Source organism: Streptomyces sp. NPDC007917 (assembly GCF_042959105.1).
Classification (GTDB): domain Bacteria; phylum Actinomycetota; class Actinomycetes; order Streptomycetales; family Streptomycetaceae; genus Streptomyces.
Window position 1 is genome coordinate 1 of the sequence record NZ_JBIBKK010000018.1, and the last position, 57,671, is coordinate 57,671.

At 73.5% G+C, this 57,671-nt stretch carries 8 protein-coding genes (1 of these 8 running past the window's edge); 5 read left to right on the top strand and 3 right to left on the bottom strand.

Annotated elements, in window-relative coordinates:
- The coding region (locus ACFZDL_RS30615) for a type I polyketide synthase (RefSeq protein ID WP_353596852.1) at positions 1–20,730 on the bottom strand (20,730 nt) is incomplete at its 3' end.
- Positions 20,731–21,086: 356 nt separating this feature from the next.
- Between ACFZDL_RS30615 and ACFZDL_RS30620 the strand changes: the two genes are divergently transcribed.
- From ACFZDL_RS30620 to ACFZDL_RS30630, 3 genes are read left to right on the top strand one after another with little or no spacing between them, the layout of a single operon-like run.
- Positions 21,087–22,448, top strand: a complete 1,362-nt coding sequence (locus tag ACFZDL_RS30620; RefSeq protein ID WP_353596853.1) for a glycosyltransferase — start codon at positions 21,087–21,089, stop codon at positions 22,446–22,448.
- A 52-nt stretch (positions 22,449–22,500) separates the two neighbouring features.
- The gene (locus ACFZDL_RS30625; protein ID WP_353596854.1) at positions 22,501–23,676 is read left to right on the top strand and encodes a cytochrome P450; all 1,176 of its coding nucleotides are present in this window, start codon (positions 22,501–22,503) and stop codon (positions 23,674–23,676) included.
- Positions 23,677–23,696: 20 nt separating this feature from the next.
- Positions 23,697–23,888 (top strand): ferredoxin, encoded by a 192-nt coding sequence (locus ACFZDL_RS30630; protein ID WP_353596855.1) that lies wholly within the window; start codon positions 23,697–23,699, stop codon positions 23,886–23,888.
- A gap of 205 nt (positions 23,889–24,093) precedes the next feature.
- On the opposite strand, the gene ACFZDL_RS30635 is transcribed toward ACFZDL_RS30630, so the two are convergent.
- A complete protein-coding gene (locus tag ACFZDL_RS30635) occupies positions 24,094–53,205 on the bottom strand; it encodes a type I polyketide synthase (protein WP_391193016.1) in 29,112 nt (9,703 codons plus the stop codon).
- 384 nt (positions 53,206–53,589) lie between these two features.
- Entirely contained in the window at positions 53,590–54,624 is a 1,035-nt protein-coding gene (locus ACFZDL_RS30640) for a GDP-mannose 4,6-dehydratase (protein ID WP_353595021.1), read from the bottom strand.
- Positions 54,625–55,332: 708 nt separating this feature from the next.
- On the opposite strand from ACFZDL_RS30640, the gene ACFZDL_RS30645 reads away from it, so the two are divergent.
- Together ACFZDL_RS30645 and ACFZDL_RS30650 are read left to right on the top strand one after the other, a co-directional pair.
- Entirely contained in the window at positions 55,333–56,007 is a 675-nt protein-coding gene (locus tag ACFZDL_RS30645; RefSeq protein WP_353595020.1) for a LuxR C-terminal-related transcriptional regulator, read from the top strand.
- A gap of 295 nt (positions 56,008–56,302) precedes the next feature.
- Positions 56,303–57,671 carry the 5' portion of a hypothetical protein gene (locus tag ACFZDL_RS30650; protein ID WP_353595018.1) on the top strand. Its footprint extends 218 nt past the window's final position, so the window shows 1,369 of its 1,587 coding nt (coding positions 1–1,369); its start codon is at positions 56,303–56,305; its stop codon lies beyond the right edge, outside the window.

Below are 57,671 nucleotides of genomic sequence, written 5' to 3' on the forward strand. Positions count from 1 at the left end.
AGCACCCACATGCCGCGCCAGCTGAATCGCCGCCATACCCACACCACCGGCACCCGCATGCACCAGCACCGACTCACCCGCCGACAACCCCGCCAAGTCCATCAGCCCGTAATACGCGGTCAGGAACGCCACCGGCACCGCCGCCGCATCCTCCGACGACCACCCGTCAGGAACCTTCACCAGCGCACGCCGATCGGCCACGGCGACCGGGCCGAACGCACCCTGCACCATGCCGAACACCCGGTCACCCACCTCAAAAGCGGTGACCTCCGAGCCGGTCTCAAGAACAACACCGGCGGCTTCACACCCCATCCATCCGGCGTCTCCTGGGTACATGCCCAGCGCGTTGAGCACATCGCGAAAATTCACTCCCGCCGCCCGTATCGAGAGCCTGACCTCATTGGCCCTCAACGGTTCGGTGGCTTCCGGGAACTCCACCAGCGAGAGGTGGTCCAGCCTGTCCTTCTTCCTGCTGTCCAGGCGCCACGCCACGCCTGCCGGGGACACCAGGTCCGTTGCGGTGGTCACCCGGGCCAGTCGGCCGACGCGTACGACGCCGTCGCGCACCACGACCTGCGGCTCGCCGGAGGCGAGGGCCACCGGCAGCGCGGACATGGAGGTCTCCCGCTCGTCCACATCGACGAGCAGGAACCGGCCCGGGTGCTCGGACTGGGCCGAGCGCACCAGCCCCCACACCGCCGCTCCGGCCAGGTCGGTCACCGTCGCGCCGTCGTCGGCCGCGATGGCTCCCCGGGTGACGAACGCCAGACGGGAGTGCGCGAACCGGTCCTGGGCCGCCCATTCCTGGAGCAGGCCGAGCACCCGCGCGGTCTCCTCGTGCACCGACGCGGCCACATCGTCGGTTCCGGCGGACCCGGCCGCGACCGTCACCACGTCCGGCACTGTCTCCAGCACCGCCAGGTCGGAGGCCTCGTCGGCGGTCAGCTCCACCGTGTTCGGCCCGGTGCCGGCCACCGGGTCGGCCGGGGCGGGCACCCACTCCAGCCGGAACAGCGCGTCCCGCTCACTGCGATGTGCTCCGGCCCGCTGTTCGGCGGCGAGCGGCCGCAAGGTCAGCGATTCCGCCGACAGGACCACCGCACCTGCCATGTCGACCGCCGTGAGCGACACCGACTCGGCCCCGGCCTTGGCGATCCGTACCCGCAGCACGGAGGCTCCGCCGGCCTGCAGGGACACTCCGCTCCACGAGAACGGCAGCCGGCCCCGGTCCGACTCTCCGAGGTCCACGAAGGACACCGCGTGGAGGGCCGCGTCCAGCAGCGCGGGGTGGATCCCGAACGATTCGGCGTCACTTCCCTGCTCCGGCAGCGCCACCTCGGCGAAGATCTCATCGCCGCGCTGCCAGACGGTTCGCAGCCCCTGGAACAGCGGGCCGTAGCCGAACCCTCCCTCGGCGAAGCGCTCGTAGAAGCCGTCCAGTTCGACCGGCGTGGCCTCCGCGGGGGGCCAGGTCGACAGGGTGGGCTCGGCGGGTCCCCGCCCGGCGGCCAGCACGCCCGTGGCATGGCGGACCCAGGGCTGGTCCGTGGCGTCAGCGGGCCGGGAGTACAGGTTGACGCCGCGACGTCCGGACTCGTCGGGCTCTCCCACCCAGAGCTGGATGGCCACCGCGTCCCGCTCTTCCAACACCAGCGGTGCGGACAGAGTGAGTTCGTCGACGCGGTCACAGCCGACCTGGTCACCGGCGCGGATCGCCAGCTCCAGGAAGCCGGTGCCCGGGAACAGGACCGCACCGCCCACGGTGTGATCGGCCAGCCACGGGTGCGACCGCAGCGACAGCCGCCCGGTGAACAGCAGGCCACCGGCGTCCGCCAGTTCCACCGCGGCGCCCAGCAGTGGATGCTCCGGCGCTCCCAGGCCGGCGGCGGTCACGTCCCCGGTGGGGGCCGCGGCGGCCGGCCAGTACAGCTCGTGCTGGAAGGCGTAGGTCGGCAGCTCGACCCGGCTGGCTCCGGTCCCGGCGAAGAACCGCTGCCACTCGACGTCGACACCATGTGAGTGCAGCCGGGCCAGCGCCGTGACCAGCGCGCGCTCCTCGTCCAGACCCTTACGCAGGGCCGGGACGAGAACAGCGGTGGCAGCCGACTTCTCGGACAGGCTCTCCTGCGCCATCGCGGAGAGCACCCCGTCCGGGCCCAGCTCCAGATACGTGCTCACCCCATGCTCGTCCAGCCACCGCGTTCCGTCGGCGAACCGGACCGTCTCCCGAACATGGCGCACCCAGTACTCGGCCGAGCACACCAGCTCCGCGTCGGCCGACTCACCCGTCAGATTCGAGACGAACGGTATGACCGGGGCCTCATATGAGATGTCCCGGGCCACCCGCCCGAACTCTGCCACCATCGCGTCCATCAACATTGAGTGAAACGCATGCGAGACTCGCAAACGCCTAGTCTTCCGCCCCAAATCCGCGAACGCGGCCGCCACCTCCAGCACCGCGGCTTCCTCCCCGGCGATCACCACCGAACGCGGTCCGTTGACCGCCGCGACCGACACCTGGCCGGTCAGGTACGGAGCGACCTCGTCCTCGGTGGCCTGCAGGGACACCATCGCCCCGCCCGACGGCAGCGCCTGCATCAGCCGGGCCCGCGCTCCCACCAGCGCACACGCGTCCGCCAGCGAGAACACCCCCGCCACATGCGCCGCCGCGACCTCCCCGATCGAATGACCCGCCAGATAATCCGGCCGAACACCCCACGACTCCACCAGCCGGAACAACGCCACCTCAAGCGCGAACAACGCGGGCTGCGTCCACCCCGTCTCATCCAGCAACCCGGCCTCGGCCGACCCGGGCTCGGCGAACATCACCTCCCGCAACGGCCGGTCCAACTCCCGGTCCAGATACGCACACACCTCATCCAGCGCCTCCGCGAACACCGGGAACCGCCCGTACAGCTCCCGCCCCATCCCCGCCCGCTGACTGCCCTGCCCCGAGAACAGGAACGCCACCACCCGGTCCTCCCGGGCCACATCCTGCACCACACCAGCGGCCGCACCACCTGCGGCAAGGGCGCGCAGCCCCTCCACGGCCTCGTCCCGGTCCCCGGACAACACCACACCGCGCCGCTCGAACGCCGACCGCGTGGTCAGCAGGGACAACGCGAGGTCGGCGAGGGCCGGCCCCGGGTTCCGTTCCAGGTGCGACAGCACCCGCGCCGCCTGGGCCCGCAGCGCCTCCGGTGTCTTGCCCGACACCGCCACCGGCACTACGCCGGGCGCCGCATGCGGCGTGTCGTCGTCGGCTCCGGCCGCCGTCGGCGGCGCCTGCTCCACAACGGTGTGCGCGTTGGTGCCGCTGATCCCGAACGACGACACCGCCGCTCGCCTGGGGCGGCTGCCCTCCGGCCACTCCACCGGTGCGGTCAGCAGCCTGACGGCGCCTGACGACCAGTCCACATGCGAGGTCGGCTTGTCCGCGTGCAGCGTGGCGGGCAGCGTGCCGTGTCGCATCGCCATGACCATCTTGATCACACCGGCCACACCGGCAGCCGCCTGCGTATGCCCGATGTTCGACTTCACCGACCCCAGCCACAGCGGGCGCTCCGCGCCCCGGTCCCGGCCATACGTCGCCAACAGCGCTTCGGCTTCGATGGGGTCGCCCAGCGTGGTGCCGGTACCGTGCCCTTCCACCGCATCGACATCGGTGGGCGACAGACCGGCGTCGGCCAGGGCCTGCTTGATCACGCGCTGTTGGGACGGGCCGTTCGGCGCCGTGAGCCCGTTGGAGGCACCGTCCTGGTTCACCGCCGAGCCCCGCAGCACCGCCAGCACCTCATGGCCGTTGCGCTGTGCGTCCGACAGCCGCTCCAGCACCAGCATGCCCACGCCCTCGGACCAGCCCACCCCGTCGGCGCTCTCGGAGAAGGACTTGCACCGCCCGTCGGCCGCAAGACCCCCCTGCGCGCTGAAGTCCACGAAGGGCCCCGGAGTGGCCATGACCGTCACACCACCGGCCAGCGCCAGGGCGCATTCGCCGCTGCGCAGCGCCTGAGCCGCCCAGTGCATGGCCACCAGCGACGACGAGCACGCGGTGTCGACCGTCACCGCCGGGCCCTCCAGGCCGAGGGCGTAGGCGACCCGGCCCGACATCACGCTGCCCGCCGTGCCGGTCCCGACGAAGCTCATCGCTTCCTCCGGGAACTCCGCGCCGGAGCCGTAGTCGTGGTACATCACTCCGGCGAAGACACCGGTCCGGCTGCCGCGCAGCGTCAGCGGGTCGATTCCGGCCCGCTCGATCGCCTCCCACGAGGTCTCCAGCAGCAGCCGCTGCTGCGGGTCCATGGCCAGCGCCTCACGCGGCGAGATCCCGAAGAAGCCAGCGTCGAACTCGCCCGCGTCGTGCAGGAACCCACCCTCACGGACATAGCTCGTGTTCCCGCGAGCGTTCCGGTCCGGGTCGTACAGCGCGTCCAGATCCCATCCCCGGGTGGTCGGGAACCCGGAGACACCGTCCCGTTCGTCGCTCACCAGCTGCCACAGGCTCTCCGGGGAATCCACGCCACCGGGGTAGCGGCAGGCCATGGACACGATGGCGATCGGGTCGTCGTCGACGGGCGTGTGGCGCGGCGCCGGTGCGAGCGGGCCGCTGTCGGTGCCGACGAGTTCCGCCACCAGGTGTTCGGCCAGCGCCATCGGTGTGGGGTAGTCGAACACGAGGGTGGACGGCAGGCGCAGGCCGGTGGCGTTGGCCAGCTGGTTGCGGAGCTCCACCGCGGTCAGCGAGTCGAAGCCCAGTTCGCGGAACTCGTGCCGGACTTCCACCCCTTCCGGCGAAGCGTGTCCGAGAACCGAGGCGACCTCCGTGCTCACCAGGTCCACCACGGCACGGACCCGGTCCGCCGGGCGCAGCTCCGTCAGCCGCTGGGCGAGTGTGCTCGCCGCTGCCGGGTCGGCCCCGGCGGCGTGACGGCGTGGGATCCGGTCGGCGCCGGCGCGCACCAGCCACGGCACCTCACGCCGGGCCCGCAGTGCGGCCACGTCGACGCGGGCGGGCACCAGCAGCGCGTGCCCCAGCGTGCACGCGGTGTCGAACAGCGCCAGGCCCTGTTCGGCGGGCAGCGGCGACATCCCGCCCCGGGCCATCCGTTTGACGTCCGCTTCGCCGAGCTCGCCGGTCATTCCCGCGCTCTGTTCCCATGGGCCCCACGCCAAGGACGTCGCGGCGAGACCGTGCGCCCGCCGGTATTGGGCCAGGCCGTCCAGGAAGCTGTTCGCCGCGGCGTAGTTGGCCTGCCCGGCGCCCCCGATGATGCCCGTGACCGACGAGAACACCACGAACGCCGCGAGGTCCATGTCCGAGGTGAGTTCGTGCAGATGCCACGCGGCGTCCACCTTGGGGCGGAAGACGGTGTCCAGCCGGTCCGGTGTCAGCGAGTCGATCACACCGTCGTCCAGGACGCCCGCGGTGTGGATGACCGCGGTGAGCGGATGCTCCTCGGGGATCCCCGCGAGTAGTCCCGACACGGCGGCCCGGTTCGCGACGTCGCACGCGACGGCCCTGGCCTCGGCTCCGTGCGCCGTCAGCTCGGCGACCATCTCGACGGCTGTGTCGCTCTCGCCACCGCGCCTGCTGGCCAGCAGCACATGCCGCACACCGTGCTCGGCCACCAGGTGCCGGGCGAACAGGCGCCCCAGACCGCCCGTACCACCCGTGATCAGGACCGTGCCGGCTGGATCCCACTGGCGCGGCTCGAGCGCCCCGGTGACCAGGCGGCCCAGCCGTCCGACCCGGACGACGCCGTCGCGAATGACCGCCTGTGGCTCTCCCGAAGCGAGTACGGCGGGGATCGCGGCGGCGGCGTTCTCCTGCTCGTCGAGGTCGATCAGCACGAACTGGTCAGGGTTCTCCACCTGCGCCGACCGCACCAGACCCCACACCGCGGCGGCGGCCGGGTCGAGGACCGTGTCCCCGTCGTCCGCGGCGACCGCACCCCTGGTCACGAACACCAGGCGGGACCGGTCCGACCGGTCGTCGGCCGACCAGCCCTGGACCAGCCGCAGGGCCGTGGAGGTGAGTGCCCGCGCCGTGTCGGCCACCGTTTCCGGACTGCCCTCGCCGCCGTGGGCACCTCCGCTGACCGGGACCAGCACGATGGCGGGCGCGAAGGCGTCGTCGCCGGTCGTCTCGTCCAGGGAGTCCAGGTCCGGGTGCGTCGTGACGGAGGTGTGAGGCGTCGTGAGTGCCGATCCCAGCGCGAACTCGTCCGCTCCGAGTACGGCCCACCGCACGCCCTCGGTGCCAGGGGCGGACCCGGCCGTCGGCAGGGGCGTCCATTCCAGCTGGAACAGCGAGTCGTGCCGACGCGCGGCAGCGGCGGCCATGTGTTCGGTGGACACCGACCGCAGAACGAGCGAATCGACCGACACAACCGGTTCCCCGGCCGCGTCGAGCGCCATCAGCGACACCGATTCCGCACCGGCCTTGGTCAGCCGTACCCGTAGCGTCGACGCGCCGCCGGCGTGCAGACAGACCCCGCTCCAGGAGAACGGCAACCGGCCGGCCGCGCTCTCGTCCAGGTCCACGAACAGCGCCGCGTGCAGCGCGGCGTCCAGCAGCGCGGGATGCACGCCGAAGGACTCGGCGTCGGTCACCTGCTCGTCGAGGGCGACCTCGGCGAAGACCTCGTCCCCGCGCCGCCACACCGCCCGCAGCCCCTGGAACACGGGCCCGTAGGCGAAGCCGCCCTGCGCGAACCGCTCGTAGAACCCCTCAAGGTCGACCTCGGTCGCCCCCTCGGGCGGCCACACCGCGCCATCGGACCGAGCCCCGCGCTCCTCTGCCGTGAGCACGCCCGTGGCATGCCGTACCCAGGGCCCCTCCGCGACGTCAGCGGGGCGGGAGTACACCTGCAGACTGCGGCGTCCCGAGTCGTCCGGCACGCCCACCCACAGCTGCACCGCCACCGCGTCCCGCTCGGGCACCACCAATGGTGTCGCGAGGGTGAGTTCCTCCACCGAACCGCAGCCGACCTGGTCACCGGCGCGTATCGCCAGCTCCAGGAAACCGGTGCCGGGGAACAGCACCACACCGCCGGCCGCGTGGTCGGCCAGCCACGGGTGGGTGGCCACCGACAGCCGACCGGTGAACAGCAGGCCACCGGAGTCGGCCAGCTCCACCGCCGCGCCCAGCAGGGGATGGGCCGCGGAGACCAGGCCAAGACCGGAGGCGTCTCCCGTACGGAGCGAGGCCCCCGGCCAGTAGCGCCGGCGCTGGAAGGCGTAGGTGGGCAGTGCCACTCGTCGGGCGCCCGTTCCGGCGAACAGCGCCTGCCAATCGACCCGCACACCGGTGACATGCAGCCGGGCCAGCGCGGTGAGCAGCGCCCTGTCCTCTTCCTGGTCCTTGCGCAGCGCCGGGGTCACGACGGTGTCGGCGGACGGCTCGGGCAGGCTGTCCTGGGCCGTGGCGGACAGCACTCCGTCGGGGCCGACCTCCAGGAACGCGGTCACCCCGGCCGCGTTCAGCGCGGCCACCCCGTCGGCGAACCGCACCGCCTCCCGCACCTGCCGCACCCAGTACTCCGGTGAGCGGACCAGCTCCGCCGACGCCACCTCACCCGTCACAGTCGACACCAGCGGGATCCGCGGAGCCTCGATGGACACCGTCTTCAGCACCCGCCGGAACCCCTCCAGCATCGGGTCCATCAACGGCGAATGAAACGCATGCGACACCCGGAGCCGCCTGGTCCTGCGCCCCTTCCCTTCGAACCGGGCGGCGATCTCCGACACCGCCGTCTCGTCACCGGCGATCACCACCGAGCGTGGTCCGTTGACCGCCGCGACCGACACCTGGCCGGTCAGATACGGAGCGACCTCGTCCTCGGCGGCCTGCAGCGACACCATCGCCCCACCCGACGGCAACGCCTGCATCAGCCGGGCCCGCGCCGCCACCAGCACACACGCGTCCGCCAGCGAGAACACCCCCGCCACATGCGCCGCCGCGACCTCACCGATCGAATGACCCGCCAGATAATCCGGCCGAACCCCCCACGACTCCACCAGCCGGAACAACGCCACCTCAAGCGCGAACAACGCGGGCTGCGTCCACCCCGTCTCATCCAACAACCCGGCCTCGGCCGACCCCGCCTCCGCGAACATCACCTCCCGCAACGGCCGGTCCAACTCCCGGTCCAGATACGCACACACCTCATCCAGCGCCTCCGCGAACACCGGGAACCGCCCGTACAGCTCCCGCCCCATCCCCGCCCGCTGACTGCCCTGCCCCGAGAACAGGAACGCCACCGTGGGTTCGGTGTGCGCGGTGCCCTCGGCGACCGCCGCCACGTCTTCTCCGTCGGCCAGCAGCACCGCACGGTGCTCGAACACCGACCGGCTCGTCGCCAGCGAGAAGCCCACATCCACCGGCGCGAGACCAGGGTTCGCGGCCACGAACGACATGAGCTGGTCGGTCTGGGCCCGCAATGCGGGCTCGCTCTTGCCCGACACCGGCCACGGCACCGGTCCCGCAGCCGCGGGAGAGACCCCGGGCGCCGCAGGAGCGAGTTCGGGCGCCACGGGTGCCGGGCCCTGCTCCAGGATGACGTGGGCGTTGGTGCCGCTGATCCCGAACGACGAGACACCCGCCCGGCGCGGCCGACCGGCCTGCGGCCACTCGGCGGGCTCGCCCAGCAGTTCGACCGCGCCGGTGGACCAGTCCACATGCGAAGACGGCGCGTCCACGTGCAGGGTCGCGGGCAGCACCCCGTGCCGCATCGCCATGACCATTTTGATCACTCCGGCCACGCCCGCGGCCGCCTGCGTATGCCCGATGTTCGACTTCACCGATCCCAGCCACAGCGGCCGGTCCCCGTCGCGCTCCTGACCGTACGTGGCCAGCAGCGCCTGGGCCTCGATCGGATCACCGAGCCGGGTCCCCGTGCCGTGCGCCTCCACCGCGTCCACATCCGACGCGGACAGCCCAGCACTCGCCAGTGCCTGCCGGATCACCCGCTGCTGCGACGGCCCGTTCGGCGCCGTGAGTCCATTGGACGCGCCATCCTGGTTGATCGCCGAGCCCCGTACCACGGCCAGCACCTCGTGGCCGTTGCGCCGGGCGTCCGACAGCCGCTCCACCACGAGCATGCCGACACCCTCGGACCAGCCCGTACCGTCCGCCGCGTCGGCGAATGCCTTGCACCGGCCGTCCGGCGCCAGCCCGCCCTGGCGGCTGAACCCCGCGAATCCCACCGAGGTGGACATCACCGTCACACCGCCGGCCAAGGCCAGCGAGCACTCCCCCGACCGCAGCGCCTGGGCCGCCAGGTGCAGCGCCACCAGCGATGAGGAACACGCGGTGTCCACGGTCATCGCCGGGCCTTCCAGGGCCAGCGTGTACGACAGACGTCCGGACGCCACGCTCGCGGCGAGTCCGGTGCCGGCGTGCCCGGCCAGCTCCTCCCCGGCGTTCATGACCAGAGTCGAATAGTCCTGGCCGTTCGTGCCGACGAACACGCCGGTCCGGCTGGACCGGAGCGACACGGGGTCGATCCCAGTGCGCTCGAACGCCTCCCACGCGGCCTCGAGCAGCAGCCGCTGCTGCGGATCCATCGCCAGCGCCTCACGCGGCGAGATCCCGAAGAAGCCCGCGTCGAACTCCGCGGCGTCGTGGAGAAACCCGCCTTCGCGGACGGCCCCGCCACCCTGCCCGTCCGGGTCGTCAGGGTCGTCGGGGAGCAGGCCGAGGTCCCAGCCCCGGTCGGTGGGGAAGGCGGAGATCGCGTCGCGGCCGTCGGCGACCAGGTCCCACAGCTGCTCAGGAGAGCGCACACCGCCGGGGAACCGGCAGCTCATCCCGACGATGACGATCGGGTCGTCCAGCGGGGCGGCGGGCAACGCCGGGAGAGCGGTCTCGGTCCGTGTGCCCGTGAGCTCGGTCAGCAGGAGCCGCGCAAGCGCCGCGGGCGTCGGGTGATCGAACACCAAGGTGGACGGCAGGCTCAGCCCGGTCGTCGCCGCGAGCTGATTGCGCAGCTCGATGGCGGTCAACGAGTCGAAGCCCAGGTCCTTGAACGCCCGGTCGGCGCCGATGGCCGCCGTTTTGGAGTACCGCAGCACCTTGGCGACTTCCGCGCGCACCACATCGATCAGGAACCGCGGCCGCTCGTCCTCCGGCAGCCCGGCCAGCCGCTCGGCGAGGCCCGCCCGGGACATCTCCGCGGCACCGCCCGCGGCCGTCCGACGGCCGGGCCGCAGCAGTCCGCGCAGGATGGCGGGCACACCGCCGGGCAGCCGCGGTGCGCCGTTCCCGATCCCGAGCGGCAGGACCAGTGCCTCGTCGCAGGCGGTGGCGGCGTCGAACAACGCCAGTCCTCGCTCGACCGAGAGCGGTGGCATGCCGGCACCGCTGATCCGGCGCATCTCCTCGTCGCTCAGGGTGCTGGTCATGCCCGTGCCCTGCGCCCAGGCTCCCCAGGCGAGGGAGATCGCGGGGAGGCCGTGGGCGCGCCGGTGCTGGGCCAGGGCGTCCAGGAAGACGTTGCCCGCCGCGTAGTTGGCCTGACCCGCGGTGCCCATCACACCGGACACCGAGGAGTAGCAGACGAACGCCGCCAAGTCGAGGCCGCGGGTGAGTTCGTGCAGGTGCCATGCGGCGTCGACCTTCGGCCGCAGTACCGCGTCCAGCCGTTCAGGGGTGAGCGATCCGACGACTCCGTCGTCCAGGACGCCCGCGGCGTGTACCACCGCGGTGAGCGGGTGTCCGGCCGGGACGGCGGCGAGCAGTTCGGCCGTGGCGGCTCGTGTCGACAGGTCGCAGGCGGCCACGGTGACCTCGGCGCCGTACGCGATCAGCTCGTCCCGCAGCTCCACGGCGCCGGGCGCGGCGAGGCCGCGCCTGCCGGCCAGCAGCAGGTGCCGGGCGCCGTGTCGGGTGACCAGATGCCGGGCCAGCTCGGCGCCGAGCCCACCGGTGCCCCCGGTGATCAGTACGGTGCCCTCGGGGTCCCAGCGGCGGGGGGTGGTCAGCACGACTTTGCCGACGTGCCGGGCCAGGCTCATGTCCCGGAACGCCTCGCGGGCCCGGCGCATGTCCCGGGTACGCACCGGAAGCGGCCGCAGAGACCCGTCGCCGAACAGCCGCACCACCTCGACGAGCATCCGCTGGATGTGCTCGTGGTCCACGAGCCCCAGGTCGAACGGCAGGTAGTCCACCTCAGGCAGCGCTTGAGGGTCGCGGATGTTCGCCTTGTCCAGGTTGTCCAGCTCCAGGAACCGGCCGCCCGGCGCCAGCAGGCGCAGCGAGCCATCGGTGAACTCCTCCGGCAGGGCGTTGAGTACGACGTCGACCCCGCCACCGTCCGTGGCATCGGCGAACCTGGGCTCAAACTCCGTGGTGCGCGAGGAGGCGATGTGATCCTCCGCCACGCCCAGCGACCGCAGCGTGTCCCACTTGCCCTCGCTCGCGGTGGCGAACACCTCCGCGCCCAGATGGCGGGCCAGCTGGATCGCCGCCATGCCGACGCCGCCCGCGCCCCGGTGAATCAGCACCTTCTCCCCGGCTCGCAGACCGGCGAGTTCCACCAGGGCGTAGTACGCGGTCAGGAACACCAGCGGCACCGAGGCGGCGGTCTCCCACGTCCAGCCGTCGGGTACGCGGATGAGGAGCCGTTCGTCCGTCACCCCCACGGGGCCGAATCCGCCGGGGAGCAGGCCCATCACCGGGTCTCCGGGCCGGAGCCCGGTCACCTCGGGTCCGATCGCCTCGACCACGCCGGCGGCCTCGGAGCCGAGCGGCCCGGTCTCCCCCGGACACCTGTCGAGCGCGGTGAGGACATCGCGGAAGTTCACCCCGGCGGCGCGTATCGCCACCCGCACCTCGCGGCCGGTCAGCGGCGCGAGCGTCTCGGGGCAGGCGGCGAGCGTCAGCCCGTCCAGGCTGCCCTTCGCGCGGGTGTCCAGCCGCCACGGCTCACCGGTCGGCGGCACCAGGCCGTCGGACGTGGCCAGCCGCGCCAGGCGCGCGACACGTACCGTGCCGGCGCGGACGACTGCCTGCGGCTCGTCGGCGTCGAACAGCGCGGGGAGTGCGGGCAGCACGGCCGCGGACTCCTGGGAGTCGTCCAGGTCGACCAGCAGGAACCGGCCGGGGTGCTCCGACTGGGCGGACCGTACGAGGCCCCACACGGCCGCGGCCGCGAGGTCGGTGACGTCCTGGTCCGCGTCGGCCACCGCTCCTCGGGTGGCGAACACCAGGCGCGACCGGGCGAACCGCTCCTCGGCCAGCCAGTCCCGCAACAGCCCCAGCGCGTGGTGTGTCAGTTGGCGCACCGACTCCGGGCCACGGGCGGGGTCGTCGTCCGCGAGCGGTTCGCCCATGAGCGGGGCGACCACGACCTGGGGGACCGCGGCGCCTTCGGGCCCGGCGAGGTCGGCCGGCGCCCGTACCGGCGTGGTGGCCCGGGTGAGGCCCGCGGACCGCAGCACCGCGGCCAGGTCCCACTCGTCCGTCCCGAGCACCGCCCACTCGGCGGCCCCGGCCACGCCGTCCAGCGGCCGGGGCACCCACTCGACCCGGAACAGCGAGTTCAGCTCGTCGCGGCCCGTCGTCGCGAACGTCCGCTTGGACGCCGGCCGGAGCGCCAGCGAGTCCACCGAGATCACCGGTGCGCCCTGCACATCGACGGCGCTCAGCGCGACCGCGTCCGGGCCGCTCCTGGTCAGCCTGACCCGCAGCGTCGACGCCCCCGAGGCGTGCAGCGACACCCCGCTCCAGGCGGACGGAAGCAGGCCCTGTTCGTCGCCGTCCGCGGCGGCGTCCGTGAACTCGGCCGCGTGCAGCGCGGCGTCCAACAGCGCCGGGTGCACACCGAAGGTCTCCGCGTCCCGTACGTCCTCGGGCAGGGCGACTTCGGCGAAGACCTCCGCGCCGCGCGTCCAGACCGCCCGCAGTCCGCGGAAGGCCGGTCCGTGAGCCAGCCCGGCCTGTTCGTGGCGCTCGTACAGGCCGTCCAGGTCCAGCGTGGCCGCCCCGTGCGGCGGCCATGCCGTCGTATCGAAGTCGGCGACCTCAACGGCCTCCGTGAGGAGTCCCGTGGCGTGCAGGGTCCACTCCTGCCCGGGGCCGTCGGCGGGGCATGAGTGGAACCGCAGTTCCCGGTGTCCGAGGCCGTCCCGGCTTCCCACCCAGAGCTGCACCCGGACGGCTCCCCGCTCGGGCAGGACCAGGGGGGTGGTCAGGGACAGGTCCTCGACGCGATCGCACCCCGCCTGGTCCGCGGCGCGGATCACCAGCTCCAGGAAGCCGGTGCCGGGGAAGAACACCTGCCCGCCCACCACGTAGTCGGCCAGCCAGGGCTGGGCGGTCAGGGACAGCGTGCCGGTCAGTACCAGCTCCTCGGAGGCCGCCACCGTCATGGCCGCGCCCAGCAGCGGATGCCCGGCCGGCTCCAGTCCCGCACCGGTCAGGTCCGTCGCGCGCACCGAAGCGGACGGCCAGAAACGCTCGTGCTGGAAGGCGTACGTGGGCAGGTCGATCCGGCGCGCGCCGGTTCCGGCGAAGAACGCGGGCCAGTCCACGCCGACGCCCGTGACATGCAGCCGGGCCAGCGCCGCCACCACGGCGGACTGCTCGTCCCGGTCCTTGCGCAGCCCCGGGACCACCACGGTGTCCTCGGGCACCGACTCCCGGGCCATCGCCGACAGCACGCTGTCCGGGCCCAGCTCGACCGTTACGGAAACGCCTTCTTCGGTCAGCGTCCGCAGCCCGTCGGCGAACCGCACCGGCTCTCGTACGTGCCGCACCCAGTACTCCGGCGAGCGCAGCTCCTGCGCCGTGGCGAGGCCGCCGGTCAGATTGGACACGACGGGGATGGCCGGCTCCTGGGGCGACAGTCGCGCCACCACGTGCCGGAAGTCCGCCAGCATCGGGTCCGTCAAAGGGGAGTGGAAGGCGTGGCTGACGGCCAGCCGCTTGGTCTTGCGGCCCTCGGCCTCGAGGCGGGCCGCGGTCCGCAGCACCTGGGGCTCCTCACCGGCGATCACCAGCGAGCGCGGTCCGTTGAGCGCGGCGATCGACACCCGCTCGCCCAGGTGCGGTACGGCCTCGTCCTCGGTCGCCTGCACGGACACCATCGCCCCGCCGGGCGGCAGCTCCTGCATCAGCCGGGCCCGGGCGGCCACCAGCGTGCAGGCGTCCTCCAGCGAGAACACTCCGGCCACATGCGCGGCCACGACCTCGCCGATCGAATGCCCGGCCAGACAGTCCGGTGTGACTCCCCAGGACTCCAGCAGCCGGAACAGCGCCACTTCGAGAGCGAACAGCGCGGGTTGCGTCCATCCCGTCCGGTCCAGCAGCGCCGCGTCGGCCGACCCGGGGTCGGCGAAGAGCACCTCGCGCAACGGGCGGTCCAGCTCCCGGTCCAGATGCGCGCACACCGCGTCGAGGGCTTCGGCGAACGCCGGGAACCGGCCGTACAGCTCCCGGCCGGCACCGGCCCGTTGGCTGCCCTGCCCGGAGAACAGCACCGCGAGCCTGACGCCGCTTCGCGCCCCGCCACGAGCGGCCTCCACCGGGCCGTCGTCGTGGCCGGTGTCCGCCAGCAGGACGGCGCGGTGCTCGAACAGCGACCGGCCCGTGGCCAGCGAGTAGCCCACGTCCAGCGGCGCCGCGCCGGGGTTCTCGTCGGACCATTCCCGCAGCCGGTCCAGCTGCGCCGCCAGCGCCTCCTCGCTCTTGGCCGACACCGGCCACGGCACCGGACCCGCGGCCACCGGCACCGCCTCGGACTTAACGGGCGCCGGGCCCTGCTCGAGAATGACATGCGCGTTGGTGCCGCTGATCCCGAACGAGGAGACACCCGCCCGGCGCGGCCCTCCGGCCTCCTGCCACTCGACCGGCTCCCGCAACAGCTCCACCGCGCCCGCCGACCAGTCCACATGCGAGGTCGGCTCATCCACATGCAGCGTTCGCGGCAACATCCCGTGCCGCATCGCCATCACCATCTTGATCACACCGGCCACACCCGCCGCCGCCTGCGTATGTCCGAGGTTGGACTTCACCGACCCCAGCCACAGCGGCCGTTCACGCCCCTGCCCATAGGTGGCCAGCAGCGCCTGCGCCTCGATCGGGTCCCCCAGCGTGGTCCCCGTGCCGTGCGCCTCCACCGCGTCCACATCCGCCGGGGAGAGACCGGCACTCGCCAGCGCGGCACGGATCACCCGCTGCTGCGACGGGCCGTTCGGAGCCGTCAACCCGTTCGACGCGCCATCCTGGTTCACCGCCGAACCGCGCACCACCGCCAACACGTCGTGGCCGTGGCGCCGGGCGTCCGACAACCGCTCCAGCACCAGCAGCCCCACGCCCTCGGACCACCCCGTGCCGTCCGCCGCGTCCGCGAACGCCTTGCAGCGACCGTCCGGGGCCAGTCCGCTCTGCCCGCTGAAGCCCACGAACCCGCCTGGGGTGGACATCACCGTCACCCCGCCCGCCAGCGCGAGCGAGCACTCCCCGGCCCGCAGCGCCTGCGCCGCCAGGTGCAGCGCCACCAGTGAGGCCGAGCAGGCCGTGTCGACCGTCATCGCGGGGCCTTCGAGGCCGAGTGTGTAGGAGAGCCGGCCGGACGCCACGCTCGCCGCGATGCCCGTGCCGGTGTGCCCCGACGTGTCGGAGTTCGCCGTTCTGACCAGGTCCGAGTAGTCCTGGCCGTTCGTCCCGACGAATACCCCGGCCTGGCTGCCGCGGAGCGACACCGGGTCGATGCCGGTGCGCTCGAACGCCTCCCAGGCGGCTTCCAGCAGCAGTCGCTGCTGGGGATCCATGGCCATCGCCTCACGCGGGGAGATCCCGAAGAAGTCGGCGTCGAACCCGGCCGCGTCGTAGAGGAAGCCTCCCTTGGCGGTGTCGCTGCTCCCGGAACCGCCGCCGGTAAGTTCGTCGAGGTCCCAGCCCCGATCGGCCGGGAAGCCGGAAATCGCGTCCGCTCCCGCGGCCAGAAGCCGCCACAGATCCTCGGGGGACCGCACATCGCCCGGAAAGCGGCAGCTCATTCCGACGATCACGACCGGGTCGTCGGTGACGTCGGCCGCGACGGCCACCGGGCCGGGCCTGCCCTCGCGGTCCCCCGTCAACTCGGCGACCAGGAAGTCCGCGAGGACGGTGGGGGTGGGGTGGTCGAACACCAAGGTGGCGGGCAGGTTGAGCCCGGTCACGGCGGCGAGCTGGTTGCGCAGCTCGATCGCGGTCAGCGAGTCGAAGCCCAGATCCTTGAACGCCCGGCCGGGCTCGATCGCCGCCGCGCCGGAATACCTCAGCACCGCGGCGACCTCTCCACGGACCAGGTCCAGTACGGCCGCGGAGCGATCGGCCGCGGCCAGGGGGGACAGCCGCTCCAGGAGGGCGGACGCGGCCGGTGCGATCTCCCGGCCGCCGGCACCCGCCTCGATCAGCTCGCGACAGCCGGGCAGGTCCGAGAGGACCGGGCTGGGACGTACGCCGGCGAACACGCGCAGGAACTCGGGCCGCTGGATGTCGGCGATGACGAGCACCGCGTCCTGCCCGACGACGGCCCGGCTCAACGCGGAGACCGCGGGCTCGGGTTCCAGGGCCGAGGTGCCGGTGCGCCGCGAGAGGGCGTCGCCCCGGCCGTCCCCGGCCATGCCGCCACCGGCCCAGGCGCCCCAGGCCACCGAGGTGGCGGGCAGGCCCTCAGCGCGGCGCCGTTCCGCCAGTGCGTCCAGTACCGCGTTCGCGGCGGCGTAGTTCCCCTGCCCCGGGTTGCCCAGCGCGCCCGCCGCCGACGAGAACAGCGCGAACACCGCGAGATCCACGTCCCGGGTCAGCTCGTCCAGGACGAGGGCCGACTGCACCTTCGACCGGAACACCGCCTCGAACCGATCCGGCGACAGCCCTTCCAACACCCCGTCATCCAGCACACCCGCCGCATGCACCACACCTGTCAACGGGCAGTCATCGGGAACGGCTGCCAGCACGGCCGCCACCGCGTCCCGGTCGGCGACATCGCACGCCACCACCGAGACCCGCGCGCCCAAGGCCTCCAGCTCGGACCGCAGCTCGTCGGCGCCCGGGGCCCCTTCGCCGCTCCGGCTGGCCAGCACCAGGTGTTCGGCGCCACTGCGCGCCAGCCAGCGGGCGACATGGCCGCCCAGAACCCCCGTACCGCCGGTCACCAACACCGTGCCCGACGGCTCCCAGGCCCCCGTCGAGGGCCCGGCCGGCGCCGCGACAAGCCGGCGACCGAACACTCCGGACCTGCGGACCGCGACCTGGTCCTCACCCTCGAATCCGGCCAGCACCGCGGCGAACCGCGATGCCACCCGTCCGTCCACGGCCTCCGGCAGATCGACCACGCCGCCCCAGCGCTGTGGGTACTCCAACGCCGCGACGCGCCCGAGGCCCCACACCGCGGCCTGTACCGCGCTCGCCACCCGCTCCGAACGCCCCACCGACACCGCGCCCCGGGTGACCGCCCACACCGGCGCGTCAACTCCCGCGTCGCCCAGAGCCTGCAACAGCGACGTCGTCGCCACGACTCCCTCGGGGACGGCCGGACGCTCCGCCGTCGTCGACTCCAGCAGCGCCAGCAGCGACACCACTCCTGTGGGCGGCCCGGCGTCCGCCACGATCTCGCGCAGCCGCTCGGCCAGGACCGTACGGTCCGTGTCGCCGGCCTCCAGCCGCACCGTCCGGGTGCCCAGCGCGGCGGCCACCGAGCACACCCACGGGTCCTCCGCCAGCCCCTCCGCCACCACGACCAGCCAGATGCCCGACACCACGCCCTCGGGCACACCGGTCAGTGGCTTCCAGGTGACGCGGTGTCGCCACCCGTCCACAACCGACCGCTCCCGCCGCTGCCGACGCCACGACGACAACGCCGGTACCAGGGATTCCAGCGCCGCGCCGGCGCCATCCAGGTTGACATCCAGGTCGGCTGCCAACGCGCCGAGGTCCTCCCGCTCCACCGCGGCCCAGAACTCCGCGTCCACCGGGTCCGCCGCACCGCCCGGTACGTCCGCGGTGACCTCGGGCCAGTACCGCTCGTGCTGGAACGCGTAGGTCGGCAGATCCACGCGCCGCGCCCCGGACCCGGCGAAGAACGCCGACCAGTCCAGGCGGGCCCCGGCGATGTGCAGCCGGGCCACCGCCTCGGTCAGGGCCTCCTCCTCGGTCAGGTCCTTGCGGAGCGCGGGGACGAGGGCCGGGGCGGTGGGCCGGTCTCCCAGCGTCTCCTGGGCCATGGCGGACAGCACGCCGTCGGGGCCGACCTCGAGGAAGGCGGACGCACCGGCCGCGCTCATCGCCGTCACCGCGTCGGCGAACCGCACCGGCTCCCGGACGTGCCGCACCCAGTACTCGGGGGAACACACCAGCTCGGCCGTGGCCATCTCACCGGTCACGTTCGATACGAGCGGGATCTGTGGCGCCTCGTACGAGACCCCCCGCGCGACCTCGCCGAACTCGGCCAGCATCGGGTCCGTCAACGGCGAATGGAACGCGTGCGACACCCGCAGGCGGCGGGTCTTGCGGCCCTGCTCCTCGAACCGTGCCGCGATCTCGAGCACCGCGGGCTCATCCCCGGCGATCACCACCGAGCGCGGTCCGTTGAGCGCCGCGATCGACACCCGCTCGCCCAGATACGGGACGACCTCGTCCTCGGCGGCCTGCAGGGACACCATCGCCCCACCGGACGGCAGCCCGTGCATCAGCCGGGCCCGCGCCGCCACCAGCGCACACGCGTCCGCCAGCGAGAACACCCCGGCCACATGGGCCGCCGCGATCTCCCCGATCGAATGCCCCGCCAGACAGTCCGGCCTCACACCCCACGACTCGACCAGCCGGAACAGCGCCACCTCGAAGGCGAACAACGCGGGCTGCGTCCACCCCGTCTCGTCCAGCAGCGCCGCCTCCGGCGACCCGGGCCCGGCGAACACCACCTCCCGCAACGGGCGCTCCAACCGCTCGTCCAGGTGCTCGCACACCGCGTCGAACGCCTCGGCGAACGCCGGGAAGCGTGCGTACAACTCGCTTCCCATGCCCGCCCGTTGGGCGCCCTGCCCGGAGAACAGCACCCCGAGCCCGCCGTCCGGGCGGGCCACCCCCTGGAGCGCGCCCGCCGTGGTCCGTCCGGAGAGCCAGGAGCCCAGCTGCGCGCGGAGGCCCGCCGCGTCCTTTGCCAGTACCGCCAGCCGGTGCTCGAAGCCCGAGCGGGTGGTGGCCAGCGACAGCGCCACGTCCAGCGCGTCCGCCGGCGGCGCGCTGTCGAGGAAGGACGCGAGGCGGGCCGCCTGGGCGCGCAGCGCGGGTCCGGTTCTGCCGGAGAGCACCCACGGCACCATGGCGGGGCGCCCCGTGGGGGCGCTCCCGGGTTCCGGCTCGGCCGGTGGGGCCTGCTCCAGGATGGTGTGCGCGTTGGTGCCGCTGACGCCGAACGAGGAGATCCCGGCGCGGCGCGGGCGGTCCCCGTCCGGCCAGGCCACCGCCTCGGTCAGCAACTCGACCGCGCCCGCGGACCAGTCCACATGCGAGGAGGGGGCCTCCACGTGCAAGGTGGCCGGGAGCACCCCGTGCCGCATCGCCATGACCGTCTTGATGACACCGGCCACGCCCGCCGCCGCCTGCGTATGCCCGATGTTCGACTTCACCGACCCCAGCCGCAGCGGCTGTTCGCGCTCTTGGCCGTACGTGGCCAGCAGCGCCTGCGCCTCGATGGGGTCGCCCAGCCTCGTGCCGGTGCCGTGCGCCTCCACCGCGTCCACATCCGCGGCGGACAGCCCCGCGTTCTCCAGCGCCTGCCGGATCACCCGCTGCTGCGAGGGCCCGTTCGGCGCGGTGAAGCCGTTGGACGCCCCGTCCTGGTTGATCGCCGAGCCCCGTACCAGGGCGAGCACCTGATGTCCGTTGCGGCGTGCGTCCGTCAGCCGCTCCACCACCAGGACGCCGACGCCCTCGGCCCATCCCGTACCGTCCGCCGCGTCGGCGAACGACTTGCACCGGCCGTCGGCGGCCAGCCCGCCCTGCCGGCTGAACTCGATGAATGCGCCCGGAGTGGACATCACGGTCACACCGCCGACCAGCGCCAGCGAACACTCCCCCGACCGCAGGGCCTGGGTGGCGAGGTGGAGGGCCACCAGCGAGGAGGAGCAGGCGGTGTCCACCGTGACGGCGGGACCTTCGAGGCCGAGCGTGTAGGAGAGCCGTCCGGAGGCGGCGCCGGCGCCCATGCCGGTGCCGACGTTGCCTTCCAGGTCGGTCAGGGAGTTCACGGTCAGATACGAGTAGTCCTGGCCGCTCATGCCGACGAAGACCCCGGTGCGGGAGCCCTTCAGCCGCAACGGGTCGATCCCGGCCCGCTCCACCGCCTCCCAGGAGGTTTCCAGCAACAGCCGCTGCTGCGGGTCCATGGACAGCGCCTCGCGTGGCGAGATCCCGAAGAAGCCGGGGTCGAAGTCGGCGACCCCGTCGAGGAACCCGCCCTCCCGGGTGGCGCTGGCGCCCGGGAGGCCGTCACCCGCGTCCAGCGCGTCCAGGTCCCAGCCGCGGTCGACGGGGAACCCGGAAATCGCCTCGCGGCCCTCGGCGACCAGTTCCCACAGCTCCTCCGGCGAACGCACCCCGCCCGGAAACCGGCAGCTCATTGCCACGATCGCGATCGGCTCCGTTGCCGCGGCAACGAGAGTCTGGTTCTGCCGGCGCAGCCGCTCGGTCTCCTTCATGGAGGCTCGGAGCGCTTCGACGACCTTGTCGCTGGGCGTAGCCATGATCAACTCCGTAGTTCGGCATGGATCCGTCGTTCGCATGGATCTGTGGACAGCGCTTACGGGCGCAGCGCCGCGTGCGCGGTTTCCACTGCGCGCCGTCGAACCAGTCGGCGTCCCTGGTTCCGAAGTGAAAACGACGAGCCACTGGCAATCCCCTAGTCATGGCCACAGCGCCCCGCGGCCAGCGGCTCAGCACCCCGCTGTCGTCGAACTACTGGGGATTTCTTTGGCCGTGTGCCGGTAGCAAGGAAGTCCGGCTGCCGATCGAGTACCGATCGCCTTGTTCGCGCGCCTCGGTGTGCGAGCGCGCTCGGCATGCCTCCCGTCATCCACCCGCACCCGCGGAGGTGTTGATCGTGACCTCGTCCCGACGGCCGATCCTGTTTGTGAGCTCACCGGAGAGCGGGTTGTTCAACTCGCTGTTCGCCATCGCCACCGAGCTGTCGCGGCGGGGGGTGCCTGATCTGTGGTTCGCCACCGACGAGAAGCGGCGTGCGGACATCGAGGGGATCGCCGGGGAGAGCCCGGTGCGCTTTGCCTCCCTGGGCGAGGTGGTGCCCGAGTTCTCCTCCCCCACCTGGGACGACGAGACGTATCGGCGGGTCACTCAGCCGTCGCGGTGGAAGGCCCATCGCGCGCTCGTGGAGCACACCTTCAAACCGCATCTGCGGGTCCCCAAGTACCGTGCTGTGGACGCGGTGGTGGATGAGGTCGAGCCCGCGCTGATGATCATCGACAGTGTGTCGTTCTTCGGTGTCGAGGTGGCCGTCACCAGGAAGATCCCGTTCATGCTGAGCGTCCCCTTCCTGCCCAGCAACCTGTTCATGACCAGCCTGCGCTCCAACTTCCCCTCGGCACACTCCGGTCTGTCGCTCCACATGTCCTTCGCACAGCGGATGGCCAATCGCTGGTTCAAGATCCGCAAGGTGGCGATGTTCTTCAAGCCGAGCATGCTCAAGACGCTCGGCGCCTTCAACCAGGTGCGCAAGGACCTCGGCATCGCCCCCGAGGCGGCCAAGATGACCGCGCGGACCGACCTGGCCGAACAGATCCTGTGTTTCTCGGTCACCGGCCTGGAGTATCCGTTCCCGTTCCCCGACAACATGCGTCTGCTGGGGGCGATCGTGCCTCCGCTGCCCGAGGCGCCGGACGACGGCGGACTGTCCCGGTGGCTCGACGCCCGGGACTCGGTGGTCTACATGGGCTTCGGTACGGTCACCCGGCTGACCGCGGAACAGGTGCGCTCCCTCGTGGAGGTGGTCCGCCGGCTCGAGGGGCGCCACGATGTGCTGTGGAAGCTGCCCAAGGAGCAGCAGGGGTTTCTGCCGCCGGACGACGAGCTGCCGGGCAATCTGCGGATCGAGAGCTGGGTGCCGTCCCAGCTCGATGTGCTGGCCCACCCGAACGTCAAGGTCTTCTTCACCCATGGCGGGGGCAACGGCTTCCACGAGGGGATCTACTTCGGCAAGCCGCTGGTGGTCCGGCCGCTGTGGATCGACTGCTACGACCAGGCCGTGCGCGGCGCGGACAGCGGGGTCAGCCTGACCCTGGACCGGCCGCAGACCTTCGACGTCGACGATGTGCTCGACAAGCTGACGCGGGTGCTGAACGAGGCCTCGTTCCACGAGCGGGCCAGGCACTTCGCCCAGGTGCAGCGGGAGGCGGGCGGCTTGAACGCCGCGGCCGAGCTGATCCTCGGCTCTCCCGCGCTGAAGTGACGACCAGCCGAACACTCCCTGCCCGAACACCACCTACGTGGGAAGCGCGAATATGGCAACCGCTGACGCAGTTCCGATCGAGTTTCCGAGGCGGCAGCCAGGCCGTCTCTGCCCACCCCAGGAGTACGCCGAGCTGCGCTCGCATGAGGGGCTGGTCAAGTCCTCACTGCCAGGGGGCAGCACGGTGTGGCTCGTCACCCGCCACGAAGACGTGCGCAGCGTGCTCACCGATCCCCGGATCAGCTCCAACCCGCTTCACGAGGGTTTTCCCAGTATGGGAAAGAACGGCACGGTGCCACCGCCCGACCAGGTGCCCGGCTGGTTCGTCGCGTACGATCCGCCGGAGCACGGCCGGTTCCGCAAGGCGCTCATCCCGGAGTTCACGGTGCGGCGCATCAAGGAGATGCAGCCGGCCATCCAGCGCATCGTGGACAAGCTCATCGACGCCCTGCTCGAGGGCGGGAACTCCGCCGACCTGGTGTCCCAGTTCGCGCTGCCGGTGCCGTCGCTGGTCATCTGTGAGCTGCTGGGGGTGCCGTACTCCGACCATGAGTACTTCGAGTCCCGGACCCGCGTCCTGGTCACGTTCACCTCGACCGACGAGCAGCGGGAGAGCGCGGCCAAGGAGCTCATCACCTATCTGACCAAGCTGATCTCCATCAAGCACAAGTTCCCGGGCAACGATCTGATCAGCGGGTTGCTGACGAACGAGACGCTGACCGCCCAGGAGGTCTCCGGCATCGCGCTGCTGCTGCTGATCGCCGGCCATGAGACCACCGCCAACAACATCGCCCTCGGTGTGGTCATGCTGCTGCTGAACCGGGAGTGGATCGGGGATCCGCGCGCCGTCGAGGAGGCGCTGCGCTATCTGTCGGTCGCCGACCGGGTGGCGTTGCGGGTGGCGGTCGAGGACGTCGAGATCGGCGGTCAGCTGATCAAGGCCGGGGAGGGCATCGTGCCCCTGGGCGCGGCGGCCAACCATGACGAGAACGCCTTCGAGCGGGCCGACCAGTTCGATCCCGGCCGACCCGCCCGCCACCATGTGGCGTTCGGCTACGGTGTGCATCAGTGTCTGGGCCAGCACCTGGTCAGGGCCGAGATGGGGATCGCCTACCGGACGCTGTTCGAGCGGATCCCGACCCTGCGGCTCGCGGTGCCGCCCGAGGAACTGCCGTTCAAGGACGAAGGGATCCTGTTCGGCCTGCATGAACTACCGGTCACCTGGTAGTTCCGACGGAGGTGAAGACGTTGCGGATCAACGCGGACGCCGACCGCTGTGTCGGGGCGGGCCAGTGTGTGCTCGCCGCGCCTGACCTGTTCGACCAGGACGACGACGGCACCGTCACGGTGCTCGCGGAGCCCGGCACATCCACAAAGGACGCGGCGCGGGAGGCCGCCCACCTCTGCCCGTCCGGGGCCATCACCCTGGAAGAGGGGTGAGGGGCCCGATGCCCTCCCGGGTGTCCCGCCCCGGCTCCTGACCCGAACCCCGCGGCCCGGATGACGCGCTCCAGCCCCGCTGGAAGCCATCGTCCGGGCCGCGTTTCGGTGTGCCGTGCCCCGTCCCGGCGGACAGCGGTGGTCCCCGGGTGCCCGCCCGCTCGGCGGGCACCCGGGGACCTCCCCTGTCGGGGCCTTGTCGCGGTCAGTTCGCGTTGCCGTCGAGCGCCGCCCTGACCAGATCGTCCAGGTCCATCGTGTCGATCGAGTCCCCCGGGGCCTGGTCCGCCGTCGCCGACGGATGGCCGGCCAGCTGCAGCAGGGGCTCAAGCAGCCCGACCTCCCGCAGCCGGGCGAGGGGTACGGAGGTCAGCAACGCCCGTATCTCGCTCTCCCGCTCGTCGGCGGGGGAATCGCCGCCCGTCCCGGGCACGAGCTCCCGCAGCACCAGCTCGGCGAGGGCGACGGGCGTGGGGTGGTCGAAGACGAGGGTGGCGGGCAGGCTCAGCCCGGTGGCCGCGGTGAGCTGGTTGCGCAACTCGATCGCGGCCAGCGAGTCGAAGCCGAGGTCCTTGAACGCCCGGTCGGCGCCGACGGCCTCGGGCCCCGCATACCCCAGTACCCCGGCGACCTGGGCGCGGACCAGGTCCAGCACCACCCGGGGTCGCTCGGCCGCCGGCCGGCCGAGCACCCGCTCCCGCAGCTCGGCCGCGGCGGATGCCTGGTCCTGCGGGGAGACGAGGGCGCCCGCGGTCAGCTCCGCGTACCGGGGCAGCTCCCGCAGCAGCGGGCTGGGGCGCAGGGTGGTGAAGGCGTGGATGAACCGGGCCTGGTCGATGTCGGCGACCACGGAGGTGGGCTCGTCGGAGCCCACCGCGATGCTCATGGCCGACAGCGCCGCCTCCGGGTCCATCGCGGCCACCCCGGTGCGCTGGGACGTCTCCTCGGCACGGGTGTTCGCCGCCATGCCGCCACCGGCCCAGGCGCCCCAGGCCACCGAGGTGGCGGGCAGGCCCTGGTCCCGGCGGTGCTCGGCCAGCGCGTCAAGCACCGCGTTGGCGGCGGCGTAGTTGGCCTGGCCGGCGTTGCCGACGGCGCCGGACGCGGAGGAGAACAGCACGAACGCCCTCAGGTCCAGCTCCCGGGTCAGCTCGTCCAGTACGGCCGCCGACACCACCTTGGACCGGAACACCGCCTCGAACCGCTGGGGCGACAGACCGTCGAGGACCCCGTCGTCCAGCACCCCCGCCGCGTGCACCACGGCGGTCAGCGGACACTCGCCGGGGATGCCCGCCAGCAGGTTTGCCACCTGTCGGCGGTCGGCCGCGTCGCAGGCCACGACGGACACCCGCACTCCCAGCCCGGCCAGCTCGGACCGCAGCTCCTCGGCCCCCTCGGCCTCGGGGCCGCTGCGGCTGGCCAGCAGGATGTGCTCCGCGCCGCGGCGCGCCAGCCAGCGGGCGACATGGCCGCCCAGTGTCCCGGTGCCGCCGGTGACCAGCACTGTGCCCGAGGGCTGCCAGCCGTCCTCGGGCGGGGCGCCGACCGGCCGGAGCAGCCGTCGGCCGAAGGCGCCCGACGCGCGCACCGCGACCTGGTCCTCCGCCGACTCCGTTCCGGCCGGCTGGGCCAGCACCGCGGCGAACCGGGCGGCGATCCGCCCGTCCAGCTCCTCGGGGAGATCGACCAACCCGCCCCAGCGCTGCGGGTGTTCGAGCGCGGCCACCCGGCCGAGCCCCCACACCGCGGCCTGCCCCGGGCTGGTGACCCGCTCCGTCCGGCCGGCCGACACCGCGCCCCGGGTGACGCACCACAGCGGGGCCTGGACCTCGGCGTCGCCCAGGGCCTGCACCAGTACGGCGGTCAGGGCGAGTCCCGGCGGGACGACCGGTTCCGCGGAGTCGGCCACGGCCAGCAGCGACACCACGCCGGCCGGCCGGGGCCCGTCGGCCAGCTGCGCGCGCAGCCGCTCGGCCAGCGCCGCGCGGTCCGGCCCGGTGACCTCCAGCCGTACCGTCTCGGTGCCCAGCGCCTCGACCACCGCGTGCACCCAGGGGTCCTCGGCGTGTCCGGCCGGGACCACGGCGAGCCAGGTCCCCGAGGGGGCGGCAGGTGCCGGGCCGGTGAGCGGCTTCCAGCCGATCCGGTAGCGCCAGCCGTCCACCACCGACCGCTCGTGACGCCGACGGCGCCAGGAGGAGAGCGCGGGCAGGACCTTCGTCAACGCCTCGTCGTCGACGTCCAGTGCCGTCGCGAGCGAGGCGATGTCCGCCTGGTCGGCCCGTTCCACGGTGGCCCAGAAGTCCGCGTCCGCCGTGTCGGGGGCCGTGGCCTCCTGCTGGGTGGCGTCCTCGGGCCAGAAGCGCTGGTGCTGGAAGGGGTAGGTGGGCAGATCGATCCGCCGGGCGCCGGAGGAGGCGAAGAAGCCCGCCCAGTCGACGCCGACTCCGTGCGTGTGCAGCCGGGCCACGGCCGACACCAGGGCGGTCTCCTCGTCGCGCGTCCTGCGCAGCGCGGGGACGAGCAGGGCGTCGCCCGGCCGCTCGGCGAGGGTTTCCCGCGCCATGGCGGTCAGTACGGCGTCGGGCCCCACCTCGAGGAAGGTGGTGACGCCCTCGGCGGCGAGCCGGCTGACTCCGTCGGCGAAGCGCACCGTGCGGCGCACATGCTCCACCCAGTACTCCGGCGCGCACACCCGCTCGGCCGGCACCAGGTCGCCCGTCAGATTGGACACCAGCGCGATCCGCGGCGCCTCGATCGACAGACCGCGTACGACCCGGGCGAACTCCTCCAGCATCGGCTCCATCAGCGCGGAGTGGAACGCATGGCTGACCGTCAGCCGCCTGGTCCTGCGGCCCTGCCCCGCGAACCGGGCCGCCACATCCAGCACGGCGGCCTCGTCGCCCGCCACGACCACCGACCGCGGACCGTTCACGGCCGCGACCGAGACCCGCTCCCCCAGATGGGAGGCCACCTCCTCCTCGGCGGCCTGCAACGCCACCATCGCTCCCCCGGACGGCAGCGCCTGCATCAGCCGGCCGCGCGCCGCCACCAGGGCACACGCGTCCGCCAGCGAGAACACCCCGGCCACATGGGCGGCCGCGATCTCCCCGATCGAATGCCCCGCCAGATAGTCCGGGACGATCCCCCAGGACTCCAGCAGCCGGAACAGCGCCACCTCGAGAGCGAACAGCGCGGGCTGGGTCCACCGCGTCTCGTCCAGCGCCTCCGCCTCGGCCGACCCGGCCCCGGCGAACACCACCTCGGCCAGCGGCCGTTCGAGGTGGGCGTCCAGATGCGCGCACACCGCGTCGAACGCCTCCGCGAACACCGGGAAGGTCTCGTACAGCTCCCGGCCCATCCCGGCCCGCTGACTGCCCTGGCCCGAGAAGAGGAAGGCGGTCCGGCCGCCCGCCGCGGTGCCCTCGACCACCCGGGGGGACGGGCGGGCGTCCGCCACCGCCTGAAGGCCCTCGAGCAGCGCCTCGCGGTCCGCGCCCAGCACCGCGGCCCGCACCTCGAAGGCCGACCGGGTGGCGGCCAGCGAGAACGCCAGGTCGGCGAGGCCGAGATCCGGGTCGGCGGCGAGGTGGCGGAGCAACAGACGGGCCTGGTCGCGCAGCGCCTGGGGGGTGCGGGCCGTGAGAGCCACGGGCCACAGCGCGCCGTCACGCGGCGGCGCGGCCGGGGCCGGGGCGGGCTCGTCGTCGGGCGCCTGCTCGATGATCGCGTGGGCGTTGGTGCCGCTGGCGCCGAACGAGGAGATCCCGGCCCGGCGCGGCCGTCCGGACCGCGGCCACGCGGTGGCCTCGGCCGCCAGTTCCACGGCGCCCGCGGACCAGTCCACGTGCGAGGTGGGGGCGTCCAGATGGAGGGTCCTGGGCACCACACCGTGGCGCATCGCCATGACCGTCTTGATCACACCGGCGACGCCCGCCGCCGACTGCGTATGCCCGATGTTGGACTTGACCGAGCCGAGCAGCAGCGGCCGCTCGCGGTCCTGACCGTAGGTGGCCAGCAGCGCCTGGGCCTCGATCGGATCGCCGAGGGTGGTGCCGGTGCCATGGGCCTCGACCACGTCCACGTCCGCGGGGGACAGTCCGGCGTTCGCGAGGGCGCGGCGGATGACCCGGCGCTGCGAGGGGCCGTTGGGGGCGGTCAGCCCGTTCGAGGCGCCGTCCTGGTTGACCGCCGAGCCGCGCAGGACCGCCAGGACGCGGTGTCCGCCTCGCCGGGCGTCGGACATCCGCTCCACCACGAGCATGCCGACGCCCTCGGACCAGCCCGTACCGTCGGCGGCCTCGGCGAACGCCTTGCACCGGCCGTCGGGCGACAGGGCGCCCATGTCGCTGAACTCCACGAAACCCACCGGCGTGGACATCACCGTCACCCCGCCGGCCAGCGCCAGCGAGCACTCGCCCGCGCGCAGCGCCTGGGCGGCCAGGTGCAGCGCCACCAGTGACGAGGAGCAGGCGGTGTCCACGGTCACCGCCGGGCCCTCCAGGCCGAAGCTGTAGGAGAGGCGGCCGGAGATCAGGCTGGCCGCCTGCGCGGTCTGGGAGTGGCCGCGCTGGTCGGCGGGCGGGCGGTAGTCGCCGCTGGTGGCGCCGATGAAGACGCCCGTGTCGCCACCGCGCAGCGTGTGCGGGTCGACACCGGCCCGCTCCAGCGCCTCCCACGCGGCCTCCAGCACCAGCCGTTGCTGGGGGTCCATCACCAGGGCCTCGCGCGGCGCGATGCCGAAGAAGCCCGGGTCGAAGTCGGCGGCGTCGTAGAGGAACCCGCCCGACTGGGCGGTGCTGCGCCCGCGTCCGTCCCGGGTGCCGCCGCTCAGCGTGGCGAGGTCCCAGCCTCGGTCGGTGGGCAGCGCTCCGATGGCGTCGGCCTCGTCCACGACCAGCTGCCACAGGTCTTCGGGCGAGCGCACACCACCGGGGTAGCGGCAGCTCATGCCGACGATCACGATCGGGTCGTCGGCGGTGCGGGCGGGCAGCGCCGCCGTGTCCTCGTCGCCGTCCTGCCCGAGCAGTTCGGCGTGCAGGTGGCCGGCGAGCGCCGCCGGGGTGGGGTGGTCGAAGGCGAGGGTGGTGGGCAGGGGCAGACCGGTGGCCCGGGTCAGCTGGTTGCGCAGATCCACCGCGGTCAGCGAGTCGAATCCGAGGTCCGAGAAGGCGCGGTCGGCCTCGATCGCCTCGGCGCCCCCGTGCCCCAGGACCTCGGCGACCTGGCCGCGCACCAGGTCCAGCAGGACGTGGGAGCGCTGAAGGCCCGGCAGGCCCAGCAGCCTGGTGCGCAGCGCGGCTGCCGTGCTGGTGGCGCCCGCTGTTCCTGTGTCCCGTCCGGCCGCCGCGGCCTCCAGCGCCGTACGGGCCTCGGGCAGCGCGGCGAACAGCGCGCTCGGGCGTACGGCGGTGTGTGCCGGGGCGAACCGGTCCCAGGCCACGTCCGCGATCGTCACCGCGTCCAGCGTGCCGTCCACCGCCCGGCCCAGGGCGGTCGCGGCCAGCCGGGGCGGCAGGGCGGGCAGCCCGCTGAGCCGCAGATGTGCCGCCATGCCGTCGGTTTCGGCCGCGGATGTGGCCCAGGCGCTCCAGGCCACCGAGGTGGCCTGGGCACCGCGTGCCCGGCGCCGGCGGGCCAGCGCTTCGAGGGCGGCGTCCACGGCCGCGTCGGCGGCCCGCCCCGCCACGCCCCATACCCCCGCGACCGAGGTGAGCAGCACGAACGCGTCCAGGGGCCGGTCGGCCAGCAGTTCGTCGAGGTGTGCCGCTCCCGCGATCCGGTCCGCGACCACCGCCGCGAGCGGGGCGGGCCCGAGCGCGTCGATCCGGTCCCCGGTGCCGGGCGGGACGGGCGCCAGGTCGGGCTGCCCGGCGTGCACGACCGCGTCCGGCGGGAACTCGTCGAGCAGCGCCGTCAGCGTGTCGCGGTCGGCCGGGTCACAGGCCCGCGCGGTCACCCGGACGCCCGACTGGGCGAGTTCGGCGGTCAGTTCGGCGGTGCGGGGCGCGTCGGGGTCCCACGGGCCGGCCAGCACCAGGTGTCCGGCCCCCTCCGCGGCCAGCCACCGGGCGAGCCGCCCGCCGGTCTCACCGGTGCCGCCGGTGACCCAGACGGTGCCCCGCGGCCGCCACCGCCCGTCGGGGACCGGCGCCGCGGCCCGCACCAGACGGCGGCCGAACACCCCGCCGGCGCGCAACGCGATCTGGTCCTCCGCGGGGTCGCCCGCCCCGCCTACCAGGACGGCCGCGAGCCGGGCGCGGGCCCGCCGGTCGAGGGAGCCTGGCAGGTCCACGAGGCCACCCCAGCGCTCCGGGTGTTCCAGCGCGGCCACCCGGCCCAGGCCCCACACCGCGGCCTGCCCCGGATCCGCCGCGGCGTCGCCGCGGCCCACGCGGACCGCGCCCACGGTGGCGCACCACAGCGGTGCCTCGATGCCCGCGTCGCCCAGAGCCTGGATCAGAGCGCAGGTCAGGGCGGTGGATTCGGCCCCGGTCCGCCCGAGGGCGAGCAGGGACAGCACGCCCGCGAACGGGCCGTCGCCGGTGCGCGCCTCGCCGAGGCGTGCGGCCAGGGCCGCCCGGTCGGCGTCCGCCACCTCGATACGTACGGTGCCCGGTTCGCCCTGGCCCAACGCCTCGGCGACGGCCGCCGTCCACTCCTCGTCGACCGCCGCCGCCTCGGCGGTGTCGGGGGCGGGGACGACCAGCAGCCAGGTGCCTTGGGGGGTGCCCGACGGTGTTCCGGCGAAGGCCGGGCCGCTCAGCGGTGTCCAGCTCGCCTCGTAGCGCCAGCCGTCCACGACGGACTCGTCGTGGCGGGACCGGCGCCAGGAGGAGAGCGCGGGCACCACCGCGGTCAGCGAGTCGCCGTCCAGCTCCAGCGTGGACGCCAGCGACTCCAGGTCCTCCCGCTCGACGGCCGACCAGAACTCCGCGTCCACCGGGTCGGCCGCCGCGGCCTGTGCCGCTTCCGGCGCCAACTCGGGCCAGTATCGATCGCGTTGGAAGGCGTAGGTCGGCAGGGTGGTCCGGCGCGCACCGGTGCCGGTGAAGTACGCCGACCAGTCCACCGGCACCCCGTGCACATGCAGCACGCCCAGCGCCGCCGTGATCTCGGCCTCCTCGTCGCGGTCCGCGCGCAGCAGGGGGGCCACCAGCGGTTCGGGCCGCTCGTCGGCCAGCGTGTGCCGGGCCATCGCGGCCAGCACCCGGTCCGGGCCCAGCTCGACGAAGGCGGTCGCGCCCGCGTCCCGCAGGGCGCGTACGCCGTCGGCGAACCGCACGGTCTCCCGCACCTGGCGCACCCAGTACGCAGGGGAGCACAGCTCCTCGGCGGTGGCGAGACGGCCGGTCAGGGTGGAGACGACGGGGATCCGCGGCTCCTGGTAGGCCAGGTGTCCGGCCACCGTGGCGAACGGGTCGAGCATCGGATCCATCAGCGGCGAGTGGAAGGCGTGCGAGACCCGCAGCCGCCTGGTCCTGCGCCCGCTCTCCTCCAGCCGCGCGGCGATCCACACCACCGCCTCCTCGTCCCCGGCGATCACCGTCGCGGTGGGGCCGTTGACCGCCGCCACGGACACCGACTCCTCGTGTCCGGCCAGCAGCGGGGCGACCTCGTCCTCGGTGGCCTCCAGCGAGACCATCGCGCCACCGGACGGCAGCGCCTCCATCAGCCGTGCCCGCGCCGCCACCAGCCGGCACGCGTCGGGGAGCGAGAGCACCCCGGCGGCGTGGGCCGCCGCCAGTTCCCCGATGGAGTGGCCGGCGAGCAGGTCCGGCCGTACCCCCCAGGACTCCAGCAGCCGGAACAGGGCCACTTCGACGGCGAACAGGGCGGGCTGGGTGTATCCCGTGCGGTCCAGCAGCCCGGCCGCGTCCGTCCCGGCGTCGGCGAAGACCACCTCCCGCAGCGGGCGGTCCAGCTCCACGTCCAGATGGGCCAGGACGTCGTCCAGCGCCTCGGCGAAGGCCGGGAAGCGGTCGTGGAGCCGCCGTCCCATGCCGGGCCGCTGGCTGCCCTGGCCCGAGAAGAGGAACGCCGTCCTGCCACCGGGGGCGCGTATCACCCCGCGGGCCGCCTCCGTGACCCCGTCGTCGGTGGCCAGCAGCACCGCGCGGTGCTCGAACGCCGGGCGGGCGGTGGCCAGGGTGTACCCCACGTCCACGGGGGACGGCCGCGGATCGCTCCCCTCGATGAGGGAGGTGAGCCGGTCGAGCTGCGCGCTCAAGCTCTCGGGGCCGCGGCCCGAGACCACCCACGGCACCATGGCCGGGATCTGCCCGGGCTCGCGGGGCGCGGGGGGTTCGGCCGCGGGCGCCTGCTCGACGATCACATGGGCGTTGGTGCCGCTGACGCCGAAGGCCGACACACCGGCCCGCCACGGCCGGCCCGTCCGCGGCCACGGCGTGGCCTCGCGTACCAGCGACACCGCGCCCGACGCCCAGTCCACGTGCGAGGACGGCGCGTCCACATGCAGGGTTTCGGGCAGCACGCCGTGCCGCATCGCCATGACCATCTTGATCACACCGGCCACCCCGGCCGCGGCCTGGGTGTGGCCGATGTTGGACTTCACCGTGGACAGCAGCAGCGGTTCGGGGCGCTCCCGGCCGTAGGTGGCGAGCAGGGCGTGCGCCTCGATGGGGTCGCCCAGCGTGGTGCCGGTGCCGTGTGCCTCGACCGCGTCGACCTCGGCCGGCGTCAGCCGCGCGTCGGACAGGGCCTGCCGGATCACCCGCTGCTGCGCGGGGCCGTTGGGCGCCGTCAGCCCGTTGGACGCGCCGTCCTGGTTGACCGCGGTGCCGCGCACCAGGCCCCAGACCTCGTGCCCGTTGCGCACGGCGTCGGACAGCCGCTCCAGGACCAGCACCCCGACCCCCTCGGACCAGGCGGTGCCGTCGGCGGCCTCGGCGAACGCCTTGCACCGGCCGTCGGGAGCCAGTCCGCCCTGCACACTGAACTCGGTGAAGGAGTCCGGGGTCGACATCACCGAGACGCCACCGGCCAGGACGAGCGAGCACTCGCCGCGCCGCAGCGCCTGGGCCGCCCAGTGCAGCGACACCAGAGAGGACGAGCAGGCGGTGTCGACCGTGACCGCGGGCCCTTCGAGCCCCAGGGTGTACGACAGCCGGCCGGACATGACGCTGGCCGTGTTGCCGGTGGCCACGTGGCCGCGCACATCGGCGGTGGCCTTGCGCAGCACACCCGCGTAGTCCTGCCCGTTGGTGCCCACGAAGACGCCCGTGTCGCTGCCCCGGAGGGTGGCGGGGTCGATCCCGGCCCGCTCCAGGGCCTCCCAGGAGGTTTCCAGCAGCAGCCGCTGCTGGGGGTCCATGGCAAGGGCCTCACGCGGGGAGATCCCGAAGAACGCGGCGTCGAAGTCGCCCGCGTCGGGCAGGAAGCCGCCCTCCAGCGTGGCGGAGGCGCCGCCCGCGAGCGCGTCGAGGTCCCATCCCCGGTCGGTGGGGAACGGTGTGATGCCGTCGCCGCCGTCGGCGAGCAGCCGCCACAGGTCCTCGGGAGACGCCACGCCGCCGGGGAACCGGCAGCTGACGCCGACGATGGCGATCGGGTCGTCGGCCCCGGAAGGCGCCGACGCGGGCGACGGGTCCGTGGCGGTGTCCGCCGCCGTGCCGAGCACTTCGGTGAGCAGGAAGTCGGCCAGCGCGTGGGGCGTGGGGTAGTCGTAGATCAGGGAGGACGGCAGGGTCAGCCCGGTCTCCGCGGAGAGCGCGTTGCGCAACTCGACCGTGGTGAGCGAGTCGAAGCCCAGGTCCCGGAAGGCCTGGTCGGGGGCGATGGCCGCGGTGTCTCCGTGTCCGAGTACGGCGGCCACCCGGCCGCGTACCAGGTCCAGCACATACGCGCCGCGCTGAGCCTCGGGCAGGTCCGTCAGCCGGCCGCTCAGCTCCTGCCCGTCCGACGGCGCGCCGCCACGGCCGGTGTCGGCCGCCTCCCGGGCGCGCCGTACCTCCGGCAGGTCCGCCACCAGGGGCGCGGGCCGCGCCGTGGCGAACGCGTCGAGGAAGCGGTCCCAGTCGATGTCGGCGACGGTCAGCACCCGCTCGTCGCATGCGAGGGCCTGCCGGAGCGCGGCGACGGCCAGCCGCGGGGGCATCGGCGTGTAGCCGCCCCGGCGGACCCGGCCCTCAAGCGCCGTGCCGTCGGCCACCATCCCGGCCTCGGCCCACGGCCCCCAGGCGATGGACGTGGCGGTCAGGCCGCGGTCCCGGCGGCGCTGGGCCAGGGCGTCCAGATAGGCGTTGGCCGCGGCGTAGTTCCCCTGCCCGGGTGCGCCCAGGGTGCCGGCGACCGAGGAGAACAGGACGAAGGCGGCGAGGTCGCGGTCCTCGGTCAGCTCGTCCAGGTTGCGGGCGGCCTGCGCCTTCGCGCGCGTCACGGCGGTGAACCGGTCCGGGGTCAGGGCGTCCACCATCCCGTCGTCCAGGACGCCGGCGGTGTGGATCACGGCTGTCAGCGGGGTGTCGGCGGGGATGCGGTCCAGCACGGCGGCCAGGGCGTCGCGGTCCGCGGCGTCGCAGGCCTCGACGGTGACGCGGGCGCCGAGTTCGGTCAGCTCCCGGACGAGCTCGTCCGCGCCCGGCGCCCGTGGCCCCCGGCGGCTGAGGAGCAGCAGATGCGCGGCGCCCTCGGCGGCCAGCCAGCGGGCGAGGTGCCCGCCGAGCGCACCGGTGCCGCCGGTGATCAGTACGGTGCCGCTCGGGGTGAACTCCCCCGGTTCCACGGCCGGTTCGGCCGGGATGCGGGTCAGCCGCCGTCCGTAGGCCCCGGAGGCGCGCACCGCCACCTGGTCCTCGCCGCCGGCCCGCTCCAGCACCCCGGCGAGTCGGCGTACGGCCTGCGGGTCGGGCTCCGCGGGCAGGTCGACGAGACCGCCCCAGCGCTCCGGGTGTTCCAGCGCGGCCACCCGGCCGAGCCCCCACACCGCGGCCTGCGCCGGATCGAGGACCTGCTCGGAGCGGCCGATCGACACGACGCCGCGGGTGAGACACCACAGCGGGGCCTCGATGCCCGCGTCGCCCAGGGCCTGGACCACCGTGGCGGCCCGTGCCGCCGCGGTGGCCGGATCGCCCTGGTCGCCGGGCGTGTGGTGCGCGGGCAGCGCCAGGACGCCGGTGAACCCCGCGCCCTCGCTGTCCGCCCGGTGGTCGCTTTCCGCCCGGCGCAGCAGCTCGGCCAGCGTGGCCCGGTCCCCGTCCGCGGCCTCGACCCGTACGGTCGGCGTGCCCAGGCCGTCGAGAGTCGTACGCGCCCACGTGTCCTCGGCCGCGCCGGGCGGTGCCACGATCAGCCAGCGCCCCGAGAGCACGGGCGTCTGGGAGGCGTTGCCGGTGAGGGGCTTCCAGGTGACGCGGTAGCGCCAGCTGTCGGTGGCGGACCGGTCGCGGCGCTGTTTGCGCCAGGTCGACAGCGCGGGCACCATCGCCGTCACGACGCCGTCGTCCAGGTCGAGTGTCGAGGCCAGGGTCTCCAGGTCGGCCCGCTCCACGGCCGACCAGAACTCGGCGTCCTCGGCCCGCGCCGCGTCGGGCGCGCCCTCGCCGTCCGCCCCGGCGGCGGTCTCCGGCCAGAAGCGGTGACGCTGGAACGCGTAGGTGGGCAGGTCGATGCGGTGTGCGCCGGATCCGGCGAAGAAGGCCTTCCAGTCCACGCCGACGCCGTGGGTGTGCAGCCGCGCCAGCGCGGAGACGAGCGTGGACACCTCGGCACGGTCCTTGCGCAGCGCCGGAAGCAGCACGGTGCGCGGCCGGTCGGCCAGGCTCTCCTGGGCCATCGAGGTCAGCACCCCGTCGGGGCCCAGTTCCAGGAAGGCGGTGACGTCCTGCCCGGCCAGCCACCGCACCCCGTCGGCGAACCGCACGGTGCGGCGCACATGTTCCACCCAGTACTCCGGCGAGCACACCTCCTGGGCCGAGGCCGGCCCTCCGGTCAGGTTCGAGACCAGGGCGATGCGCGGGGCCTGGTACGAAAGTCCCTCGGCGACCTGCCGGAACCCGTCCAGCATCGGCTCCATCAGCGGTGAGTGGAAGGCGTGGCTGACGGTCAGCCGCCGGGTCCTGCGGCCCTCTTCCGCGAACCGTGCGGCGACCCGTTCGACCGCGGACTCCTCGCCGGCCACCACCACCGCACGCGGCCCGTTCACCGCCGCGATCGACACCGCTGCGTCCAGTCGGGGGACGACCTCGTCCTCCGCCGCCTCGATCGCCACCATGCACCCGCCCGCGGGCAGCTCCTGCATCAGCCGGGCCCGTGCCGCCACCAGCGTGCACGCGTCGGCCTGCGACAGCACCCCCGCCACATGAGCGGCGGCGATCTCACCGATCGAATGACCCGCCAGGTAGTCCGCCGTGATGCCCCAGGATTCCACCAGGCGGTACAGCGCCACCTCGACGGCGAACAGGGCGGGCTGTGTCCAGCCCGTACGGTCCACGAGCCCCGCTTCCACCGAGCCCTCCTCGGCGAACAGCACGTCGCGCAGCGGCCGTTCGAGGTGGCCGTCCAGATGCGCGCAGATCTCGTCCAGGGCCTCGGCGAACACCGGGAAGGCCGCGTACAGCTCCCGGCCAGTCCCGGCCCGCTGGCTGCCCTGGCCCGAGAAGAGGAAGGCGGTCCGGCCGCCGGCCGCGCCTCCCTGGACGAGGGCGCCGTGCGGGGCTCCGTCGCGCAGTGCGGAGAGACCGCTCAGCAGCTCCGCCCGGTCCGCCGCCACGACCGTGGCGCGCCGCTCCAGTGCGGAGCGGGTGGTGGCCAGGGAGAAGGCCACGTCCTTCAGGCGCGGTTCGGGCCGCGTCTCCAGCAGCGACAGCAGCCGGGCCGCCTGGGCGCGCAGGGCCTCGTCGTCGCGGGCGGACAGGGTGACGGGCACCGGGGTGCCGGGGGTGTGCTCCTCGGCAGGCTCCGCTGGGTCCGCCGCCGTGGGTGCCTGTTCGAGCACGGTGTGGGCGTTGGTGCCGCTGAGGCCGAAGGAGGAGACGGCCGCCCGCCTGGGGCGCCCGGTGGCGGGCCACTCGGCCGGTTCGGTCAGCAGCTCGATGGCGCCGGCCGCCCAGTCCACATGGGAGGACGGCTGGTCGACGTGGAGGGTGGGCGGCAGCAGTCCCCGGCGCATCGCCATGACCATCTTGATCACACCGGCCACGCCGGAGGCCATCTGGGTGTGGCCGATGTTGGACTTCACCGAACCGAGCAGCAGCGGGTGTTCGCGGCCCTGCCCGTAGGTGGCCAGCAGCGCCTGGGCCTCGATCGGGTCGCCGAGCGCGGTGCCCGTGCCATGGCCCTCGACCGCGTCGACCTCCCCCGCGGTCAGCCGGGCGTTGGCCAGGGCCTGCCGGATCACCCGCTGTTGCGCCGGGCCGTTGGGGGCGGTCAGCCCGTTCGACGCGCCGTCCTGGTTGATCGCGGAGCCGCGGACCAGGGCGAGCACCGGGTGGCCGTTGCGCCGCGCGTCGGACAGCCGCTCGATCAGCACGAGTCCGACGCCCTCGGCCAGACTCATGCCGTCGGCCGTGTCCGAGTACGCCTTGCAGCGGCCGTCGGCGGCCATCGCCCGCTGCCTGCTGAAGCCCACGAACGCACTGGGAGTGGCCATGACGCTGACGCCGCCCGCCAGGGCGAGGGAGCTCTCCCCGTCACGCAGCGACTGGCAGGCCAGGTGCAGCGCCACCAGCGAGGACGAGCACGCCGTGTCGAGGGTGACCGCGGGGCCCTCGAGCCCGAACACATAGGACACCCGGCCCGACAGCACACTGGACAGGGTGCCGGTGATCATATGGCCCTCGGAGCCCTCGGCCGCTCCCCGCACACCCGTGGTGTAGTCCTGGTAGCTGGCGCCGATGAACGTCCCGGTGCTGCTGCCGCGCAGCGTGGCCGGGTCGACGCCGGCGCGTTCGAACGCCTCCCAGGCGGTCTCCAGCAGCAGCCGCTGCTGGGGGTCCATCGCCACGGCCTCGCGCGGGGAGATCCCGAAGAACGCGGCGTCGAAGTCGGCCACGTCGTGCAGGAAGCCGCCCTGAGTGGAGTACGTCCTGCCCTTGCGGTCCGGGTCCGGATCGTAGAGGGCGTCGGCGTCCCAGCCGCGGTCCGCCGGGAAACCGGTGATGGCGTCCCCCGCGCCGACGACCAGGTCCCACAGCTCCTCGGGGGAGGCCACGCCTCCCGGGTAACGGCAGCTCATGCCGATGATGGCGATGGGCTCGTCGTCGGCGGCCGCTGCGGGGGCGGGCGCGGACCCGGCCGGGGCGTCCCCCGGACCGTCCTGGTCGGCGGCGATCAGGACCCGCAGATACGCGGCCAGGGCGGCCGGGCTCGGGTGGTCGAAGACCAGGGTGGTCGGCAGCGTCAGGCCGGTGGCGGTGGCGAGCCGGTTGCGCAGGTCCACCGCGGTCAGCGAGTCGAACCCGATGTCACGGAAGGCCCGTTCCTCCGTCAGCGCCTCCGGCGAGCCGTGTCCCAGGACCGCGGCCGCCTCGGTACGGACCAGCTCCAGCAGCAGCCGGTCCCGCTCGGCGCCGGGCAGGGACAGCAGCCTCGTGGCGAACTCACCGCCGGCGCCACCGGCCGGCTCGGCGGCCTCCGCCCGCCGCCGTACCTCGGGCACCTCGTCGAACAGGCGCGTCGGCCGCACCGAGGTGAAGACCGGGTAGTAGCGCTCCCAGTCGACGTCGGCGACGACCAGCGCGGTCTCGTCGTCGTCCAGGGCCTGCCGCAGCCCGGCCAGGGCCGGTTCGGGGTCCATGAAGACCAGGCCGCTGCGGCGGATCTGCTCCGGGTCGACCCGGCCCAGCCGGGTGTCGTCGGACCAGATGCCCCAGGCCAGCGAGGTGGCGGGCAGCCCCCGGGCGCGGCGGTGGTCGGCGAGCGCGCCGAGGAAGGCGTTGCCCGCCACATAGGCCGCGTGCCGTCCGCTGCCCCAGGTCCCGGCCGTGGACGAGTACAGGACGAGCGCGTCGAGTTCGTCGCCGTCGAGCAGTTCGTCCAGATGCCGGGCGCCGGCCACCTTGGCGCTGATGACCTCGGCGAACTCGGCCATGGTGGTCTCGTCCAGGCTGTGCAGCGCGATGGTCGCGGCCGTGTGCACGGCGGTACGGACCGTACGGCCGTCGGACGTGAGCCGCGCCAGCAGGGCGGCGAGCGCCGCGCGGTCCGTGACGTCGCACGCCACGACCTCGGCCTCGGCGCCCAGCTCGGCCAGTTCGGCCACGAGCGCGGGCGCGCCGGGCGCGGCCATGCCCCGCCTGCTGGTCAGCACGATGTGCTCGGCACCCTGCCCGGCCAGCCAGCGGGCCAGATGCGGCGCCAGTGTCCCGGTGCCGCCGGTGATCAGCGTGGTCCCGCGCGGGGTCCAGGTGCTGTCCGGTTCGGTGTCGCCCGCGGGCGCTCGTACGACACGCCGGGCGAGCACACCGGAGGCCCGGATCGCGAGCTGGTCCTCGCCGGTGGACCCCGCGAGGACAGCTGCCAGCCGCTGAGCGGCACGCTGGTCGAAGGTCTCGGGCAGATCGACCAGGCCGCCCCAGCGGTCGGGGTGTTCGAGCGCGGCCGTCCAGCCGACGCCGAGCACCTGCGCCTGGACGGGGCTCACCACACGGTCGGAGCGCCCGGTGGACACCGCGCCCCGGGTGAGACACCACAGAGGCGCCTCGATGCCGGTGTCGCCGAGGGCCTGGACGAGGGCCACGGTCAGGGCGAGGCCGACGGCCAGCTCGGGGTGGTGGCTGTGCGGTTCCTCGGCGGTGGCGAGCAGGGAGACGACCCCGGCGAGACCCGTGGAGCCCTCCTCAGGAGGCGACGTGACACCGTCGAGGCGGGCCGCCAGCACGGCACGGTCGGCGCAGGATTCGTCCAGCGCCAGCCGGCGTACGGCCGCGCCGTGCTCGCCGAGCGCGGCGGTCACGGCGTCGGCGGCGGCGTCGGACGTGCCCTCGGCGGTGACGACCAGCCAGGTGCCGGACAGGGACGCGGTGGGGACGCCGCGCAGCGGGCGCCAGGCGACCCGGTAGCGCCAGCCGTCCACCGTGGCCCGGTCCTGGCGCCGCCGGCGCCAGGACGACAGCGCGGGCAACACCGCGGCCAGCGAGGTCTCGTCGATGTGCAGGGCGGAGGTCAGGGAGGCGATGTCCTGCCGCTCGACCGCGCTCCAGAAACGGGTGTCCTCCGGGTCCGCCCGGCCGTCCGGATCCGCCCCGGCGGGCAGGGCCCAGAAGTGCTCCCGCTGGAACGCGTAGGTGGGCAGCTCCACACAATGGGCGTCGAGGTCCGCGAACACGCTCGCCCAGTCGACCGGCACACCGCGTACGAACACCTGGGCCAGCGAGGTGAGGAACCGGTCGAGACCGCCGTGGTCGCGGCGCAACGTGCCGCAGACGACGGCCTGGCACGCGGTGTCGTCCACCGTCTCCTGGACCCCGACGGCGAGGACGGGGTGGGCGCTGACCTCGATGAACCCCCGGTGCTCCTGCGCCAGGAGGGCGCGGATGGCCGGTTCGAAGCCCACCGTCTGCCGCAGATTGCGGTACCAGTAGTCCGCGTCCATGCCCGTGGTGTCGAGCCAGTCACCGGTCACCGTGGAGAAGAACGGCACCTCTGCCGCGCGCGGACGCACCGGCGCCAGCCGCTCCAGCAGCTCCTCGCGGATCTCCTCGACATGGGCGGAGTGGGAGGCGTAGTCCACGGCGATCCGCCGGATACGGACCTCCTCGCCGCTCCACTCCTCGATCAGCCCGTCCAACGCCTCCCGATCACCCGAGACCACCACCGACCGGGGCCCGTTCACGGCGGCGACCGACACCCGGCCATCCCACCGCTCCAGCCGCGCCTCCACCTCAGCGACCGGCAGCGGCACCGACGCCATACCACCTGCCCCCGCAAGCCGCCGCGCGATGGCCTGACTGCGCAGCGCCACCACCCGCGCGCCATCCTCCAACGACAACGCACCCGACACACACGCCGCCGCGATCTCACCCTGGGAGTGACCCACCACCGCGTCCGGCTCCACACCGCACGAACGCCACACCGCCGCGAGCGACACCATCACCGCCCACGACACCGGCTGCACCACATCCACCCGCTCCAACGACGCAGCACCCGGCGCCTGCCGCACCACATCCATCAACGACCAGTCGATAAACGGCGCAAGAGCGGCAGCGCATTCGGCCAGCCGCTCCGCGAACACCGGGGACTCCTCCAGCAGCCGGGCACCCATCCCCACCCACTGCGAACCCTGCCCCGGGAAGACGAACACCGACTTCCCCTCGACATCGGCCACACCCCGAACCACCGCGGCCGACGAGGTGCCCCTCGACAGCGCCTCCAGTTCCCGCCGGAAGTCCTCGGTGCGTTCGCCGATGACCACGGCCCGGTGTTCGAACAGCGACCGCGAGGTGACCAGCGAGTACGCGATGTCGGCCGGTGTGGTCCCGGGCCGGCCTTCCAGGTGGGAGAGCAGGTTGGCGGCCTGCTCGCGCAGCGCGGCGGCGCCGCAGGCGGACAGCACCCACGGGAGGGCCCCCGCGTGCTGCTCCGGCTCCTCGGCATGGGCACGCGGCGGGGTTTCGGGCGCCTGCTCGAGCACCGCGTGTGCGTTGGTGCCGCTCACGCCGAACGAGGAGACGGCACAGCGGCGCGGTGCGCCGGTGTCCGGCCATGCGGCGGGGTCGGACAGCAGCGCCACCGTGCCCGGCGACCAGTCGATATGCGATGACGGTTGCTCGACGTGGAGGGTTTTCGGCAGCAGCCCGTGGCGCATCGCCATGACCATCTTGATCACGCTTGCCACACCTGCCGCGGACTGGGTGTGCCCGATGTTGGACTTCACCGAGCCCAGCAGCAGCGGCCGGTCCGGGGCGCGGTCCTCGCCGTAGACCGCCTGCAGCGCCTGGACCTCGATCGGGTCGCCCAGCGATGTGCCGGTGCCGTGCGCGTCGACGGCGTCCACGTCGCCCGCCGACAGGCGTGCGTTGGCCAGGGCCTGTCGGATGACCCGCTGCTGGGACGGTCCGTTCGGGGCGGTGAGGCCGTTGGAGGCGCCGTCCTGGTTGACCGCCGAGCCGCGGACCAGCGCGAGCACCGGGTGGCCGTGGCGCCGGGCGTCGGAGAGCCGTTCGACCAGCAGGACGCCGACGCCCTCGGCCAGGGTCATGCCGTCGGCGGCGTCAGAGAAGGCCTTGCACCGGCCGTCCGCGGCCAGCGCCCGCTGGCGGCTGAAGGCGAGGTACGAGGCGGGCGTGGCCATCACGGTGGCGCCGCCCACCAGGGCGAGCGAGCTCTCCCCCTCGCGCAGCGACCGGCAGGCCAGGTGCAGGGCCACCAGCGACGACGAACAGGCGGTGTCCACAGTGACGGCGGGGCCTTCGAGGCCGAACACGTAGGACAGCCGTCCGGAGAGCACGCTGGGGCTGCTGCCGGTGACCATGTGGCCCTCGGTGCCGTCCGCGACCCCGGTGCCGTAGTCCTGGAAGGTCGATCCGATGAAGGTGCCGGTGAGGCTGGAGCGCAGCGACCGAGGGTCGATGCCCGCCCGTTCGAAACTCTCCCAGGCCGTCTCCAGCAGCAGCCGCTGCTGCGGGTCCATGGACAGCGCCTCACGCGGCGAGATCCCGAAGAACGCCGGGTCGAACTCGCCCGCCTCATGCAGGAAGCCGCCCAGTGTCGAGTAGGTCCTGCCCGCCCGGTCGGGGTCGGGGTCGTACAGCGCGGCGGTGTCCCAGCCGCGGTCGGCGGGGAACTCGGAGATGGCGTCGGTTCCGTCGGTCACGAGCCGCCACAGCTCCTCGGGGGAGCGTACGCCGCCGGGGAAGCGGCAGCTCATCCCGATGATGGCGATCGGCTCGTCGTCGTGGGCCGAGGAGAGCGCCACGGGCCCGCTGCCGACCGCCCCGGTGCCGAGGATCAGCGTGCGCAGATGGCGGGCCAGGGCCTGGGGGCTCGGGTAGTCGAAGGCCGCGGTGCTCGGCAGGTTCAGTCCGGTCAGGGTGACCAGGCGCTTGCGCAGTTCCACCGCGGTCAGCGAGTCGAAGCCCAGGTCGCGGAAGGCGCGCTCCTCGGGGACGCCGTCGGCGGAGGCGTGTCCGAGCACGGCGGCCGCCTCGGCGCGGACCAGGCTCGTCAGCAGCCGCTCCTGCTCGGCCTCGGTGCGCCCGCGCAGCCGCCGGGCCAGCTCGGACGCGCCGTCCGCGGCCTCGGGCGCGGACCGCTCGCCCGCCTGTGCCCGCGCCTGTTCCCGGGCCTCGGGCAGGTCGCCGAGCAGCGGGCTCGGCCGTACGGAGGTGAAGACGGGGAGGTACCGGTCCCAGTCGACGTCGGCGACGGTCACGGTGGTGTCGCCGTGCACCACGGCCCGGCGCAGTTCGGCCATGGCCCGCTCGGGTGCGAGGAACCGCAGGCCGCGCCGTTTGAGGCCGTCCGCCATCGCGTCGTGGGTGGCCATTCCGGACTCGGCCCACGGGCCGAAGGCCACGGAGGTGGCCGCGAGTCCCCGGGCGCGGCGGTGTTCCGCCAGCGCGTCCAGGTAGGCGTTGGCGGCGCCGTAGGCGCTCTGGCCGCCGCTTCCCCATACGCCCGCGATGGAGCCGAACAGCACGAACAGATCCAGGTCACGGTCGCCCAGCAGGGCGTCGAGGTGGGTGGCCCCGGCCAGTTTCGCCGCGACCGCCTCCTCGAACTCCTCGGGCGCCATTGCCTCCAGTGGTGCGGCGGAGGCGACGCCCGCGGTGTGCACGACCCCGGTGAGCGGGCAGTCGGCGGGAATGTCCGCGAGGGCGGCGGCCAGCGCGTCCCGGTCGGCGGCGTCGCAGGCCACGATGCGCACCCCGGCCCCCAGGGCCTCGAGTTCCGCGCGCAGTTCATCGGCGCCTGGGGCCTGTGCGCCCCGGCGGCTGGTCAGCACCAGGTGCTCTGCTCCGGCGCGCGCCAGCCACCGGGCGACCTCGGCCCCCAGGGCGCCGGTGCCGCCGGTGACCAGGACGGTGCCGCGCGCGGTGAGGTCGCGGGGGGCGGGCAGGTCGTCCACCGTACGGTGGGCCAGCCGGCGGGCGGACACTCCGGTGGCGCGGATCGCCACCTGGTCCTCGTCGTGGTGGGCGGGGGCGGGCGCGGTGGATCCGGCCAGCACGCTCACGAGCCGCTGGGCCGCGGGCCGGTCGAGCACCTGGGGAAGGTCGACCAGTCCGCCCCACCGCCCGGGGTGTTCCAGGGCGGCGGCCCGTCCCAGGCCCCAGACGGCCGCCTGGAGCGGGCTGGTGACCGGGTCGGCCGGCCCGGTGGACACGGCGCCTCGTGTGGCGTTCCACAGCGGGGCGGTGACGCCGAGGTCTCCGAGCGCCTGCACCAGGGCGACGGTGAGCGCCAGACCGGCGGGCAGGGCCGGATGAGCGGGGGCGGGTCGCTCGGCGACGGCCAGCAGCGAGAGCACCCCGGACACCTCGTCGAGGCGCACTCCGCCGGCGGCGCGGTCGTCCGCTCCCGGGGCGTCTGCCTCAGTGTCCCCCTGACCATCTCCCTGATCATCTGCCTGAACATCTGCCTGAACATCTGCCTGAATGTCCCGCAGCCGTGCGGCCAGGACGGCGCGGTCGGCGCACGCGTCGTCCAGAACCACCCGGTGGACGCGGGCGCCGTGCCCGCGCAGCGCGCCCACGACCTCGTCCTCGAACGGATCGGGGGACGCGCCGGCCGCGGTGACGAGCAGCCAGGTGCCGGCCGGCACCGGTGCCGTGGGCATCCGCAGCGGCTGCCACTCCACCTGGTACCGCCAGGAGTCCAGCACGGCCTTCTCATGCCTGTTCCGGCGCCAGGAGGAGAGCGCGGGCAGCAGCGCGTAGAGCGACGCGTGATGTTCGTCCTCCAGCCCCAGCACGGTGGCCAGTTCCGCGGCGTCCCTGCGCTCGACCGCGCTCCACAGCCGCTCGTCCGCCGGATCCGTGACCGCCTCCGGGCCCGTGCGGGCGGCGGGGGCGGGCTCGGGCCAGTAGAAGTCGTGCTGGAAGGCGTACGTCGGCAGATCGACACGTCGTGCCCGGTAGCCGCCGAAGTACCCGGGCCAGTCCACGCGCACCCCGCGGACGTGCAGTTTGGCCAGGGCCGCCGCGACGGTCAGGTCCTCGGCTCGGTCGGCCCGCAGCGCGGGCACCGCCTCGGCCGTGGGCTCCTCGCCGAGGGTGTCCTCGGCCATCGCGGACAGGACGCCGTCCGGGCCGAGTTCGAGGAAGGTGGTCGCGCCCGCGTCGCGCAGGGTGCGCACGCCGTCGGCGAAGCGGACCGTCCCGCGGACGTGTTCCACCCAGTAGTCCGGGGAGCAGATCCGCTCCTCGGTGACGAGCCCGCCGGTCACGTTCGACACGATCGGGATGGTCGGCGCCGCGTAGGAAAGGCCCTGTGCCACCTCGCGGAAACCGTCGAGCATGGCGTCCATGCGGGGCGAGTGGAAGGCGTGGCTGACGTTGAGCCGCCGCGTCTTACGGCCCAGGTCGCGGAAGTGCGCCGCGACCTCGGCAACCGCGTCCTCGTCACCGGAGAGGACCAGCGCGGACGGACCGTTCACGGCGGCGACCGCGAGCTCGTGCTCCCGGCCGGCCAGCAGCGGTGCCACTTCGTCCTCGGTGGCCTGTACGGACACCATCGCCCCGCCGGCGGGCAGGGCCTGCATCAGCCGGGCCCGCGCGGCCACCAGGGCGCAGGCGTCCTGGAGGGACAGCACACCGGCGGCGTGGGCCGCCGCCAGCTCGCCGATCGAGTGGCCGGCGACGTAGTCGGGCCGGACACCCCACGAGAGCATGAGCCTGAAGAGCGCCACCTCGACGGCGAACAGCGCGGGTTGTGTCCAGCCGGTCCGGTCCAGCAGCTCGGCCTCGGGCGTGTCCTCGTCGGCGAACAGCACCTCGCGCAGGGGGCGGTCCAGGTACGGGTCCAGCTGGGCGCAGACCTCGTCCAGCGCCCGCGCGAACGCCGGGTGCCCCGCGTACAGCTCCCGGCCCGCCCGGGCCCGCTGACTGCCCTGGCCGGAGAAGAGCAGCGCCAGCTTGTCCGTGCCTCCCGCCTCGCCCTCGATCACGGCGGGGTCGGGGCGGCCCTCGGCGAGCGCGGTCAGCGCGCGCAGCAGCCCTGGGCGGTCGGGCGCGACCACGGCGGCGCGCCGCTCGAAGGCCGAGCGGGAGGTGGCGAGCGAGAGCGCGACGTCGGCGGCGTCCAGCCCGGGGTCGGCGTCCACGCGGGCCGCCAGGCGGGCGGCCTGGGCCCGCAGCGCCGCGTGGCCACGGCCGGAGAGCAGCCAGACGAAGGAGCCGCGGCCGCCGTCCCGGGGTGCGTCCTCCTCGGGCTCGGGGGTCGACGGCGCGGGCTGTTCGACGATCAGGTGGGCGTTGGTGCCGCTGATCCCGAACGAGGACACACCCGCCCGGCGCACCCGGCCCGTCGAGGGCCACTCCACCGGTTCGGTCAGCAGCTCGACCGCGCCCGACTCCCAGTCCACATGCGACGACGGCGCGTCCACATGCAGCGTGCCCGGAAGCACACCGTGCCGCATCGCCATCACCATCTTGATCACACCCGCCACACCAGCCGCCGCCTGCGTATGACCGATGTTCGACTTCACCGACCCCAACAACAACGGCAGCTCACGGTCCTGCCCGTACGTGGCCAACAACGCCTGCGCCTCGATCGGATCGCCCAGCGTGGTGCCCGTGCCATGTGCCTCCACGGCGTCCACGTCCGAGGGCGCCAGACCGGCGCTCGCCAGGGCCTGGCGGATCACCCGCTGCTGCGACGGACCGTTCGGCGCCGTCAGGCCGTTGGAGGCGCCGTCCTGGTTGACCGCCGAGCCCCGCACCACGGCCAGCACCTCATGCCCGGCCGCGAGCGCGTCCGACAGCCGCTCGAGCACCACCACGCCCACGCCCTCGGACCAGCCCACCCCGTCGGCCGACTCCGCGAACGCCTTGCACCGCCCGTCCGGCGACAATCCCCGCTGCCGCGAGAACTCGATCAACGACGCGGGTGTCGACATCACCGTGACGCCGCCGGCGAGCGCGAGCGAGCATTCGCCTTCCCGCAGCGCCTGCGCCGCCAGGTGCATGGCCACCAGCGAGGACGAGCACGCGGTGTCCACGGTCACCGCCGGGCCCTCCAGGCCCAGCGTGTACGACACCCGGCCCGAGGCCACGCTCGGGGACGTCCCGCTGCCCAGGAAGCCCTCGAAGTCGCCGCCGCCCGCGAGCACGGTGCCGTAGTCGTTGTACATCACTCCGGTGAACACGCCGGTCCGGCTGGAGCGCAGCGACACCGGGTCGATCCCGGCCCGTTCGACCGCCTCCCAGGAGGTCTCCAGCAGCAGCCGTTGCTGGGTGTCGGTGGCCAGCGCCTCGCGCGGGCTCATGTTGAAGAAGGCGGCGTCGAACTCGCCCGCGTCGTGGAGGAATCCGCCGCCGCGGGTGTAGGTGGTGCCGTGGTGGTCGGGGTCCGGGTCGTAGAGCGTCTCCAGGTCCCAGCCGCGGTTGGCGGGGAGCCCGGAGATCGCGTCGGTGCCCTCGCTGACCAGCCGCCACAGGTCCTCGGGCGAGCTGACGCCGCCCGGGTAGCGGCAGCCCATCCCCACGATCACGACGGGGTCCTCGTCAGCCGTGACGGGTTTCGGCCGTGCCGGGTCGGGGGCTGCCGCGGCACGGCTGCCGAGGAGTTCGTCGAATACGTCGAGCACATGGCCGGCCAGCGCGGTGACCGTGGGGTAGTCGAAGACGGCGGTGGCCGAGGTGCGCAGCCCGGTGGCGGCGCTCAGCCGGTTGCGCAGTTCGACCGCGGTCAGCGAGTCGAACCCCAGGTCCTGGAAGGGGCGGTCCGGGTCCACGGCCTCGGGACCCGCGTGGCCGAGTACGGCGGCGACCTGGGCCCGGACCAGGTCCACCAGGGTCCGGGTGCGCTGGTCGCCGTCCAGCCCGGCGAGCCGCTGTGCCAGCCCCGAGGCGGTCCCCGAGCCCGCCACCACCGCCCGGCGGTGGGTCTTGCGGATCAGCCCGCGCAGCAGATGCGGTACGTCGGCGGAGGCGCGCAGCGCCGCCAGGTCGAGCCGTACCGGCAGCAGGGCGGGGTGGCCGTGCGAGACCGCGGTGTCGAACAGGGCGAGGCCCTGTTCGGGCGAGAGGGCGGGGGTGCCCATCCGGGCCAGCCGCCGCAGGTCCGCCTCGGTGAGGGAGCCGGTCATCCCGTCCGCGAGGGCCCAGGGCCCCCAGGCCAGGGACTGGGCCGGCTGGCCCTGGGACCTCCGGTGGCGGACGAGCGCGTCCAGGAAGGCGTTGGCCGCCGCGTAGTTGCCCTGCCCGGCGGTGCCGACGGTGCCGGCCAGCGACGAGAAGACGATGAACGCGGTCAGGTCGAGCCCGTCGGTCGCCCGGTGCAGGGCCAAGGCCGCGTCGACCTTGGGCCGCAGCACGGTGTCCATGCGCTCGGCCGTCAGCGAGCCGATCATGCCGTCGTCGAGCACTCCGGCCGCGTGGACGACCGCGGTCAGGGGATGCTCGGCGGGGATCCGCGCCAGTACGGCGGCCAGTGCGGCGGGGTCGGCCGCGTCGCAGGCCACGACGGTCGCTTCCGCCCCGTGGCCGGCGAGGTCGGCGACCAGGTCGGCGGCGCCCTCGGCCGCGCCGCCGCGGCGGCTGAGCAGCAGCAGATGGCGTACGCCGCGCTCGGTGGCCAGATGCCGGGCGACCAGGGCGCCCAGCCCGCCGGTGCCGCCGGTGATCAGGACCGTGCCGTCGGTGTCCCAGGCGGACGCCGGATCCGTCGTGTTTCGCGTGTCCGCCGCGTTCCCCGTTTCCGCCGTGTCCGTGGCCGCCGGGGCGTCCGGCACGGGGGTGGTGACCCGGGCGAGCCGTGGCGCCAGCACGGTGCCCCGGCGGACGGCCAGTTGGGGCTCGTCGGTCGTCAGCGCCCGCAGGGGAAGGACGGCCGAGGAGTCCTCGGGGTCCAGGTCCACCAGGGCGAACCGGCCGGGCGCCTCGGCCTGCGCGGAGCGCACCAGGCCCCAGACGGCCGCCGCGGCGAGGTCGACAGGCGCGCCCGCGCCTTCGTCGCGAGATGCCCCTGACGCGGCTTCTCCGCGGTCGGCGGCCACCGCCCCGCGGGTCACGAAGACCAGCCGGGTGTCCGCGGGCCCCTCCTCGGCCGACCGGGCGCGCAGCAGGTCCAGCGCCCGTGACGTCAGCGTGCGGACCTCGTCGGCCATCTCCTCGGCGGTGTCGCCGAGGACCGGGACCAGCACCGTACCGGGCGATGGTGCGTCCGGCCCGGCCAGGACGGCCGGGTCGGCCAGGACGGCCAGGACGGCCGGGTCGGCCAGTGCCGCCGGATCGTCGTGGACCCGCGCCTCGGTGCCGGCGGCCCGCAGCGCCCCGGCGAGCCCCAGGACATCCGGGCCGAGCACCGCCACGGGACCGGAGGCGGCCAGGTCCGGTGTCCCGTCCGTCGCCGAGGCGGTCAGCGGCGTCCAGTCCACGCGGAACAGCGAGTCCCGCCCGGCCGCGGCCCCGGCTCCGGGACCGCCCGCCGGCAGTGCGCGCAGCGTCAGCGCCTCGACGGAGGCGACGGGTTGACCCGAGGGATCGGCGACCGCGATCGCCAGACTGCCGTCGTCGGCTCGGGACATCCGTACCCGTATCTCGGACGCGCCGGTCGCGTGCAGGGACACGCCCTCCCAGGAGAACGGCAGAGCGGCGCCCCGGCCGTCGGGGTCCGGGCCCCGGCCGGGGTCGGCGAGCATCGCGTGGAGTGCGGCGTCGAGCAGCGCGGGGTGCAGTCCGAACGAGCCGTCGGGGGCCTGAGCCGAAGGCTCGAGCGCCACCTCGGCGAACGTGTCCTCACCGCGTGTCCAGGCGGCGCGCAGCCCCTGGAAGAGCGGCCCGTAGTCGAGGCCGTCCTGCGCCAGCCGGTCGTAGAGGCCGTCCAGGGCGAGGGGTTGCGCGTCGGCCGGCGGCCACTGGGCGGCGTCGAAGGCGATCGCGCGCCCGCCGGTGGTGAGCGCGCCGGTCGCATGCCGGGTCCACGGCAGTTCGTCGGTGCCCTCGCCGTCGGGCCGGGAGTAGAGGTTGAGGGTCCGCCGGCCGGACTCGTCCGGCCCGCCGACCCACATCTGCACCTGGACGCCACCGTGTTCGGGCAGGGCCAGCGGCGCGGCGAGGGTGAGGTCCTCGACCCGGTCGCAGCCGACCTCGTCCCCCGCGCGGATGGCCAGCTCCAGGAAGGCCGTCGCCGGCAGGATGACGGTGCCGCGCACGGCGTGGTCGGCCAGCCAGGGATGGGTCCGCAGGGAGAGCCGGCCGGTGAGCAGGAAGCCGTCGGAGTCCGCCAGGGACACGGCGGCGGCCAGCAGGGGGTGGTGCGCGGCGCCCATGCCCGCGGCCCGCATGTCGCCCGCCGGGGTCAGGGGGCCCTTGGGCCAGTACCGCCGGCGCTGGAACGGGTAGGTCGGCAGGTCCACCCGGCGGACGCCGGTCCCGGCGAAGTAGCGGTCCCAGTCGACCGGAACGCCGCGTACGTACAGCCCGGCCAGCGCGGTGGCGAGGGCCACCGGCTCGGGGCGGCCCGGCCGCAGCAGCGGTAGGGCGGCGCCGGGCCCGCCCATGTCCCCGCCGGTGTCCCCGTCCGGGTGCCCACCCCTGTGCCCGCCGGTGTCCCGGCCCGTGTCCTCGTCGGTGTCCTCGTCGGTGGCGGCGTGTTCGAGGCAGGTCCGGGTCAGCGCGGACAGGACGCCGTCGGGGCCCAGTTCCAGGTAGGTGTCGACGCCGTGTCCGTGCAGCCAGCCGACGCCGTCGGCGAACCGCACCGCCTGGCGTACGTGGTCCACCCAGTAGTCGGCGGACGTCAGCTCCCGCACGGTCGCCTGGGCACCGGTCAGATTCGATACGACCGGCACGACCGGCGCCTGCGGCGACAGCCCGGCGACCACGGCGCGGAACTCCGCGAGCATCGGCTCCATGCGGGGCGAGTGGAAGGCGTGGCTGACCCGTAGCCGCTTGGTCTTGCGGCCCTCGGCCGCGAAGTGCGCCTCGACCTCGGCCACCGCGTCCTCGTCGCCCGCCACCACGACGGCCGAGGGGCCGTTGACCGCCGCGATGGAGACGTGGTCGGCGCGCCCGATCAGCAGCGGAGCCACTTCGGACTCGGTGGCCTGTACGGACGCCATCGCCCCGCCGGCCGGCAGCTCCTCCATCAGCCGGCCGCGCGCGACGACCAGTCGCGCCGCGTCGGCGAGCGAGAAGACCTCCGCCGCGTGGGCGGCCGCGATCTCCCCGATGGAGTGTCCGGCCAGGAAGTCGGGGGTGATGCCCCAGGACTCGACCAGCCGGAACAGGGCGACTTCGACGGCGAACAGCGCGGGCTGGGCGTATGCGGTGCGGTCCAGCAGGGCGGCTTCCGGGGTGCCCTCGGCGGCGAAGAGGACGTCGCGCAGCGGGCGGTCGAGCCAGGTGTCCAGGGCGGCGATGGTGGCGTCCAGGGCCTGGGCGAACACCGGGAAGCGCTCCGCCAGGTCGCGCCCCATGCCCAGCCGCTGGCTGCCCTGCCCGGCGAACAGGAACGCCAGCTTGCGTGTGGTTCGCGCGGTGCCCCTGACCAGGCCGGCGGGGGAATCGCCCGAGGCCAGCGCGGACAGCGCGGCGGCCGCGGTGGCGCGGTCGCCCGCGGTGACGACGGCGCGGTGTTCGAAGCCCGCCCGGGTGGTGGCCAGTGAGAAGGCGAGGTCGGCGAGGCCGAGCCCGGGACGGGCGGCCAGGTGGGCGTGGAGCCGGGCGGCCTGCTCCCGCAGCGCCTCGGGGGTCCGGCCCGACACCGGCAGCGGCACCACGCCCGGGTCGAGCGTCACGGCGGGCTCGGGCGCCCTCGCGGGGTCGGTGTCCGGGTCGGTGTCAGGATCGGGCCCGGTCGCGGTGCCACCGGACCCGGTCGGCTCGTCCTCGGCCGGCGCCTCGGCGGGGGCCTGTTCGATGATGGTGTGGGCGTTGGTGCCGCTGATGCCGAACGAGGAGACCCCGGCCCGGCGCGGCTCGCCGGTGACCGGCCAGGCGGTCGGCTCGGTCAGCAGTTCCACGGCGCCCGACTCCCAGTCCACATGGGTCGAGGGGCGGTCGATGTGCAGGGTGCGCGGCAGCACTCCGTGCCGCATCGCCATGACCATCTTGATGATGCCCGCGACCCCGGCCGCGGCCTGGGTGTGGCCGAGGTTCGACTTCACCGACCCGAGCAGCAGCGGGCCCCGGTCGCCGCGGCCCTGCCCGTAGGTGGCCAGCAGGGCCTGGGCCTCGACGGGGTCACCCAGCGTCGTACCGGTGCCGTGCGCCTCCACCGCGTCGATCTGGTCGGCGGACAGCCGGGCGTTGATCAGCGCCTGCTCGATCACCCGCTGCTGCGAGGGGCCGTTGGGCGCGGTCAGGCCGTTGGAGGCGCCGTCCTGGTTGACGGCGGTGCCCCGCACCACCGCCAGCACCTCGTGTCCGTTGCGCCGGGCGTCCGACAGCCGTTCCAGGACGAGCACGCCGACGCCCTCGGCCCAGCCGGTGCCGTCCGCGGAGTCGGCGAACGAACGGCAGCGGCCGTCGGCCGACAGACCGCCCTGGCGGCCGAACTCGACGAAGGTGGCGGGGCTCGACATGATGGTGATGCCGCCCGCGAGCGCCAGCGAGCACTCCCCCGCGCGCAGCGACTGGGTGGCCAGGTGCAGGGCCACCAGCGACGACGAGCACGCGGTGTCCACGGTGACGGCCGGCCCGATGACACCGAAGGTGTAGGAGAGCCTTCCGGACATGACACTCGTGGTGTTGCCGGTGAGCTGGAAGCCCTCCACCCCGTCGGCCGGACCCACCCGGTAGTCCTGCGCCATCGCGCCCACGAACATGCCGGTGCGGCTGCCACGGAGGGTGCCCGGTTCGATCCCGGCCCGCTCGAACGCCTCCCAGGCCGCCTCCAGCAGCACCCGCTGCTGCGGGTCCATCGCCAGCGCCTCGCGCGGTGAGATGCCGAAGAAGTCGGCGTCGAACTCGGCGGCCTGGTGCAGGAATCCGCCGCGGACGGCCGTCGTGCCCGGCTCACCGAGGTCCCAGCCCCGGTCGGTCGGCCCGGCGGTGATGCCGTCGACACCGGACTCGACCATGCGCCACAGGTCCTCCGGGCCGTTCACCCCGCCCGGGTAGCGGCAGCTCATGCCGACGATGGCGATCGGCTCCTGTGCGGCGGCCTCCAGCTCGCCCAGCCGGCGGCGGGTCCGCCGCAGATCGGCGCTCGCCCGCTTGAGATAGTCCCTGAGCTTCTGTTCGTTGTCCATCTCACTCAACCCGTCTCGACGCTGGCGGCAGGCATTCCGCACAGGCAGGGGAGGGATTCGTCGCGACCGAACCCACCGGACATACGCGGCCGGGGAGGCGCCGGGGCCGCCGACCGGGGCCCGACCGGCCGTTTCCCCCCACTCGGGAAACGGCGGCCGGCGGCCCCATGGGGTGGCCGCGTGTGATGGCGGTCCGGGGCTCCCCCAGCCCAGTGTCATCACGGGCCCGCGAGGAAACCCCTAGTCCCTCGCCCCGGTGGCCGGGGAGCACAACGGAACACGCGAGAACACCAGGGAAAACCCGGGATTGGGAGGAAACCACGGGGGAAAACAACAGTGCCCGGTGGCGTTTGGACACGCCACCGGGCAACTGTGCGGGCGGATTCACCAGCTCGTGGCCGAGAGGAGATCGCCGTAGTCGCGTTCACGGGAGGCCTGGCGGAGGTCGGACTCCACCATCATGTTCATCAGTTCACGGAAGTCCACGGTCGGCTCCCAGCCCAGTTCGGTGCGGGCCCGTGTGCTGTCGGCGCACAGCGTCTCCACCTCGGCCGGGCGGACCAGGGTCGGGTCGATGGCCACGTAGTCCTCCCAGTCCAGGTCCACGCTTTCGAAGGCCATGCGCACGGCGTCGCGCACCGAATGGATACGACCGGTGCCCACCACATAGTCGGATGGCTCGTCCTGCTGCAGCATCAGGTGCATCGCCCGGACGTAGTCCCCGGCGAACCCCCAGTCGCGCACCGCGTCCAGGTTGCCCAGGAAGAGCTTGTCCTGGAGCCCGAGTTTGATCTGCGCCACCGCCAGCGAGATCTTCCTGGTCACGAACTCCGCGCCACGGCGTGGCGATTCATGGTTGAACAGCATCCCGGAGACGGCGTACATCCCGAAGGACTCGCGGTAGTTGCGGGTGATGAAGTGCCCGTACGCCTTGGCCGCGCCGTAGGGGCTGCGGGGATGGAAGATCGTGGTCTCCCGCTGCGGCGTCTCGGTGACCTTCCCGAACATCTCCGACGAGGACGCCTGATAGAAGCGGATCCCTCCGCGGCCTCCGCCGCCACGGGACTTGTCCAGCCCGCTCACCATGCGGATCGCCTCCAGCATCCGCAGCACGCCCATGGCATTGACCTCGGTGACCAGTTCGGACTGCTGCCAGGACATCGGCACGAACGAAATGGCGCCGAGGTTGTACACCTCGTCCGGCTGCACCGCGTCGACGGCCGCCACCAGGCTCGCCTGGTCCATCAGATCGCCGTCGACGAAGGTGACATCCGAGGCCAGCCGACTGATCCGCAGTTTCCTCGGATTGGCCTGGCCTCTGATCAGCCCCCAGACTCGATACCCTTGTGCAAGGAGGTGTTCGGCCAGATACGATCCGTCCTGGCCGGTAATTCCGGTGATCAGTGCACGTTTGGACATGAAGGATCCCTTCCACGACCACGGAAAGACCGTCGAGTGGTTTTTTCGCGCAGTGGGCGGCACAGGGAATTCGACGCATTCCACTGCATGAGGCACACCCGCAATGGCCGTGGGTCGGCTGCCCGGATCCGAATGCGAGGTTGTCTAGCTCAACCTTCACAGCCGCTCCGGAATGATGTCAAGGAAGCGGGAATACGCTAGGGGATTTCCGAGACTTGGGGCATCGGGCCGGGTTCGACGTCATCCATGTCTTCGCAGGTAGCAAGGGGATACCGGCCGGTTCATGACCCGTCGGCGACCATGTTCCGGTCCATGCACCGAGACTCCCGGCACGCCTCGATCACGCCTCCCTCTTACACTCCACACCCCATGGGCTAGCCGCCCGTCCCGGTGACCGACGCGGTCAATCGGGCAAGAACGGTCACCACAATGCGAGATACGGGCAGCGGAAGGGAGTACGGTTCCGATATACACTTGGAACTGAACCTAACACCCGTCACTGGAGCCTTTGGCAGCACGACGGGTTGACGTTCACGGGGGCAGCAAGAATCGTGACCGCACAGCTGTCACGGAAGCCAACTCAAAGCGCCAACTCAAAGCATGGCCAAATTGACGTCGGCGAGGCCGCATAACAGGTCGGCGCCCTCAGCATTTCATGGGCCACGTCCCTCGCGTCGTCGCTCATACGACCGAAAGAGGTGACTCCTCTTGACCCTCCCCCACACCATCCCGGTGACTTCCTCGGCCTCCGGTCAGAGTGACGACGGGATCCGGATCCGGGTGTCCCCGGGCGAGCACGGCACCGGCATGGCCACCCTCGACCCGGATCTGCGGGTCCAGGCGGGCAACGATGACTTCTTCCGCTGCTTCGCCGGCTCCTCGGCGGAGCTGTGTGGCCGTAACCTGTTCGAGTTGTTGCGGCCCAGCTCGCCCGCCGTCCTCCGGGAACACTTCCTGCGGCTGCACGACGGCCGGCGGACCCGGTTCACCGAACGGATCGTGGGACACCGCTCGAGCGGAAACCCGTTCTCGGGCGTGCTGACCGCCACCGCCGTCCAGGGCTCGTCGGACGGGCTGTCCGCCATCGTCGTCCTCGTCAAGCCGGACAACCAGACACCGCAGCACGAACCCGGCACCCAGCGCCGTCTGCTGCTCTCGCCGCTGGAGGCCCGGATTCTGGAAGGCGTGGCCACCGGTGCCTCGACCATCCAGATGGCCTCCAACCTCTACCTCAGCAGGCAGGGCGTCGAGTACCACGTGGGCTCGATGCTCCGGAAGATGAAGGCCCGCAACCGCGCCGCCCTGATCTCCCGTGCGTACGCGGCCGGCATGCTCACCGTGGGCACCTGGCCGGCCCGGGTCGTCTCGGACTTCGTGAAGTAACACCCGGTCGCCGTGACCGCTGCCGCGTGCCGGGGGGCGTCTCGGCGCCCGCGGAGCTGTGGGCCCCGCCCGCCGCCGGGCGCCACCTGATCGGTGAGGTGCCGGCGGGCCGGTTCGAGGAATCGCCGCCATCACCCCGTACCGGAATCCGGCTCGACGTCCCGGGTCCGTGTGATTCATACACGGATCGCGCCCAACCAGCCGATTATGCCTCTACGCTAAACGCTCGTGACGATGGGTATGCCGAACGAGCGCGATGCGAGGACGCGTTCGTCGGGTGCGAGGGGGGACGCACGTGTCGGAGCGGTTCTCGGAAAACCGTGCGCGGCGCCGGGTGCTGGGGGAGATGGTGAATGTCCTGGGAGAGTCAGCGGCACTGGCCGACGCCCGAGGGCGGCATCAGTGGCGGCGTGAGCTGTCCGAGGCGTTCGGCGGGCTGGAGCTGGAGCCCTATCCGACCCCTCATCAGGAGTTCTTCGAGGCGGTGCGCGCCTGCGGCGACCTCCCCGGGGGCCTTGAGGCGCTGTTGGAGATCACCGGCTTCGTGGCCCCGGCGCTCCCCCACCGGCTGCGGCCCCTGGTCGACGAGTGGAACGCGGCCGATCTGTACCGGGGGCGCGACTGGTCGGCGCTGCGGCAGGCGCTCGACATCGGTATCCCGGAGTTGAACGCGATCGTCGCCGAGGTCTGCGGGGACCGGTTCCGGCTCCCTCCCCACTGCACCACCGCCTGGCACGCCTTCCTCCATCTGGCCTGCCGCAACACCCCGCCCGGGGGGCTGCCGCCCAGCATGGTGCTGCTGGAGCGCCTTGCCCTCCACTCCGATCTGGCGTCCTCGGTCGGCGAGTTGTACGCCTGGAACGAGCACTTCGCCCATGAGTGGGGTCTCGCCGACGGCGAGGAGGGGCTGATCGCGATGCGCGCGGGGCCGACCGGTGGCCGTACGGCCGATGTCCTGCCCTGGGGCGGACGGAGCGCGGACGGGCTGGACGGCGAACCGGAGCGCCCGGTGATCAGGCTGTTCGTCAAGGTGGTGCCCGATCTGACCCCGGTGGACGCCAAGGGGCGGAAGCAGGGCCGTCGAGAGGCGCGTTACAGACTTGCCGCCCGGGTGAGATACACCGAGTCCTCCGGGCTGCACCGGGAGCCGCAGGGCGAGCCCCGCGAACTGGTGACACGCAGCAGGATTCCCGTCGCGGTCGCGGAGCTGCTGACCCGGATGGCGGAGCTGTGGCAGTCGCGCGCCGAAGAAGTGGTGTTGGAGTTCTTTTTACCCACGGAGCTGCTGAACGAGCCCGTCGAGTGGTGGAATCGGAATCCCCAACTGGGCTATGCCAACCCGATTTTGAGCAAGTACCACGAAATATTCATCCACAGTCTCGAGCGAGTGCAGCGGCGCGAGCTCCACCACGCCTGGCGTATGCGCTGGGCCCGGTGGAGGAGCCGGCCCGAGCAGGCGGACGTCCACTGGTGCGACGCCGAGGGGCGCTCGGCCGACGAACACCTCGCGCTGCTGGACGCGCGGATCGGGCGGCGGGACGAGGTGGTGGCGATGGTGCTCAGTGAGCCCCCGAGGCCGAGAAGCGGGATGGGGCTGCGCGAGCTGCGGCTCGGGCTCGACCTCGGAGTCCCCGTACTGATCCACCATCGTGCGGACAGCCTGT

What these genes read in the sequence shown, in the direction of transcription:
- ACFZDL_RS30640 (WP_353595021.1), bottom strand. Translation starts at nt 54,624, where the DNA reads ATGTCCAAACGTGCACTGATCACCGGAATTACCGGCCAGGACGGATCG.
- ACFZDL_RS30635 (WP_391193016.1), bottom strand. Translation starts at nt 53,205, where the DNA reads ATGGACAACGAACAGAAGCTCAGGGACTATCTCAAGCGGGCGAGCGCC.
- ACFZDL_RS30625 (WP_353596854.1), top strand. Translation starts at nt 22,501, where the DNA reads ATGGCAACCGCTGACGCAGTTCCGATCGAGTTTCCGAGGCGGCAGCCA.